The 57671-nt window shown below is 75.0% G+C and carries 47 protein-coding genes (1 of these 47 cut by a window edge); 29 read left to right on the top strand and 18 right to left on the bottom strand.

Annotation, left to right across the window (positions count from 1 at the left end; all coding sequences use genetic code 11):
• Both ABD284_RS22825 and ABD284_RS22820 read right to left on the bottom strand, forming a co-directional pair.
• A protein-coding gene (locus ABD284_RS22825) for an ABC transporter permease (protein ID WP_344147384.1) crosses the window boundary here: on the bottom strand, positions 1 to 113 show its start. Its footprint begins 676 nt before the window's first position; 113 of the gene's 789 nt are visible here — the first part of the coding sequence; its start codon is at positions 111 to 113; its stop codon lies beyond the left edge, outside the window.
• A 2-nt stretch (positions 114 to 115) separates the two neighbouring features.
• Entirely contained in the window at positions 116 to 1063 is a 948-nt protein-coding gene (locus tag ABD284_RS22820; RefSeq protein ID WP_344147381.1) for an ABC transporter ATP-binding protein, read from the bottom strand.
• Positions 1064 to 1248: 185 nt separating this feature from the next.
• Between ABD284_RS22820 and ABD284_RS22815 the strand changes: the two genes are divergently transcribed.
• The 3 genes from ABD284_RS22815 to ABD284_RS22805 all read left to right on the top strand — a co-directional run bounded on the left by ABD284_RS22815 (position 1249) and on the right by ABD284_RS22805 (position 5099).
• Positions 1249 to 2889: a sensor histidine kinase gene (locus ABD284_RS22815; protein ID WP_344147378.1), complete on the top strand. Its 1641-nt coding sequence runs from the start codon at positions 1249 to 1251 to the stop codon at positions 2887 to 2889.
• Between the two features lie 114 nt (positions 2890 to 3003).
• Positions 3004 to 3690 (top strand): response regulator, encoded by a 687-nt coding sequence (locus ABD284_RS22810; RefSeq protein ID WP_344147375.1) that lies wholly within the window; start codon positions 3004 to 3006, stop codon positions 3688 to 3690.
• A 125-nt stretch (positions 3691 to 3815) separates the two neighbouring features.
• Positions 3816 to 5099 (top strand): alpha/beta hydrolase family protein, encoded by a 1284-nt coding sequence (locus tag ABD284_RS22805; protein ID WP_344147372.1) that lies wholly within the window; start codon positions 3816 to 3818, stop codon positions 5097 to 5099.
• 81 nt (positions 5100 to 5180) lie between these two features.
• On the opposite strand, the gene ABD284_RS22800 is transcribed toward ABD284_RS22805, so the two are convergent.
• From ABD284_RS22800 to ABD284_RS22790, 3 genes are all read right to left on the bottom strand, one after another.
• On the bottom strand, positions 5181 to 6023 hold the full coding sequence (locus ABD284_RS22800) for an SLC5/6 family protein (protein WP_344147369.1): 843 nt from the start codon (positions 6021 to 6023) through the stop codon (positions 5181 to 5183).
• Positions 6020 to 7000 (bottom strand): ATP-binding cassette domain-containing protein, encoded by a 981-nt coding sequence (locus ABD284_RS22795; protein ID WP_344147366.1) that lies wholly within the window; start codon positions 6998 to 7000, stop codon positions 6020 to 6022. Before ABD284_RS22795 ends, ABD284_RS22800 begins: the two co-directional genes overlap by 4 nt.
• Before the next feature lie 134 nt (positions 7001 to 7134).
• On the bottom strand, positions 7135 to 8952 hold the full coding sequence (locus tag ABD284_RS22790) for a glycoside hydrolase family 15 protein (RefSeq protein WP_344147363.1): 1818 nt from the start codon (positions 8950 to 8952) through the stop codon (positions 7135 to 7137).
• A gap of 411 nt (positions 8953 to 9363) precedes the next feature.
• On the opposite strand from ABD284_RS22790, the gene ABD284_RS22785 reads away from it, so the two are divergent.
• From ABD284_RS22785 to ABD284_RS22765, 5 genes are read left to right on the top strand one after another with little or no spacing between them, the layout of a single operon-like run.
• Entirely contained in the window at positions 9364 to 11517 is a 2154-nt protein-coding gene (locus ABD284_RS22785; protein ID WP_344147360.1) for a fibronectin type III domain-containing protein, read from the top strand.
• Positions 11518 to 11561: 44 nt separating this feature from the next.
• Positions 11562 to 12575 carry an AAA family ATPase gene (locus ABD284_RS22780; RefSeq protein WP_344147357.1) on the top strand — a complete coding sequence of 338 codons (1014 nt, stop codon included), beginning with the start codon at positions 11562 to 11564 and terminating at the stop codon, positions 12573 to 12575.
• Positions 12575 to 13720 carry a DUF58 domain-containing protein gene (locus ABD284_RS22775; protein WP_344147354.1) on the top strand — a complete coding sequence of 382 codons (1146 nt, stop codon included), beginning with the start codon at positions 12575 to 12577 and terminating at the stop codon, positions 13718 to 13720. Before ABD284_RS22780 ends, ABD284_RS22775 begins: the two co-directional genes overlap by 1 nt.
• Positions 13708 to 15957 carry a transglutaminaseTgpA domain-containing protein gene (locus ABD284_RS22770; RefSeq protein WP_344147351.1) on the top strand — a complete coding sequence of 750 codons (2250 nt, stop codon included), beginning with the start codon at positions 13708 to 13710 and terminating at the stop codon, positions 15955 to 15957. Before ABD284_RS22775 ends, ABD284_RS22770 begins: the two co-directional genes overlap by 13 nt.
• 20 nt (positions 15958 to 15977) lie before the next feature.
• A complete protein-coding gene (locus tag ABD284_RS22765; RefSeq protein ID WP_344147348.1) occupies positions 15978 to 18512 on the top strand; it encodes a hypothetical protein in 2535 nt (844 codons plus the stop codon).
• 266 nt (positions 18513 to 18778) lie between these two features.
• On the opposite strand, the gene ABD284_RS22760 is transcribed toward ABD284_RS22765, so the two are convergent.
• From ABD284_RS22760 to ABD284_RS22735, 6 genes are all read right to left on the bottom strand, one after another.
• The gene (locus ABD284_RS22760; protein ID WP_344147345.1) at positions 18779 to 19279 is read right to left on the bottom strand and encodes a hypothetical protein; all 501 of its coding nucleotides are present in this window, start codon (positions 19277 to 19279) and stop codon (positions 18779 to 18781) included.
• Positions 19280 to 19389: 110 nt separating this feature from the next.
• Positions 19390 to 19851 (bottom strand): hypothetical protein, encoded by a 462-nt coding sequence (locus ABD284_RS22755; protein ID WP_344147342.1) that lies wholly within the window; start codon positions 19849 to 19851, stop codon positions 19390 to 19392.
• Positions 19852 to 19951: 100 nt separating this feature from the next.
• Positions 19952 to 20524, bottom strand: coding sequence for a VldE C-terminal domain-containing protein (locus ABD284_RS22750; protein ID WP_344147339.1), 573 nt, complete (start codon positions 20522 to 20524; stop codon positions 19952 to 19954).
• Between the two features lie 67 nt (positions 20525 to 20591).
• Positions 20592 to 21206 carry a hypothetical protein gene (locus ABD284_RS22745; protein WP_344147336.1) on the bottom strand — a complete coding sequence of 205 codons (615 nt, stop codon included), beginning with the start codon at positions 21204 to 21206 and terminating at the stop codon, positions 20592 to 20594.
• A gap of 67 nt (positions 21207 to 21273) precedes the next feature.
• On the bottom strand, positions 21274 to 22635 hold the full coding sequence (locus ABD284_RS22740; RefSeq protein WP_344147332.1) for a C40 family peptidase: 1362 nt from the start codon (positions 22633 to 22635) through the stop codon (positions 21274 to 21276).
• Between the two features lies 1 nt (position 22636).
• Positions 22637 to 23227 (bottom strand): hypothetical protein, encoded by a 591-nt coding sequence (locus tag ABD284_RS22735; protein ID WP_344147329.1) that lies wholly within the window; start codon positions 23225 to 23227, stop codon positions 22637 to 22639.
• 428 nt (positions 23228 to 23655) lie between these two features.
• Here ABD284_RS22735 and ABD284_RS22730 point away from each other — a divergent pair, with 428 nt between their 5' ends.
• The 10 genes from ABD284_RS22730 (at position 23656) to ABD284_RS22685 (ending at position 34924) form a co-directional block, all read left to right on the top strand.
• Complete coding sequence (locus tag ABD284_RS22730) at positions 23656 to 24186, top strand: hypothetical protein (protein WP_344147326.1); 531 nt, start codon at positions 23656 to 23658, stop codon at positions 24184 to 24186.
• Between the two features lie 15 nt (positions 24187 to 24201).
• Positions 24202 to 24540 carry a hypothetical protein gene (locus ABD284_RS22725; RefSeq protein ID WP_344147323.1) on the top strand — a complete coding sequence of 113 codons (339 nt, stop codon included), beginning with the start codon at positions 24202 to 24204 and terminating at the stop codon, positions 24538 to 24540.
• Positions 24541 to 24672: 132 nt separating this feature from the next.
• Positions 24673 to 25071: a hypothetical protein gene (locus tag ABD284_RS22720; protein ID WP_344147320.1), complete on the top strand. Its 399-nt coding sequence runs from the start codon at positions 24673 to 24675 to the stop codon at positions 25069 to 25071.
• 60 nt (positions 25072 to 25131) lie between these two features.
• Positions 25132 to 25545: a hypothetical protein gene (locus ABD284_RS22715; RefSeq protein WP_344147317.1), complete on the top strand. Its 414-nt coding sequence runs from the start codon at positions 25132 to 25134 to the stop codon at positions 25543 to 25545.
• Positions 25546 to 25616: 71 nt separating this feature from the next.
• Complete coding sequence (locus tag ABD284_RS22710) at positions 25617 to 27587, top strand: hypothetical protein (RefSeq protein WP_344147314.1); 1971 nt, start codon at positions 25617 to 25619, stop codon at positions 27585 to 27587.
• Positions 27588 to 27637: 50 nt separating this feature from the next.
• Positions 27638 to 29101 carry an SCO6880 family protein gene (locus tag ABD284_RS22705; RefSeq protein WP_344147311.1) on the top strand — a complete coding sequence of 488 codons (1464 nt, stop codon included), beginning with the start codon at positions 27638 to 27640 and terminating at the stop codon, positions 29099 to 29101.
• Positions 29102 to 29126: 25 nt separating this feature from the next.
• On the top strand, positions 29127 to 30752 hold the full coding sequence (locus tag ABD284_RS22700) for a hypothetical protein (protein WP_344147308.1): 1626 nt from the start codon (positions 29127 to 29129) through the stop codon (positions 30750 to 30752).
• Between the two features lie 5 nt (positions 30753 to 30757).
• The gene (locus ABD284_RS22695; RefSeq protein ID WP_344147305.1) at positions 30758 to 32581 is read left to right on the top strand and encodes a type IV secretory system conjugative DNA transfer family protein; all 1824 of its coding nucleotides are present in this window, start codon (positions 30758 to 30760) and stop codon (positions 32579 to 32581) included.
• Positions 32582 to 32658: 77 nt separating this feature from the next.
• Positions 32659 to 34302, top strand: a complete 1644-nt coding sequence (locus tag ABD284_RS22690; protein ID WP_344147302.1) for a hypothetical protein — start codon at positions 32659 to 32661, stop codon at positions 34300 to 34302.
• 190 nt (positions 34303 to 34492) lie between these two features.
• Complete coding sequence (locus tag ABD284_RS22685) at positions 34493 to 34924, top strand: DUF4913 domain-containing protein (protein ID WP_344147299.1); 432 nt, start codon at positions 34493 to 34495, stop codon at positions 34922 to 34924.
• Positions 34925 to 35006: 82 nt separating this feature from the next.
• On the opposite strand, the gene ABD284_RS22680 is transcribed toward ABD284_RS22685, so the two are convergent.
• Positions 35007 to 36131 carry a nucleotidyl transferase AbiEii/AbiGii toxin family protein gene (locus tag ABD284_RS22680; protein ID WP_344147296.1) on the bottom strand — a complete coding sequence of 375 codons (1125 nt, stop codon included), beginning with the start codon at positions 36129 to 36131 and terminating at the stop codon, positions 35007 to 35009.
• On the bottom strand, positions 36124 to 36966 hold the full coding sequence (locus tag ABD284_RS22675) for a hypothetical protein (RefSeq protein ID WP_344147293.1): 843 nt from the start codon (positions 36964 to 36966) through the stop codon (positions 36124 to 36126). Before ABD284_RS22675 ends, ABD284_RS22680 begins: the two co-directional genes overlap by 8 nt.
• Positions 36967 to 37248: 282 nt before the next feature.
• Between ABD284_RS22675 and ABD284_RS22670 the strand changes: the two genes are divergently transcribed.
• Entirely contained in the window at positions 37249 to 38340 is a 1092-nt protein-coding gene (locus ABD284_RS22670) for a hypothetical protein (RefSeq protein ID WP_344147290.1), read from the top strand.
• Positions 38321 to 39784, top strand: a complete 1464-nt coding sequence (locus ABD284_RS22665; protein ID WP_344147287.1) for a glycosyltransferase family protein — start codon at positions 38321 to 38323, stop codon at positions 39782 to 39784. Before ABD284_RS22670 ends, ABD284_RS22665 begins: the two co-directional genes overlap by 20 nt.
• 66 nt (positions 39785 to 39850) lie before the next feature.
• Here ABD284_RS22665 and ABD284_RS22660 read toward each other — a convergent pair whose 3' ends face one another.
• Together ABD284_RS22660 and ABD284_RS22655 are read right to left on the bottom strand one after the other, a co-directional pair.
• On the bottom strand, positions 39851 to 40876 hold the full coding sequence (locus ABD284_RS22660; RefSeq protein WP_344147284.1) for an SDR family oxidoreductase: 1026 nt from the start codon (positions 40874 to 40876) through the stop codon (positions 39851 to 39853).
• A gap of 199 nt (positions 40877 to 41075) precedes the next feature.
• On the bottom strand, positions 41076 to 42020 hold the full coding sequence (locus ABD284_RS22655; protein WP_344147281.1) for a polysaccharide pyruvyl transferase family protein: 945 nt from the start codon (positions 42018 to 42020) through the stop codon (positions 41076 to 41078).
• A gap of 177 nt (positions 42021 to 42197) precedes the next feature.
• Here ABD284_RS22655 and ABD284_RS22650 point away from each other — a divergent pair, with 177 nt between their 5' ends.
• The 9 genes from ABD284_RS22650 to ABD284_RS22610 all read left to right on the top strand — a co-directional run bounded on the left by ABD284_RS22650 (position 42198) and on the right by ABD284_RS22610 (position 51817).
• Positions 42198 to 42653, top strand: a complete 456-nt coding sequence (locus ABD284_RS22650) for a hypothetical protein (RefSeq protein ID WP_344147278.1) — start codon at positions 42198 to 42200, stop codon at positions 42651 to 42653.
• Positions 42654 to 43077: 424 nt separating this feature from the next.
• Complete coding sequence (locus tag ABD284_RS22645) at positions 43078 to 43428, top strand: NADH-quinone oxidoreductase subunit A (protein WP_344147275.1); 351 nt, start codon at positions 43078 to 43080, stop codon at positions 43426 to 43428.
• On the top strand, positions 43419 to 44966 hold the full coding sequence (locus ABD284_RS22640; protein WP_344147273.1) for a hypothetical protein: 1548 nt from the start codon (positions 43419 to 43421) through the stop codon (positions 44964 to 44966). Before ABD284_RS22645 ends, ABD284_RS22640 begins: the two co-directional genes overlap by 10 nt.
• Positions 44959 to 45900 carry an NADH-quinone oxidoreductase subunit H gene (locus tag ABD284_RS22635; RefSeq protein ID WP_344147270.1) on the top strand — a complete coding sequence of 314 codons (942 nt, stop codon included), beginning with the start codon at positions 44959 to 44961 and terminating at the stop codon, positions 45898 to 45900. The genes ABD284_RS22640 and ABD284_RS22635 overlap by 8 nt, the downstream gene beginning before the upstream one ends.
• Positions 45901 to 45906: 6 nt before the next feature.
• Positions 45907 to 46479, top strand: a complete 573-nt coding sequence (locus ABD284_RS22630; RefSeq protein WP_344147267.1) for an NADH-quinone oxidoreductase subunit J — start codon at positions 45907 to 45909, stop codon at positions 46477 to 46479.
• A complete protein-coding gene (gene nuoK, locus ABD284_RS22625) occupies positions 46476 to 46781 on the top strand; it encodes an NADH-quinone oxidoreductase subunit NuoK (RefSeq protein ID WP_344147264.1) in 306 nt (101 codons plus the stop codon). Before ABD284_RS22630 ends, nuoK begins: the two co-directional genes overlap by 4 nt.
• A gap of 4 nt (positions 46782 to 46785) precedes the next feature.
• Positions 46786 to 48708 (top strand): proton-conducting transporter transmembrane domain-containing protein, encoded by a 1923-nt coding sequence (locus tag ABD284_RS22620; protein WP_344147261.1) that lies wholly within the window; start codon positions 46786 to 46788, stop codon positions 48706 to 48708.
• A 135-nt stretch (positions 48709 to 48843) separates the two neighbouring features.
• The gene (locus ABD284_RS22615; RefSeq protein WP_344147258.1) at positions 48844 to 50373 is read left to right on the top strand and encodes a complex I subunit 4 family protein; all 1530 of its coding nucleotides are present in this window, start codon (positions 48844 to 48846) and stop codon (positions 50371 to 50373) included.
• Between the two features lie 13 nt (positions 50374 to 50386).
• Positions 50387 to 51817, top strand: a complete 1431-nt coding sequence (locus tag ABD284_RS22610) for an NADH-quinone oxidoreductase subunit N (RefSeq protein WP_344147255.1) — start codon at positions 50387 to 50389, stop codon at positions 51815 to 51817.
• 295 nt (positions 51818 to 52112) lie between these two features.
• On the opposite strand, the gene nrfD is transcribed toward ABD284_RS22610, so the two are convergent.
• The 3 genes from nrfD to fdh all read right to left on the bottom strand — a co-directional run bounded on the left by nrfD (position 52113) and on the right by fdh (position 57385).
• A complete protein-coding gene (gene nrfD / locus ABD284_RS22605) occupies positions 52113 to 53189 on the bottom strand; it encodes an NrfD/PsrC family molybdoenzyme membrane anchor subunit (RefSeq protein ID WP_344147252.1) in 1077 nt (358 codons plus the stop codon).
• Positions 53186 to 54046, bottom strand: coding sequence for a 4Fe-4S dicluster domain-containing protein (locus ABD284_RS22600; RefSeq protein WP_344147446.1), 861 nt, complete (start codon positions 54044 to 54046; stop codon positions 53186 to 53188). The genes nrfD and ABD284_RS22600 overlap by 4 nt, the downstream gene beginning before the upstream one ends.
• Before the next feature lie 87 nt (positions 54047 to 54133).
• Positions 54134 to 57385: a formate dehydrogenase gene (gene fdh, locus ABD284_RS22595; protein WP_344147250.1), complete on the bottom strand. Its 3252-nt coding sequence runs from the start codon at positions 57383 to 57385 to the stop codon at positions 54134 to 54136.
• Between the last annotated feature and the right edge of the window lie 286 nt (positions 57386 to 57671).

Genomic DNA, 57671 nt, shown 5'->3' with positions numbered 1-57671 from the left:
AGCCAGGTGGAGCGCAGCCCCCACAGCTTGGTCCACTCCGCCGCGATCGCGCCGGGCAGTCCGCCGCCGCTCTGCTGCGGCGCGCCGCGCCGCTCCTGTGCCGTGGTCGCCATGGTCACACCCGCTCCCTGTCGTCGGTGCCCTCCGCCGGGGCCGCGCCCGAGGGGGCGCCGAACTCCACGCTGGAGGCGGTCAGCTCCATGTACGCCTGCTCCAGCGACGCCGCGCGCGGGCTGAGCTCGTTGAGCCGCACCCCCGCCTGGTGGGCGACGCCGCCGATGCGGTCCATCGTGCCGCCCGTGACGATCAGCTCGTCGCCGCCGTGCCGCTCCACGCGCATCCCGGCCACCAGCAGCTGCTGCTCCAGCTCGTCGGGCCGGGGCGTGCGCACGCGCACCGCCGTCAGCGAGCTGGCCTCGATGACCTCGGAGATCGGCGCGTCGGCGATCAGGCGGCCCTTGCCGATGACCACGAGCTGGTCGGCCGTCGTCTGCATCTCGCTCATCAGGTGGCTGGAGACGAACACCGTCCGGCCCTCGGCGGCCAGCGAGCGCATCAGCCCGCGGATCCACCGCACGCCGTCGGGGTCGAGTCCGTTGACCGGTTCGTCGAACATCAGGATCTCCGGATCGCCCAGCAGAGCTCCGGCGATGCCCAGCCGCTGGCCCATGCCCAGCGAGAACTTGCCGGCCCGCTGGTCGGCGACCCCGGTCAGGCCCACGGTCTCCAGTACCTCGCCGACCCGGCGCACCGGCAGCCCGTTGCTGCGCGCCATCGCGGTGAGGTGGTTGCGGGCGGTGCGGCCGGAATGGACCGCCTTGGCGTCCAGCAGTGCGCCGATCCGCCGCATGGGGTGGCGCAGCTCGGCGTAGGGCCGTCCGTCGACCAGGGCCTCGCCCGCTGTGGGGCGGTCCAGCCCCAGCACCATCCGCATCGTGGTCGACTTCCCGGCCCCGTTCGGACCGAGGAACCCCGTCACCTTGCCGGGGGCGAGGTCCACGGAGAGCCGGTCGACGACGACCTTGTCCCCGTAGCGTTTGGTCAGGTTCCGCAGGCTTATCACGGTGTCCTCGCTTCGCGTGCTCGTTGGGTTCTCGTTCCGTCGACGCCACGACACTAGGAACCGGGGGCCGGGCGCCGCAGTGCGCGAAGGGCACAGGCCGGCACCCACTTTCGGCAGGGGTGGGGCCGCCGACCCCCTGCCGAGGGAGGAGGCCGGTGCTGCCGGCCCCGGCCTAAGCTGGCGGCATGCGGAAGCGGTGGATGCGCCTGGTGGCCGTCGCGGACCGGTGGCGGGGTGCGGCTGCGGACTCCGCGCTGTGGGGCGGCTGCGTCGCGCTGGTCGCCTGGGAGGTCGGCGGCGTGCGGGCCGCGCCGACCATCGAGGTCGCGGCGGTGGCGGCGGTGCTGGCCGCCGCCTTCGCGCTGCGGCGCCGGCGGCCCTTCGCCGCGCTCGGGCTGGCGCTGGCGGCCCTGGTCGCCCAGGTCGTCGCCATCGCCCTGACCCTGACGTCGACGCTGGCCCTGAGCTACGCGGTGGCCTGCGCGGTGCTGGCGTTCTCGGCCGGGCGGCGCTCGGACCGGACCGCGCCCGTGGCCGCGATGTTCGCCACCGCGGCGCTGGCCACCCTTATGGCCTACGCGGTGAACTGGATCCGGGTGGGTGACGCCCGCGAGACGCTGACCGGCGTCACCGACTGGGCGGGCGGCCTGGCGGCGCTCGCCGCGATCATGCTCGCGCCCTGGCTGCTGGGCCGCTACCGGCGCCGCCACGCCGAGCTGCGCACGGCGGGCTGGGAGATCGCCGAGCGGATGGAGCGCGCCCGCGACCTGGACGCCGAGCGCGCCCGGCTGCGCGAGCGCGCCCGAATCGCCACGCAGATGCACGACTCCCTCGGCCACGACCTGGCGCTGATCGCGGTGCGCGCCGCCGCCGTGGAGATGGCGCCCGAGGACGGCGGCACCCGTGAGGCGGCGGCGGGGCTGCGCTCCGCCGCGCACGACGCCAACCTGCGGTTGCGCAAGATCATCGGGGTGCTGCACGAGGACGCGGACGCGGGTACCCGCAACGGGGCCGAGGGGGAGGGGGACCTCGCCGCGCTGGTCGACCGAGCGGTGCGCGCCGGGCTGGACGTGCGCCTGCTGCGGGAGGGCGCCGATCCCGACCCCGCCTCCCCCGCGGGGCGGGCGGCGCACCGCGTCGTCGAGGAGGCGCTGACCAACGCCGCCAGGTACGCCCCCGGCGCCGCCGTCACGGTGCGGCTCGTCCGTGCGAAGGGCGCGACCCGCGTGCGGGTGTCGGACACGGGATCCGCGGGTGCCGCCGCCCCCCGCGGGCCCGCGGTCCGCGACGGCTCGGGGCTGGCCGGGCTGCGCGAACTCGTCGAAGGAAGGGGCGGCGGCTTCAGCGCCGGCCCGGGCACGGCGACCGACGGCGGCGTGCGCGGCTTCGCCGTGGCCGCGGACATTCCCGACAGCGCCGAGCCGCCCCCCGGAACCGGACCTGAGGGCACCGAGACCGCGCGGCGGCTGAGCGGGGCGCGCCGCAGCGCCCGCCGGCGGCTGGCGGCGGCGCTGACCGTCCCGCCGGCCCTCGCCGCGACCGCCGTCGCCGCCGGGTTCGCCGTGCTCGCCTACGTCGGTACCCACACCGTCCTGCCTGCGGACGACTACGCGCGCCTGAGGGTCGGCCAGGACCGCGCCGCCGTCGAACGCGAGCTGCCCCGCTTCGACTACCCCGCCCGCGACCTGGTGGACCCGCCGCCCGCTCCGCCCGGTTCGACCTGCCGCTTCTACCTCGTGGAATGGGAGAACGGGCTGCCGCCGGTCTACCGGCTGTGCTTCGCAGAGGGGCGCCTCGCGGCCAAGGACCGCATAGCCCGCGGGTAGCGCGCGGTGTGGCCGGCCGTGTGCCGTGGCGGGCCGAGTGCGGCGCCGCCGCGCCGGGGCGCCGGTAAGCTGCCCGCGTCGCCCGGCCCGGGCGGGGGAGAGGAGGCTTCACCGGTGATCCGCGTCGTACTGGCCGACGACGAGACGATGATCCGCGCCGGCCTGCGCGCCATCCTCACGGCCGACCCCGGCATCGAGGTGGTCGGCGAGGCCGCCGACGGCGCCGAGGCGATCGCCCTGGTCGGCGAGCACCGGCCCGACATCGCCCTGCTCGACGTGCAGATGCCCGGCACCGGCGGCCTGGAGGCCACCGCCGCCATCATCGCGGGACACCCCGCCACGGCGGTGGTCATCCTCACCACCTTCTCCGAGGACGCCTACATCGCACGGGCGCTGAGCGGCGGCGCGAGCGGGTTCGTGCTCAAGACCGGCGACCCGCGGGACCTGGTCGCCGGACTGCACGCCGTGGCCAAGGGCGGCGCCTACCTGTCACCGGAGATCGCCCGGCGGCTGATCGCCGAACTGGGCGCCGTCGGCACCGCCGGGCGGATGTCGCGCGGCGCCGCCGCCCGCGAGCGCATCGACCGGCTCACCGAGCGGGAGCGGGACGTCCTCGCCCTGGTCGGCGAGGGCCTGTCCAACGAGGAGATCGCCGCCCGGCTGGGTATCGTGCCCGGCACCGTCAAGGTGCACGTCGGCTCCATCCTCACCCGCCTGGACGTGCGCAACCGGGTGCAGGCCGCGGTCCTCGCCTACGAGGCCGGGCTGGTGCGCGGCGGACCGCCGTCGGCCGCCGGATGAGCCCCCGGCCCGAAGAGGCGGCCCGCCGGGAGGGGCCGCCCGCTCCCGCCCTATGCCCAAATGGGTAGAGCACGGCCGACCTCCGGTCCATGCGGCCGCCGCCGCGGCGCGGCGAGGATTCCGGCATGCCGTCTTCAGGATTCTCACCGGGCCGCCGCCGCGCGGCCGCCTACACCGCGGCCGCCGCCGTCATCGCCGCGGGATGCGCGGTGCCCGCGGCCGTCGCGGCCGTCGCCGACCCCGGCCCCATCGCCCTCCACCCGCCCGAGCCCACCGGTCCCTACGCGGTGGGCCGCGCCTCCCTGCACCTGGTCGACGAAACCCGGGGCCACCCCTGGGTGGTGGGCGCGAAGCAGCGGGACGTCATGGCCTCGGTCTGGTACCCGGCCGAGGACTCCGGCGGCGAACCGGCCCCCTACATGCCCGCGTCCGTCGCCGACGTGATCTCCGGCGAGCTGGAGCAGCTGGGCATCTCCCGCGACGCGGTGGACATCGCCGGTTCGACGACCAACGCGCGCACCGGCGCCGACCTGGCCCGCGAGGCCGGAGAGCTCCCCGTGCTGCTCTACTCCCACGGGTTCAACCAGACCCGCCACCAGGCCACCGCGCAGCTGGAGGAGCTGGCCTCCCGGGGCTACGCGGTCTTCGCCGTGGACCACCCCTACGAGTCCTCGGCGGTGCGGCTGCCCGGCGGCCGCCTCATCCGGGACGCCATCCCCGATGCCGGCACGGACACCAAGCGGACGGCGATCGCCACACGCGTCGCCGACACCCGCTTCGTGCTGGACGCCGTCGAGGAGATCGCCGCCGGCGGCGACCCCTCCGAGGGCGGGCGCCGGCTGCCGGGCGGTCTGGGGGCGGCCCTGGACCCGTCGTCGGTCGGCATGTTCGGGCACTCCGCCGGCGGGTTCACCGCCGCGGAGGCGATGCTCGTCGACGACCGGATCGACGCGGGCGTGAACCTCGACGGCAGCATCGCCTACCACGTCGGCGACGAGGAGTGGGCCGACGCGACCCGCCGGGGCGCCGATGGGCCGTTCATGATCTTCAGCGGCGGACGCTCCGGCGCGAGCGGCGACCCGCACACGAGCGCGTACGCGCCGGACTGGCGGATGTTCCGCGCGGCCTCCACCGGTCCGTTCGTGGAACTGCACATGTCCGACGCCGAACACATGAGCTTCATCGACACCCAGTGGATGACCGCGCAGCTCGAAGCGGGCCTGGACCCCGGCGGTCCCGCCTGGAAGGACGGCGTCGCGTCGTCGGTGGGCACCGTCGACGCCCGGCAGAGCGTCGCGGCCCAGCGCGCCTACCTCGCCGCGTTCTTCGACGAGTACCTGCGGGGCCGGGAGCGGCCGCTGCTCGACGGCCCCTCCGCCGAGTACCCGGCGGTCGCGTTCGTCGAGTGACCGGCGGAGCCTGGTGGCGATGCGCGCGGCCGCGGCCCGGATGCCCGGGCCGCGGCCGCGCGCCGCTGCGGCGCCGCGCCCTCAGGCGTCGCGGACGCGCAGCTCGGTGCGGCCCGCGATCTGGGCGGCCACGGCCCAGCCGAGCACGGTGGCCAGGTTCACGGGGCCGTCGTGCGGCGCCGTGTAGAAGCCGACGTCCCCGGCGGCGTAGACCTCGACGGCGGCCGTGCCGGGCAGGTAGGCGGCGGCGTCGTTGAGCACCTGCATTCCGCTGAGCTGCAGCACCAGGGGGATGCCGAGGAGCAGCAGGAACCCGGCGCCGATGGTGCCCGCCGTGCCGCGCATCGCGGTGCCCAGGCCCACGAACAGCACCGCGAGCAGGGCCATGCACACGCCCGCGCCGAGCACCGTGGTGGCGGCGTAGCCGGCGTCGAGCGGGGCATAGGAGCCGACGACGGCCCACAGCACGCCGATGCCCAGCGCGGTCGTCGCCGAGCCCGCGGCGAAGGCCAGGCCGGCGGTGACGGCCGTGCGCGCCGCCAGGACCAGCCCGCGCCGGGGCACCGTCTGCAGGGTCGCGGCGATCGCGCGGGTGGCGTACTCGTTGGTGGCGGCGATCGCCGAAAGCGTCAGCACCACGAACTGCACCAGGTAGAACACGCCCTGGGAGGAGAGCTGCGTGTAGGAGAACTCGCTTGCGGCGACGGGGTCCTCCGCGAACCGCTCGACCATGGAGATGCCCATGAACAGCGCGAACGCGGCCATTACGGCGAAGCCCAGGCCCACGCACCACCACGTCGTGCGCAGCGAGGCGAGCTTGGTCCACTCCATGGCCACGGCGCGGGCGAGCACCCGCGCCGTCGACGGGGCCGCGGCCGGGGCCGCAGCGGCGGTCCGGGCGGAGGGCGCTGCGGCGGCGGTCATACTTTCTCCTTTGCTGCTGCTGCGTCCGGGCGGGCACCGGCGTCCCCGGTGCCCGCGGCGCCGCCGGTGAACTCGGCCGCCGTCTCGGTGAGCTCCAGGTAGGCCTGCTCCAGCGACGCCTCCTCGCGGTAGAGGGTGTGCACCCGCGCTCCGGCGGCGTGCGCGGCGTCGCCGACCTCCTCGGGCGTGAGCCCGCGGACCCGCAGCTCGCCGCCGCGGCCGGGCTCGACTTCCACCCTCCGGCGGGTCGCGCTGCGCGCCTCGTTCAGCCGCTCCGCCAGGAGCGAGGCGTCGGGTGTGCGCACGGTCGTCGTCGTGTGCGGCCACGCGGCGATCACGTCGGCCATCGGCTCGTCGACCAGCAGCCGCCCGGCACCGACGACCACCAGGTGGTCGGCCACCAGCTGCATCTCGCTCATCAGGTGGCTGGAGACGAAGACGGTGCGGCCCTGGGCCGCGAGGTCGCGCACCAGCCGGCGGACCCACAGCACGCCGTCCATGTCCAGCCCGTTGACCGGCTCGTCGAAGACGAGGGCGGCGGGCTCGCCCAGCAGCGCGGCGGCGATGCCCAACCGCTGGCGCATGCCCAGCGAGAACCCGCCGATCCGCTTGCGGGCGACGTCGGCGAGGCCGACCTCCTCCAGCACCTCGGCCACGCGCGTGCGCGCCACGCCACCGCCGCGCGCGAGCGCGAGCAGGTGTGCGCGGGCGCTGCGACCGGGGTGGACCGCCGAGGCGTCCAGCAGCGCACCGACCGCGCGCGTCGGTTCGGGGATCTCGGCGTAGGGGCGGCCGCCGACCAGGGCGGTGCCCGAGGTCGGCCGGTCCAGCCCCAGCAGCAGCCGCATCGTCGTCGACTTGCCCGCCCCGTTGGGGCCGAGAAAACCGGTCACGCGTGCGGGCGGGACCTCGAAGGTGAGGTCGTCCACGGCGGTGGTCCCGCCGTAGCGTTTCGTCAGATGGCGTACTGTCAGCACTCCCGCGCCTTTCGTGGTCGTCGTCGTGCGACAAGCGACGCTACGGACGGGCGCCCGGGAGCACATCGGTTGTTCGTCGCCGCGCAGCTATGCCCAAGGGCATAGCCCGACGCGGGACAGGCGGGACCGCGGGCTCAGCTGCCGCTTCTGCCGCTGCTGGCGCGCTGCTCGACGGGGCCGGGCATGCGGTGCAGGTGGATGGCGGTGTTGACCAGTGCGATGTGCGACAGCGCCTGCGGGTAGTTGCCGACGAGCAGGCCGGATGAGGCGTCGAACTCCTCCGACAGCAGCCCGACGTCGTTGCACAGGCTCAGCAGCTTCTCGAACAGCTTGCGGCCCTCCTCCACCCGGCCCTGCATGATCAGGTTGTCCGCCAGCCAGAACGAGCACGGCAGGAACGCGCCTTCTCCCGGAGGCAGCGCGTCGACCTCGGGGGCGTCGCCGCCCATCCGGTAGCGCTGCAGCAGCCCGTCGTGCTCCAGCTCCTCGCGGATCGCCTCGACCGTGCCGATCATCCGCTCGTCGTCGGCCGGCAGGAAGCCCACCGTGGGCAGGAGCAGCAGCGACGCGTCCGCCGCGGCGGATCCGTAGTACTGGGTGAACGCTCCGCGCCGGCGGTCGAAGCCGTTCTCGCACACGTCCTCGAAGATCTCCTGGCGCAACCGCCGCCAGCGGTCGGCCGGGCCGTCCAGCCCGAACTCCTCGACCGCCTTGACCGCGCGGTCCGCGGCCGTCCAGGCCATCACCTTGGAGTGGGTGAACTGCCGCGGACCGCCGCGCACCTCCCAGATCCCGTGGTCGGGGTCGCGCCAGTGCTCCTCCAGATAGCCCATCAGCGCCCGCTGCAGCTTCCAGACCGACTGCTCGGGCGGGATGCCGCGGTTGCGCGCCTGGTGCAGGGCGTCCATCAGCTCGCCGTAGACGTCGAGCTGCCAGTGCCGCGACGCCTTGTTGCCGGTGCGCACCGGGCGCGAGCCGGCATAACCCGGCAGCCAGTCCAGCTCGACCTCGGGCAGGTGCCGCTCGCCCTCGATGCCGTACATGATCCGCATCTGCGAGGGCTCACCGGCCACCGCACGCAGCACCCACTCCCGCCAATGGGCGGCTTCGACCTCGTAACCGGAGTTCAGCAGCGCCAGCAGGGTGAACGTGGCGTCGCGGATCCAGCAGTAGCGGTAGTCCCAGTTGCGCACGCCGCCGGGCTTCTCCGGCAGCGAGGTGGTGGGTGCGGCGACGGTGCCGCCGCTGGGGGAGTAGGTGAGCGCCTTGAGCGTGATGAGGGAGCGCACCACCTGGCCGCGGTACTCGCCGTCGTAGTCGCAGTGTGCCGCCCACTCGCTCCACCAGCCGGCGGTGCGCGAGATCGCCTCGCCGACGTCGACGCTCCGGGGCGCCGGTGCGCGCGGGGCGACCCAGGCCAGCCGGAAGTCGGCGCGCTCGCCCTCGGCGACGGTGAACTCGGCCCGGGGCGTGGCGTGGTCGCCGAGATCGAACTCGACGTCGGAGTCCAGGTAGAGGGTGTCGGGGCCGGCGACGTAGTGCAGGCGGCGGTCGTGCTTGCGGGTCCAGGGGATGATGCCGCCGTAGTCGGGCCGCACCACGGCCTCGGAGCGCATCCGCACCCGCCCCCGCAGGCACTCGACCCGGCGCACCAGGTCGGGGTGCTCGTCGCGGACGGGCATGCAGTCGGTGACGCGCACGGTGCCCTCGGCGCACTCGAACTCGGTCTCCAGCACGAGGGTGTCCGGCCGGTAGCGCCGCCCCAGCAGCCGGTGCTCGCCGGCCGGCGCCATGCTCCAGTAGCCGTTGCCGGAGTCGCCCAGCAGCGCGGCGAAGCAGGCGCCGGAGTCGAACCGGGGCAGGCACAGCCAGTCGATGCTGCCGTTGGACCCCACCAGCGCCGCCGTCTGGGTGTCGCCGATCAGTGCGTAGTCCTCGATGCGCAGGGACACGCGGGAGATCCCCCTTCCGTGGTCCTCGGTGTTGTGGCCTGTACCGATGAGTGTTCCCGCCGAAGCGGCCGAGTAGCGTCCCGCGACGCCCGCGCCCCGGGGGCGCCCGCCCTGCGCGGGCCTCCTCCGGGGCGGCCGGTACCGGCCACCCGCGTCGGCTCGCAGGCCGGGCGCGCCCGCCCTCTGCCCCTGCGGGCGGAACCGTACCGCCTGAAGCGCCGTCGAATAGGCGGTCGCCGCGGCGGAGGGGGCGGACCGGCTGCTCCCGGGGGAGGCGCGGGCCGTTCCCGGTCCGGGTGCGCAAAAGCCGAATCCTCCGTACTATCGGGTCGAATTTCCCGCCGCCCGCGCCGACCGACGACGCGGCCGCGACCGCCGCGGGGCGCGATCCGGAGAGGGGAATGTGAGACCGTGCGCAGGCGCATCATCGCGGCGTGGGCCCTGGCGCGGCGGTCCGCGTTCGCCGGGACCGCGCTGGCGCTGACGGTCGCGCTCGCGTGCACCCTGCTGGGCGCCGGCGCCCTCGGCCAGGCCGTGCGGCTCGCCGACGGCAACGTGTGGCTGTGGAACAGCCCGGACGGCCAGATCGCCCGCACCAACTCCCGAGACGGCCGCGTCGACCTGGTCACGCAGCTGCCCGAGTCCGCCGGTCACGACGTGCGCATCACCCAGACCGACGACCACCTCATCCTGCACGACCTCGACACCGGCCGGATGACCTCGATCGACCTGGCCACCCTCGCGTTCTCCGGACGCGCCGACCTGAGCCCCGAAGGCGACCTGTCGGTGGCGCTCGACGCCGGGCGCGGCGTCATCGTCGACCGGAAGGCCGGCGAGGTGCGCGCGGTCGACCCGGCGACGCTCACCGCCACCGGAGAGGCGCTGAAGCTTCCGGCGCCGCTGGTCGGGGGAAGGTTCGACGCGCAGGGGACGCTGTGGGTCGGCGCACCCAGCCAGGGAACGGTCACCGGAGTCCGGGTCGACGAGGGCGGTGCCCGCGCCGTCGAGACCGCCGAGGTCGCCGACCCGGGCGACGACGTCGCCATGACCGTGCGCGACCAGGGGCCGCTGGTCGCCAACCGCTCCGACGACACGATCGTGGAGGTGCGCGGCGGCGAGACCGCCGAGACCGACGCCCCGCTCGACCTCGCCGACGCGGTGCTGCCGCCCCGCACCCCCGGCGACCTCGTCGCCGTGACCCTGCCCGGCGCCGGCCGCATGCTGGCCCTGCCCGGCCCGCACGACGGCGGCGGGGCCGAGGTGCTCGACGCCGGGGACGTGGGCTCGGCCGTCGCGGTGCCCTATGAGGGCCGCGTGTACCTGCCGGATGAAGGCGGCCGGGTCCGCGTGTTCGAGGCCGACGGCGCCGTGGCGGACCCGATCAGCCTGGAGGGCGCCAGCGGGCCGCTCGGCTTGGAGGTGCGCGAGGGCTACCTGTTCGTCAACGCCCCCGAGTCCGGGACCGCCCTGGTCATCGGCCCCTCGGGCGACTCCGCGGAGGTCGACACCGCAGCGCCGCCCGGCCCCGGCGGCCCTGCCGAGTCCCCGGCACCGGACGACGGCGGCCCCGCCCCACTGCCGCCCGACGTCGACCCGGGCACCGAGCCCGAGCCCGGAACCGGCCCCGCACTGCCCGAGCCCTCGGCGCCCCCGGTCGCCCCGCTCGACCCCGGCGGCGCGGGCACGGACCCGCTCGGCGGACTGCACTCCGGCACCGGACAGACGGCGGCCGGCGCGCCGCCCGGCGCGCCGGTCCCGGTCTCGGCGTCGGTGGGCGAGGACGGCGTCACCGTCTCCTGGCAGCCGTCCTACTCCGCCTCTCCCGTCACCGAGTACGTCGTCAGCTGGGAGGACGGCAGCACCACGGTCTCCGGCGACCGGACCAGCGCGCTGCTGCCCGGGCTGGAGGACGGCGGTCCCTACCGGTTCCAGGTCCAGGCGGTCAACGCCTACGGCTACAGCGCGGCCGCCGCCTCACCGCAGGTCGCCGTCGGCGACGCGCCGCCCGCGCCCGGCGGGGTGTCCGCCGAGGCCACCGGCGCCCACACCGCCGAGCTCGAATGGGAGCCCGCGCCCGGCGCCGACGACTACGTCGTCTCCGCCGAGTCGGCGGACGGCGGGGTCGTCGTCCGCTCCACCTCCGAGACCGGGATCGAGCTCACCGGGCTGGCCGCCGGCCGGACCTACACCTTCTCGGTCGCGGCCCGCGGCGAGGACGGAGTGCGCGGCCTGCCCGCCGCGTCCGAGCCCGTCGCACTGCCGTTCCTGGACGCCCCCGAGGAGGTGTGGGCCGCCACCACCGAGCAGGGCGGCGTCAACGTCTACTGGAGCCCGGTGGAGGGGGCCGCCGAGTACGTCGTCGAGCCCTCCGCGCCCGGACTGCAGGAGCGGCGCGTGACCGCGGGGGAACCCGTGACGGTCGGCGGCGAGCCCTACCAGAGCACCGTCTACGGCGACGCCGCCGGCTGCAGCGCCTTCGCGGTGCGCGCCGTCGACTCCGACGGCAACACCAGCCTCCCGAGCACCCCCGACGACCAGGGCAGGTCCGCCTGCAGATCCAGCTGAGAGCCGGTCGGAGCAGACCGCACGAGCGACCCGAGGACGCGCCAGTGACCACCACCACGAGCACCGACGACACCGCAGGCCGCGGCACGCTCTCCTCCGCCGAGGCCTCCGAGCACGCCGCCGCGATCACGGCGCTGGCCAACACCGCCGGATCGGCGGTCCTCGGCGGTGCCGACACCGTGCGCATGGCCGCCGTGGCGCTGCTGTGCCAGGGACACCTGCTGCTGGAGGACGTGCCCGGAGTGGGCAAGACACGGCTGGCCCGCTCGCTCGCCGCCGCCGTGGGCGGCGAGCACCGGCGCGTCCAGTTCACCCCCGACCTGCTGCCGGCCGACCTCACCGGCGTCAACGTGTTCAACCAGGCCAGCGGCGCGTTCGACTTCCAGCCCGGGCCGATCTTCGCCAACGTGGTGGTCGCCGACGAGATCAACCGCGCCGCACCCAAGACCCAGGCGGCGCTGCTGGAGGTCATGGAGGAGCGGCTCGTCACCGTCGACGGGGTCCGCTACGTCGCGCCCGACCCGTTCCTGATCGTGGCCACCCAGAACCCCGTGGAGTTCGACGGAACCTACCCGCTGCCCGAGGCCCAGCTCGACCGCTTCCTCATGCGGCTGTCGCTGGGCTACCCGGACGAGGCCGCGGAGATCGCGATCATGCGGCGCCGGGGCCTGCCCGACCCCGACGACCTGCGCCCCGCCGCCGACGCCGCCGGGCTGGAGCGGCTGCGCGCGGCGGGCGAGCGGGTGCACGTGGGCGACGCCGTCTACGCCTACATCCGCGCGGTCGCCGACGCCACGCGCAACCACCCGCGGCTGCGGCTGGGCCTGTCGCCCCGCGCGACCGCCGCCCTCGCCCACGCGGCCCGCCACCTCGCGCTCGCGCTCGGGCGCCCCTACGTCATCCCCGAGGACGTCGAGCGCCTGGCCGCGCCGGTGTGGGCGCACCGCCTCGTCCTCACACCCGAGGCGCAGGTCGGCGGCGCGAACCCGGCCGACCTGCTCTCCGAGGTGCTGCGGCAGGTGCCCGCGCCCCAGCCCGAGGCAGTGGTGGGCGGCTGATGCCCACACAGCGGGGATGGGCCGTGGCCGCGGCCGGGCTGGCGCTGCCGGCCCTGGGCGCGCTGCTGCAGTACCGCGCCCTGGTGCTGCTGGGCGCGCTGGCCGCGGCCGCCGTCGCGTGGGGGGCGCTGACGGCCCTGTGGCGCCGGCCCGCCGGCGCGCGGGCGCACCGGGCGCCGGCCGTGGAACGCACGTCCCCCGGCGAGGACGTCGACGTGTCGGTCATCGTCGAGGCCGCCCGGATGCGCGGCCCGGTGCTGCTCGCCGAGCGGATCGGCCAGGACTCCGGCACCCGGTGGCTCGGCCTGGGTCCGGTCGCCCCCGCCCGCGGCGGCGGCGCCCTGCGCGCCGGCTACCGGCTGACACCCGCGCGCCGGGGCGTCATCGAGCTCGGGCCCCTGAGCGTCCGCGCAACCGACCCGCTCGGCCTCGCCACCGCCGGCACCAGGGCCGGAGGGAGCCGCCGGCTGTACGTCCACCCCCATTGGGAGCGGCTGCGCGCGCTGCCCGCCGGGCTGGAGACGGCCCCCGAGGGCGGCCTGGACAACGGGCGCAGCGGCACCCAGACGTTCCGCGGACTGCGCGACTACGCCCCGGGCGACGACATCCGCCACGTGCACTGGCGCCGCACCGCGCGCGCCGGTCGGCTGCTGGTGCGCCAGTACTCCGACACCGCCCAGACCCGGCTGGCGGTGCTGCTCGACGACCGCGCCGAAACCCAGGACACCGCGGGTCTGGACGCCGCCGCCGAGGCCGCCGCCTGCGTCGTGGCCACCGCGCTGCACCACCGGGTGGCCTGCACCCTCACCCTGGCCAGCGGCGCCGCCGCCCACGAGCGGCTCGGCCTGGCCGCCATGCTCGACCTGCTCGCCGCGGCCGCCCCCGTGCCCGGCGCCGACCTGGCCGCACGGGTGCGCGCCCTGGGCGAGGGGCCGGTCGGCGGCGCCGCCGTGCTGATCGGGTCGCGGCTGGCGGCGGCGGACCTGCGCCCCTTCGCGGCCTCCGGCGAGACGGCGCACCGCCGCGTCGCCGTCCACGTGGGAGAAGGCCCCGAACCCGAGCCCGTGGCCGGCGTGTCGTCGGTGGCGGCGCGGTCGGCGGCGGAGTTCCGGTCCGCGTGGAACGAGGCGCCATGGACACGCTGACGCTGCGCCGCACCGCCGATCCGGCCGGGCCCGGCGGCCGTGGCGGATCGCGTGTGCTCACCCGCACGGGCGCGGGAGCCGTCGCCGCGGCCTGCGCGGCAGGTGCGGTCGCCGCCGCTCCCGGCTACGCGTCGCCTCTCGGCGCCGCCGTCGCCCTCATCCCCTGGGCCCCGGCCGCGGTCGCGCTCACCCTGCTCCTGCTCCGGCGGCTGTCGCCCTTCGCCGCGCTGCTCACCGGCGCCGCCGCGGCCCTGGCGGCCACACTCCCGCTGGCGCTGGCGGCACCGGGCACCCGGGGCGACCCGCTCGCCGACGTGGTCGGCGCCCTGCCGAACGCGGGCGCGCGCATCCTCGGCAGCGTGCCGCCCCTGCCGGTGATGGTGGACACGCTGCTGCTGCCCGCGCTGGCCACCTGGCTGGGCGGGGCCGTCGCCGCCTTCGCCTGGGCCTCGGGCCGGACGCTGACCGCGCTGCTTCCCGGCGTGCTGCTGCTGACCGGCGGCACCGCGCTGAGCGCCTCCGCGCCCGCTGCGCTGTGGGCGGCCGCGCTGCTCGCCGCCTCGGCGGGCACGGTGCTCGCCCTGTCGGCGGCGGCCGCGGGCCCCGGAACCCTCGCGACGCCCGGGCTGTACGCCGAGGCGGCACCGTCGGCGCGCTCGGGGCCCGGCGGCGGCCGCTGGGCCATGCGCATCGGCGCCTGCGTCGCCGTTTGCGCCCTCGCCGCCGCTGCCGCGCCCGCCGCCTTCGCGCCCTGGCAGGCGCGGCCGCTCGACCCGCGGGCGGGAGTGCGTCCGCAGGCGGTCCCCGAGGCCGCGCCCAACCCGCTGGGCTACCTGTCGATCTGGGCGGCCAACCCCGACACCCCGCTGCTGGAGGTCGAGAGCAACCGCGCCACCGTGCTGCGCTGGGTGGCCCTGGCGGACTTCACCGGCACCACCTGGCTGCCCGAGAGCCGCTACCGCACCACCGGCCGCGTGCTGCCCGCGCCCGAGCCCGCCGCTCCGCACGCCACCCGCCAGGAGGCCGCCGTCACCGTCACCGGCCTGCCCGGGCCGTGGCTGCCCGTTGTCGGTGCGCCCCGCTCCCTCGACGCGCCGGGCGCCGCGTTCGACGCCGCGTCGGGCACCGCGGTCCTCGCGCGCGGCGACGCGTCGGGGTTCGCGTACACCGTCAGCGGCGACGTCGCCCAGTGGCGCGCCGCCACCCTGGCCGGGCGCGGCGTGCCCCGGTCGGCCGCGTTCGACGCGTACCGCTACCTGCCCGAGGAGCTGCCGGAGGAGATCGCCGGCATCGCCGCCCAGGCCTCGGCCGACGGCGGAGCCTACGACCGCGCCGTCCGCCTGGCGCGCTACCTGCGCACCGGCTACACCTTCGATCCGGGGGCGCCCAGCGGGCACGGGCTCGCCGACCTGCGGCGGCTGCTGGTCGAACCCGGCCGGCAGGGCGGGGGAGGCACCTCCGAGCAGTTCGCCTCCGCGTTCGCGGTCCTCGCCCGCGCGGCGGGGCTGCCCAGCCGCGTCGTCGTCGGCTTCGGGCCCGGACAGCGCGGCGACGGCGGCACGGCCACCGTGACCACCGGAGACGCCATCGCCTGGGGCGAGGTCTACTTCTCCGGGGTCGGCTGGGTGCCCTTCGACGTCACTCCGGGCGGCCGCGAGGAGGGCGGGGACCCCGAGGAGCCGGCCGCGGCCGAGGCCGAGGACCGCGGTCCGCACTCGGTGGGGACCGAACCGGAGGGCGGGGACTGGGCGCCGGCGCCGGACGCCTCGGCGCAGCGTCCCGACGACGCGGCCCGCGTGTGGCTCGCTCCCGGCACGGCCGCGGCGGCCGCGGCAGCGGCGGCGCTGCTCGTCCTCGCGCTGCGGATGCGCCGCTCGCGCCGCCGCCTGGCCGCCGGGCGCCCGCCCGGCGAGACGGTCCTGGGCGCGTGGCGCGAGTTGCGCGAGAACCTGCGGCTGGCCGGGACGGGCGGGCTGGCCGGAAGCACGGTCACCGGGGTGATCAGGGCGGCCGCGGGCGCCGACCCCACGGGGGAGGGCGTGCGCCGGCTGCGCTCGCTGCACCGGTGCGTCAACGACCTCGCCTTCGGCCCGACCGGGAGCGTCTCCCACGAGCGGGCCGGGCGGGCCGCGGAGGAGGTGCGCGGGTACGTACGCGACCTGCGCGCGGGACAGCCGCGGGCGCGGCGCTGGAGTTGGTGGCTGGATCCGCGACCGCTGTTCTGGCGCGGACGATAGAGGGGCGAAGGGGGCAGACGATGGCGGCCGACGAGTCCGCGCCCGAGGTACCGGGTTACCGGATCACCGGACTGGTGCGCGAGACCGAGCGCTGGCGGCTCTACCACGCCAGGTCCGAGCGGACCGGCGAGGCCGTCCTGGTGCGCGCGCTGCGCGGGGACGCCGGCGGTGACCAGCCGCCGTACGCCCTCTGGCGCGAGGAGCCGCCGGACTCCTATGCGGCCCTGGTCGAGCGGGAGGGGCCGCTCGCCCCGGAGCGCGTCGCCGACGTGGGACTTGCGGTCGCCGCCGAGCTGGAGCCGCTGCACGAGGCGGGCATGGTCCACGGGGACATCGCGCCGCACCGGCTGCTGTTCCGGGGGTCCAGCGCGGAGCTCGCCGCGAGCAGGACCGCCGGGCAGCGGGACGGGGCGCCGTTCCCGCCGCTGGCCCCGGAGGCGCGCCCGGCGGCGCACCTGCCGCCGGAGGCGTTCGCCGGAGGGCGCCAGTCGCCGCGCTCGGACGTCTACCTCCTGGCGTCGGCGCTGTGGACCCTGCTGACGGGCCGCCCGCCGCTCGCCTCCGGTGAGGGGGAGGACGGGCCGGGCGCCGGCGCCGAGGCGACGGGCGAGCGCCGGCGCCGAGCCGTTCCTCCGGAGCCTCCGCCGGCCGGGACGCCGACCGCGCTCGTCGAGGTCCTGGAGACCGCCCTGGCGGAGGACCCCGCCCAGCGGCACGCCGACGCCCGCGCCTTCGCCCGCGCACTCGAGGCCGCCCGCGGCCAGGCGCCCCCGCGCCCCCGCTCGGGCAGCGGCGCGGCGGCGATGGGGGCCGGGACGGCGGAAGCCGGTGTCGGAGCTGCAGAACGCGACGCCGCGCAGGCGGCGGCCGCTGCGGCGGAGGCGGGTGTCTCGGCCGAGGCGCCCGGTGCGGCCGGGGCGGCGGAGGAGGGCCTTGCGGAGGAGGCGGTCGGGGCGGCCGCGGAACCGGCGCCGGGCGATCCGAGCGCGGGTGACCCCGTGCACCCCCGATTCCCCCATGAGCCGGCCCGCTCTGAGCGGGACCGCGGCGCGTTCCCGGAGCCCGGGGGCCCGGCGGCCGAACAGCACACAACGGCCGAGCACACGACGGCCGAGTCACCCACCCCGCCGTGGGAGCCGAGCGGCGATGGGCCGGCCGAGGACCGGCCGGTGGCGTCCGAGCCGGGTCCGGCACACAGCCCCGAGCAGCCAGCGGAGGCCGAGGTGCTCGGGGAGGAGGCCGAGGCAGGCTCCGCCTTCGAGGGGCGGCATGAGACCGGCGTGGCGGGAGGCCGCGAGCGTCCGACCGACCGATACGCCGACGCCTGGTGGAACCGACCGGCCCAATCCGCCGAGGCCCCGAACCGTGGGGCTGAGTCCCGTGCCGGGTCGGGGACTCATACCGGACAGGACTCCTCGGAGTATGGCGACGGACGTGCCGCCGGTTCGGCGGGCGGTTCTGCGGCCGCCGCGTGGCCGCAGGAGCCGCCGTCCGAAGCAGCGGATCCGGTGAGCGGGGACCGTGAGTCCTTCGGCGCCTTTGGCCGCTGGAGCGACGGCGTCGGCTCGGGCGTTGGCGAAAGGGTCGCAGGCGGCGGCGTCGGTGATGGTGCCGGTGACGCCGCGCCGGGTGGTGTTCCGCGACCGGGTGGACCGGTCGTCTCGGAGTCTGGCGGAGGTACCGCTGAAGGTCCTGCGAGCGCTGTTGGGGGCGGTGCGCGGTCGGAGGAGGCGGCGGCGGGTGCGTCAGGGCTCGTGAGTGGGGGTGGTGAGTCCTTCGGTTCCTCGGGCCGCTCGGGCGAGCGATCGCCGACCGATTCGGCGGCCGCCGCCGGTGGGGTGGAAGGGGACTCCGGTCTCGCTGCGAGTGCGCAGGGTGGCGGAGGGGCGGTGCGCTCCGTTGCTCCGGCTTCGGTAGGCGCCGCCGGCGACGGGACCCTGCCGAGCAGTGTGCACCGCCCCGATGCGGAGCCCCGGGTTCCCGCCCACGCGCCGGACAGCGGTCCGACCGAACAGGGACACGGCGACGCGGCTCCGCCGGACGGGGGACGCCCGTCCGGCGACCGCTACGCCTTCGCCCGGGTGCTCGTCACCGCGGTCCTCGCCGCCGGGATCGCCGTCGCCCTCGTGGGCGGTGCGGCTCTGGGCGTGGCGTGGTGGATGGGCTCGGGTGCGGTCGGAGGCCGGCAGGCCACCGACCCCACCGCGCAGCCCCGCGGCGAGGCTTCCGCGCCGATCCCGCCGTCCCTGCCGCCGCAGGCGTCGGAGAACCCGGCGCTGGCGCCGACGGACGTGCGGATCGTCTCCGACGAGGGCGACACGGTCACCCTGTCCTGGGCCGACAACACCTCCGGCCGCGCCTCCTACCACGTGGTCGGGGGGCCGGTGGGCACCGCGCCGTCCACGCTCGCCGAGGGGGAGCCGCTGTCCACTCGGATCACGATCACCGGGCTCAACCCCTCGTTCGACTACTGCTTCACCGTCATGGCGGTGGCCAGCGTGGACGAGGTCGCCCCGTCCGAGAACGCCTGCACCCAGCGGGCGAGCGACGTCTGACCGGGCGGTGCGGGGCCTCGCTCCGCCGTCCGCCGGTTCGGCCGCCCCCACCCTCTCGCCCTCCCGGTCGAAGTCCCCGGGCCGGTGCTGCGGCGATTCCGGCGGCCGCCGGTCGGGCCCGGGGCGGCATGGGCAACGGAACCGGGGCGGCTCGTCACGGGCGGCTGCAACACCCCCCGGTTCGGGGCGCGACGCCCGGGCCCGGACGCGGTCCGTCCTGCGGGCGGTGCGTCCGGGCCCGGGGTGCGGTCACCGGGGCGCCGGGGTCAGCGCCGCGCCTTGCCCATCCTCAGGGTGCGGTGACTCGGACTGTCCATCGGCGACTCCGGGCCGCCGCCCTGGCCGGTGGTGGACATCTCCATCAGTTGTCCCACCAGCCCGAGCGGGTTGCCCCAGGCCAGCTCGAAACCGCCTCCGGCGGAGGCCCCTTGCTGCTGCCCCTGCCCTTGGTCGCCGTAGTACTCCAGGTCGTTGTCGAACCTGTAGGTGTTCCCGTTGTTCCTGCGGTCGTCGTTGTTTCCGTTCCCGTTCCGGTCGTTGTCGCCGTTGCTGTTGTCGTCGCCGCCCTTGTTGCCGCCACCGCGCTTCACCTGCACGATGCTGCCGGAGAAATCGGTCTTCCCCGCCGTGTCGGCCTGCACGACCGACGCGTCGGCCGTGCTCACCGTCGTGAAGGTGTCGTCGTATTCGCGTTCGTAGCGTTCGTTCAGATAGGGCTGGTTGAACTCGTCGAGGATGTTGGGCGCGGACTGCGCGGGTGTCACCATGCGGTTCTCCTCACGGCTCTCCTCACAACTCCTTCCCGCTTCCTTTCACGGACTCCTCCGGCGGCGGCCGGGCGGCCGCCGCGCAGCGCCCCTTCCGGCCGCGCGGGCGGTCACAGGGTCTGGAGCTGGACCGCCTGCAGCGCCAGCCCCTTGTCGTCGCCGGAATAGGCGGCCGTCACGGGGCTGAACCCGTCCGGGATCATCGCTGTGCGGCTGACGAACTGGGCGCCGGGGATCTCGTTCCCTTCCTTGGCGCGCAGCTCCCGGTCGGACTGGTCGGGGACGCGGCCGGCGTACTGCACGTCGCCCTGGCCCCTGTCGTTCGCGTCGGCCAGTGCCTGGATCGCCGCCACGAGCAAGCCGGCGATGGCGCCGAGAGGGCCGAAGTTCCCCAGGGCGCCCAGGATCGAGTTACCTTCGCTCGATTCGGCGGCCTGCTGCTCCTCCTGCTGCTGTTCTTCGTCGTCGCCGGACATCTCGTCGACCGCCCAGTCGACCGCCTGGTCGGTGACCGCTCCCGCGACAGCGCTGCCGATGGCTATGCCGGCGGCGGCGAGAAGTGGGAATGGCATGTCTCCTCCTTTCCGTCGTGCCTCGTCGTGCATTCGCACCTCCGGTGCTCCGGAGGGGTCTGGAAGGGCGTGTCGCGAGACGCGTGGTGATGGACGCGCGTCAGTAGCGGAAGGACACGTGCACGTGGTCGTAGTGGTTCTGGGTGTTGCTGCCGCGGTCCTCCATCGGCCTCCAGCAGCTCTGCGCGAAGGAGCCGGCGTCGGTCTCGCCCACGCACGTCGGGTCGCCCTGGGCCGGGTTCCAGATCCGCTGGTGCCAGATCACGTACTTCACGCCCATCTGCCGGTGGTTGCGCATGAGCCAGCGCGACAGCTCGAACCCGACCGCGTTCTGCGCCGCGGTGCCCCGGCTGCCGTCGACGTTGGTCATGTAGTCGCAGGCCTGACCGGTGCCGTGGTCGGGCGGCCCGGCGCGGTAGCAGCCGCGCCAGCCCGGCTTGTCGAACTCGGGGAAGGCCGCGAGCGTGGCCTTGTAGCCGTTGCAGGTCAGCTCCGTCACGCGGCCCGCCGAACCGCAGTCGACCAGGGCACCGCCGGGATCGATGTCGCCCGCCCTGTAGCCGATCTGCTGTGCGCGGTCTCCCCCCGTGCCGCCCTCCGTGCCCGCGCCGAAGGTGTCGATCGCCTGCACACCGGCCACGGCGGCGAACACCGCGGCGAATCCGAGGGTCAAACCGGCTCCGAGGCTCGCCCGTCCGGCCTCGGGGCCGCGCACGCGGGCGCGGCGGGTGCGGGCCACCTCAGATCAGCCCCTCGCCGCGCATCGCCTCGATGTCCTGGGTGTCGCTGACCCCCATGACCAGCCAGGCGCCGCCGTCGCGGCGCAGGGACACCTGGTAGGTGCCCAGCTCCAGCGGTTCGCCGCCGCTTCGGCCGCTCCCGCCGCCGGCCGGTTCGGCCGACAGCACGAGCTCCACGGTGATCGCCTCGGCGCTGACCATGGGCGCCACCCGCGCCTGGGCCGCACCCTCGGTCGGCTCCGCCCGTTCGGCCAGCCGGCGGTGGAGCGCGAAGGCCGCCGAGCCCTCGACGTCCAGGGTGCGGGCGTAGCCGGAGTCGGCGCCGGAGCGAAGACCGTCGAAGTAGGCGGCCTCGCCGGCGGAGGGGGCGAAGGTGCCCATCCGGCGGGCGTGCTCGGTCGCGGCGCGAAGCGCCCGCTGGAACTCCCGCTCGGACACCGGCATCAGCTCGTCCATCGAGGCCTCCGGCCCCGAACCGCCGGGCTCCGCGGCCGGCGGCGCGCCGGGCTCCGGTGCGCCGCCCAGCCGCGTCACCCCGAAACCCGCCACCAGCGCGAGCAGGACCACGATCAGGGCCACCGCCAGCCGGTCGCGGCTGAGCAGGGGGGTTCTCATGCTGGGCTACCTTCCTGTTCGCGGCCCGGTCGTTCGCGACGGGGTCCGCAGGGCTCGGGGACCGCTCTCAGACCTGCTCAACGGCGTCCTCCTCGGCGGAGTCGTCGGCGGGGAACAGGTGGCTGACGCGCACGATGGTGCGAAACTCCGGCTGGCTCCACACGCCGGAGTCGTACTCGTGCTCGTGGATCTGGGCCCACCGGTCGACGCTGGAGCTGTAGGCCTCGATCACCATCAGCCGGCCGTCGCGGCGCCCGGTGACCATGGAAACGTGCGTCGGCATGCCCGATCCGTTGCGGCCGGTGAGGATCATGTCGCCGGGCCGGATCTCGTCCCAGGTCACGCGCTTGGCTTCGGACATCCGGAACATGGTGTTCGTCGTCCAGCGGTGGTCGACATAGCGCTGCGGCAGCCCCGCCGCCTTGTAGGCCTCCCAGAGCAGGCCCGAGCAGTCGTAGCCGTTGGGGCCGACTCCGCCCCACACGTAGGGCTTGCCGCGCTGGTTCCGCGCGAACTGGATCACTTTCCCGACCGCTGTGCCGTTCAGCGCGCCGTCGGAGCAGTCCGTCCGGGTGCCGTTGGGCGGAGCGACGGTGAAGTCCCCGCCGCTGTACTGGGCGGCCTTGGCGCTGACCGCCTGCTGGTAGGCGCCGCCCTGCCCCGAGCCGTGGTAGCGCCCGACCGCCCACTCGATGCTGTGGCCGCGGTCCATCCAGTAGCGGAGGAAGCCCGCCGCCGAGTGCACCGCGTCGGCTGGATCCCACACGTTGATCCGGCCGTCGCCGTTGCCGTCGACGCCGAACCACTGCCCGTTGGTGCCGGGCGCGGCGGTGCGCTCGGACGCGGGCTGGTCCGCCTCGCCGCCCCAGGTGTTGCCGGCGTCGCCCAGCGGGCCGCCGGTCTTGTTCGTGACGGGGTGCTTGATGCCGAACTGGAGAGGGCCGGCCGCGCCGGCGGGGTTGGCGGTGCCGTAGACGATGCCGGTCGGCAGCCGGCCGAGTCCCGGGTAGGCGGCGTTGTCGGCGATGCGCCCGTGGTTGGTCTCGCGCCACGACAGCCCGGCCACGTACTCCCAGGGGACGTTGAAGTGGTCGCCCGCGTCGCGCGCGTACCCCAGGAAGTTCTCCGGGATGGAGTCCGCGGAGGCGTTGCCGGTGTAGCCGCCCAGCGAGGTCGAGCAGCCGCCGCCCGGTCCGCCGCCGAACCCCAGGTAGTCGAAGATCTCCGGGCCGCTGACCACGACCAGGGTCGAGCCCATGAACAGGCTCGCCCCCAGGCTGTAGGAGAGCGTGCTGCGGCCGAGGTCGCTCAGCCGCGCCCGGCGGATCCGGGCGAACCGGCTGCGCAGCGCCCGCGCGAGCGCGCCCGGCAGCGCCCGTGCCCGCGCGGCGGGCCGGGGCCCGCCCCTGCGCCGATCGCGCGCGCCCACCTCAGCGCGCTCCGGCGTCGCCCAGCGCGGCGTCGTGGAAACCGCTCACCCGCCAGCCGCCGCCGCGCTCGGCGACCGTGGCGGCGTACTCGAAGCGGCGCTCGGCGCCGCTGGACGCCGTGACGTCGGCGCGGACCACATAGGTGACGCTGCCTTCCGCCAGGTCGCGGATTGCGGTCACCTCGGTCTCGACGTCGGCCTCCTCGGCTGACGCGGTCGGCACCGGCTCGCCCTGCACCGGCGGGGCCGCGCCCTCCTGGGCGAGCATGTCGGCGAAGCCCGGGGTGGCCAGCTCCGCCAACCGGTCGCCGCGGTCGGCGGCGCCTCCGAAGTAGGCGGCGGTGAACTCACGGGCGACGCCGGCGGCCTCCTGGAGATCGGCCTCGGAGTCGGGCAGCAGCGCGGCGACGTCGACCTCGCCGCCGCGTCCGCCCGGGTCCGCGGCGGGGCCGCCCGGGTCGGCGGAGGGCGCGGGGCTTTCGGCGCCGCCGGAGGAGAGGCGCATCACGGCGAACCCGGCGGCCAGCGCGATGACGATCACCGCAGCCGCGGCAAGCGCGATCCGCCGGGAACCCTGGTTGTCGTCGTTCACGGTCGCCTTTCTTCCGCATTGCCGAAAATTTCTGAAGAACGGTGTGCGGTTTCTCGTGTTCCGTTATCCGGGACCGGGTCGAACGGAAATGAATCCGCACGGACCCGGATCCGGTTCCGCGGACACTTCGGACCCCCGGAAGGCGGTCGGGGGTTCCGGGGAAGGGTGTCCGCAGGCGGACACGAATTCCTCGGGAAAAGCGGGAACCATCCCCGCCTCCGCTGCGTCACGCGCACTCGCATGCGCCCGCGCGCAGAACGTGGAAGCGGGTTCCCGCAGGTGGCGAGGGTGCGGAAAAAATTCTTCGAGAATGCGGAACCGCAGAGGAATGGGAGTCCGTCTATCGCGGGTGACGACGGGCACCGGCGCCCGTCGCAGGTGATCTTCGAACGGTCCGCGAACAGCGGCGTGAACGAAAGGGGAGCGACGTGGCCGTGGAACTCGGTCGGCGCCTGGGCCGCGAGCCCGGCATCCGCGGCGCGCCGGCGGCGGAGGCGCCGCCGGTGGACGCGGTCGTCCTGGGCTGCCACGGCGGAGCCGGCGCCACCACGCTGGCGGAGCTGCTGCGAACGCCGTGGGACCTGGGCCGATACGAGTCGGGCACCCGGCGCATCGAGACGTTCGGCCGTCCGCTGGTGCTGGTGGCGCGCGACAGCGCACCCGCCTCGGCGCGGGCGGTCGAGGCGGTCACCGGAGTCGCCGAGTCCGGGGCGGCGATCGCCTGCCTGGTGGTCGTCGCCGACGGGTCCGGGCCCGAGCCGCGCGAGGCCGCGGCCCGGATCCGGCTGATCGAGGACCGGGTGGGCGAGATCGTCCGGCTGCCGTTCGCGGCCGGGATCCGCTACGCGGACGCCGCCGACGTGGGGAAGGTCGACCTGCCGAAGAAGGTCGAGCGGGCCCTGTCCAGAATCCGGTCCGCGTGCGGAACAGGCGGGTCTGGCGATTATGGGCACGAATGAGCGAGGAGTAGAAGTATGAACCTTTTTCTGGCGGGTTATGTCAAGGCCCAATCGGCGGCCATCATCGCGTTCAACACCACGCTTAAGGACTACGAATGGGGTGAGGGGATCAGCATCCCCTCGGGTGCGATGAGCTCGATCAACACCCTTTTCATGTGGGGGCGGGGCGTCGTCGTGGTCATCGGCATCATCGGCGTGCTGTTCTGCGCCGGGAAGATGGCGGTCGGCAAGTTCGGGCGTTCGGACCTCGCCGCCGAAGGCGTGGGCGGCCTCGTCTGGACGATTCTCGGTATCTCGCTGATGCTCATCGCCATTCCGGCGATCACCTTGCTGCTTCCGGCGCAGCAGGCGTGACCCGCGGCACCCGTCCGTGCGGCCCGCCCGGCGTTCTTCCGCCGCGCGCGGCGCGGCGCGCCCGATGACACCGCCGGCGGCCGTGCGCCCCGCCGCCGGCACCCATCCACTGCAACCAGCGCGGAGGACGGCGTGAACGCCCTGCTGTACACCTCCATCGCGGTCCACGGCGCCGCGCAGCGCGCGGTCGACGCCGCGGGACCGCTGCCCCTGACTTGGAACCCCGAGCCGCAGCTGCCCAGCCAGGTGCTCCCGGCCCTGGACCAGATCTTCGCCTGGGGCCGCGGAATCGTCGCGGTCATCGGGATCATCGGCGTCCTCTACTGCGCCGGGAAGATGGTCGTCGGCAAGAGCGGCCGCTCCGACCTCGCCGCCGAGGGCGTGGGCGGCCTGCTGTGGACGTTCATGGGGATCTTCCTCATGCTCGTCGCCGTCTCGGTGGTCACGATGCTGCTCTCCACCCCCGCGGACGAACCCGAGTACCCGATGCCGACCTACGAGCCCGACCCCGAGTTCACCGGAACCGTGTGATGCGACGGCCCGGAGGCCCTTTCGGCGCAGACGATCCTCACCGAGCAGCCAGGTGATGCCATGAACGACCGATCGGCCCCCGTACTCGCCGCCCGCGCCTGTCCCGAGGTGGACGGCCAGGAGCTGTGGATCTCCTGCGGCAACACGATCCTCGGCTGGGTCATGGGCCTGGGCGCGGCGATCGCGGTCATCGCGCTGCTGATCATCGCCGGGAAGATGGTGCAGGCCAACTTCACCGGCGACCCCTGGATCGCCGCCCGCGGCATGGGTGAGCTGCCGTGGGTGCTGCTGGGCGTCGTGCTGCTGATCGTGGCAGCCCCGATCGTGGCCGTTCTGCTCCAAGCCGGCGGAGGCGGCGGCGGGGACGGCGGGACGCGCTGGGTCGAGTACACGCGTGAACAGGATCCCGGCGAGCCGCCGGACGGCGGCGGCGGCGACAACAGCGACAGCGACGACCAGCCCCGGACCATCTAGTCCGCGCCACCGAGTCCGCGCCATCCGCGGCCCGCCCCAGCCCTCTCACGAGCCCCTGAGCAGGAAGTGCCATGTCCCTTCAGCAGATTTCCGAAGACGTCGGCGAGCTGATCGCGCCGGCCATCGAGGGCATCTTCAACATCCTCTGGGACAACCCGGCGGTCGACAACAACAACGACCTCGCCGGCAGCGACGGGATCTCCGCCTTTCAGGACCTCGTGTTCCCCCTGGTCACGCTGCTGGCCACCGCCGGACTGCTGGTCGCGGCGATCCGCCTGCTGTGGCACCGGCGCCTCGACCCGATGATGGACACCGTCAAGGCGCTGCTGGTGCTGGTGTTCACCACCTTCGCCGGGATCTTCGTGATCCAGGGCGTGGTCGACTTCTGCGACTCGCTGGCGGGGTACCTGCTCGCCAACGGGGTCGCGGCCAACTTCGGCGCCGAGCTCGGCAACGACCTGACGGACATCCCCGAAGGCGACGTGCTCAAGGGCGGCTTCCGCCTGCTGCTGGGCGTCCTCGTCGGCATCGCGGTGGTGGTCGGCGCCGTCATCCAGATCGTCGCGCTGTACTACACCCAGGGCGTCATCTACATCTGCGCCGCCGTGCTGCCCCTGGCCGCGGGTGCGGCGATGCTGCCCGGTCCCGGTACCAACATCTTCTCCAAGATCATGGGCTGGCTGATCGGCTCCATCCTGTACAAGCCGGTCATCGTCCTCATCTACGCGCTGGGCTTCGTCTTCTACGCCGAGTCGCGCGGCGACACCGACGGCGTCTTCCAGTACTTCCTCGGCGTGGCGCTGATCCTCATCGCAACCGGTGCGCTGCCGATGCTGTGGAGCCTGCTCGGCACGATGGCAACCAAGCTCACCGGCGGCGCCATGGCCTTCGGCGCCGGCGCGGGCGCCTCCTCCGCAGGAGCAGGAGGCGGCGCGCAGCCCTCCGGCGTACCGGGGTCCTCCAGTGGCGGGGTCTTCGGCGCGAGCACGGCGGGGCACGGTGCCGGGAGCCGGGCGGCCACCGTCGACCAGGGCCTGCCCTCGGCCTCGGCCATCTCCACGTCCGGCGGCGGCGGAGGAGGCGGACTGGCGGCGGGCGCCGCCACGACCGCTGTCAGCGCCGGAGCGGGGGCGGGCGGAGCGGGGACGGAAACGGTCGGCGCGGCCGGGGGCGGCGGCGCCGACGGCGGTGGAACCGGAGGCGGAAGCGGCGGTTCCGCGGACAGTGCGGCCTCGCCCGACGGCGCGCGCGACTCGGGCGCGGACACGCCGGGCGGCCAGGCAGGCCACGCCTCGGCACAGGACGGCCAGGGAGCCGACAGCCCGGGCGGCGCGGGCGACTCCGGCGGCTCCGCGCTGCCGTCGGGTGCCGGTACGACCGCGTCCGGCAGCGCCTCGGTCACCTCGGCGTCGAACTCGGGCGGCATCTCGGGCGGCGCGCCGTCCGGCGGCGCCGTCCCGGCGGGCGCCTCAGGAGGCTCGGCCACCTGGGGCGCGTCCGGCGCGGGCGGCGCCGACGGCACCGCACCGGCGTCGACTGCGGCCACACCCTCCGGCGCCGCCGACCCGGGCCAGTTCTCGGCGCCCGCCGCCGCCGGCGGCGGTTCGGCAGACACCGGTGGGTCGTCGTCGGTGCCGACGCCGTCGGGTGCGGGTCAGCCGGGGCACAGCGTCCAGTCGGCCTCCTACAGCGGCGGGGCGTCGGGCGGCGGGGCGGCCGCGGCTTCGGGCGGCGGTGCGCCGACGCCCTCGGGTGCGGGGCAGCCGGGGCACGGCTCGGCCCCCACCGCCGCCGGAGGCGCGCCCTCCAGCGGCTCCACCGGGGCGCCCACCCCCTCCGGCGCGGCGCAGCCCGGCGAGTCCGGCGGCACCACCACCGGCGCCCTCGGCCCCCCAGGGCCCTCCGGGGCGGCGGTGCCCGTATCCGGAGCGCCCGCCTCCGCACCGGCCTCCGACGCCCCGCCCGCGTCCGCCGACTCCGGCGCCGTCGCCGACGGGGCCTCCGGAACCGACGCCGACCAGCCGCCCTCCGGGGCGCTGTAGCCCGGGCCGCCAACACAGGACACGCACGATCCAGACCGAGGACGGGACACATGACACTGCGGACCTACGGCGGGTGGCGCCGCAAGCGCAGCATCGGCCTGCTGGGGCTGGGCTTCATCCCCACCATGATCCTGATGGGCTGCCTCATCGCGCTCATGCTCGTGGCCTTCGTCGACCAGCGCTACGCCGCCTACCTGGTGCCGCCGCTCGTGGTGGTCTTCGGCGTCGCGCTCGTGCCGGTCCAGGGCACCTCGCTGCTCGCCTTCATCCTCACCCGGCTGCGGTGGTGGTGGGCCACCGTCCGCGGACGCACCCGCTACCGCGCCGGCGTCCTGGTCGAGCACCCGCGCGCCCTGCAGCTGCCGGGCGTGCTCGCCCCCATCACGCTGCTCTCCGCCGAGGACGGGCGCGGCGGCCGCTTCGGCATCGCCTGGAACCGGCGCCTCGGACACATGACGGCCACCCTGAAGGTCTCCTCCAACTCCGTGTGGCTGGCCGAGACCGGCGACGTCGACACCTGGGTGGCCAACTGGCACAACTGGCTGGCCGGGTTCGGCTACATGCCCTGGGTCCCCTGGATCGCGGTGACCGTCGAGTCCAGCCCCGACCCCGGCGATACGCTGCGCGACCAGGTCGCGGCAGCGGTCGACCCCCAGTCGCCGCAGGCGGCCCGGCGCATCCTCGGTGAGCTGGTCGCGCTGGCGCCCGCCGTCAGCGCCGAGGTCGAGACCCGCATCTCCGTCACCTTCGACCCGCGCCGGTTCCCCACGCCGCCCAAGGGGCGCCTGGAGGCCGCCGCCGAGTTGAACAACCTGCTCAACCAGATCGAGAACGGGCTCGGCGGGTGCGGCGTCAGCGTCGTCGGGCGCGCTCGGCCCGAGGAGATCGTCGCCGTCGTCCGCAGCGCCTACGACCCCGCCGCCCGCGGCGCCGTGGCGCAGCTGCTGGAGTCCGGCGGCGCGATCGAGACCGACAACTGGTCGGAGGCCGGCCCCATCGCCGCCGAGACCCTGCACGACCGCTACGTCCACGACAGCGGCACCAGCGTGGCCTGGGTCTGGCAGCAGGCGCCGCGCACCCACGTCACCAGCACGGTGCTGTCCCAACTGCTCGCGCCCACCCGCTGGACCAAGCGCACCACCCTGCTGTTCCGGCACTGGCCGGCCTCCTCGGCGGCGCGTGCGCTGGAGGGCCAGAACACCGCAGCGCAGTACAAGAGTGAGATGTCGGCCCGGCTGCGCCACCGCGTCAGCGCCCGCGACAGCCAGGACCTCGCCTACGCGCGCCAGGCCGCCCAGGAGGAGACGCTGGGCGCGGGCCTGGTGCAGATGAGCCTCTACGCCTCGGTCACGGTCGAGAACCCCGACGAGCTCGACCGCGCGGTCTCCCACACCGAGTCGTCGGCCGAGACCTCCCGCATCCGCCTGCGGCGGGCCTGGGGCAGCCAGGACGTCGCCTTCGCCACCACTCTGCCGCTCGGGGTCTGCCCGCCCTACCTCGCCCAGCGCAACTGAACGAGTCCAGAGCCAGGAGACGCCCATGGCATCCAGCACCGACACGGCCGCGACCGAGCAGCCGCTCGCGCCTCCGGGCGCCGGCGACGACCGTGCCGAGCGCCGCCGCAGGCGCGCGCGGCGCAAGAACGAGCACCGGGAGCAGCGCGCCGCCGCCCGCACCGCGTCCCGGCCCGACCGCGGGCGCCGCCGCCCGGCCGGCGAGGAGGGCGCCGACGACGCGGCGCTCGGTCCGCTGCCTCCCGTGATGGGCTGGGGGCAGCGCGAGGGCGGCGCCTCGGTCAACATCCCGCACGTGCCCGAGTTCCAGGCCACCACCGCACAGGCCTGCGGCCTGTTCCCGTTCGTGACCAGCAGCAAGCCGCCGTCGGTGGGCACACCCATCGGGCGCGACCTGCTCTCCGGCGAGGTCGTGTGCCTGGACCCGCTGGCGTGGCTGCGCTCGGGCCTGGTGACCAACCCGGGCTGCTTCGTGCTCGGCCAACCCGGGACGGGGAAGTCCACCCTGGTCAAGCGACTGATCACCGGCGCGGTCGCGTTCGGCACCCGCGCCATCGTGCTGGGCGACACCAAGCCCGACTACACCAACCTCATCCGCTACCTCGGCGGCCAGGTCGTCGAGATCGGCCGGGGGATGGACCGCATCAACCCGCTGGACTCCGGGCCGCTGGGGTCGTCGCTGGAGCTGCTCGGCCCCGAGGAGCGGGCCCAGCTGCGCTGGGAGGTGCGTTCCCGCCGCATCTCGCTGCTGATGGCGCTGTGCACGCTGGTGCGCGAGGACCGCATCAGCAACGCCGAGGAGGTCGTGCTCGGCGCGGCGGTGGACCTGCTCGACGAGCGGCTGGGCGACGGTGTCCAGCCCACCGTGCCCGACGTGCTGCGGGTCATCGAGGAGGGGCCCGACGGGCTGCGCGCGCTGGCCCGCGCGGGCTCGGCCGACCGCTACGACGAGCGCGTCGACGACCTCGTCTTCACTCTGCGCCTGCTGTGCACGGGCTCCCTGGCGGGCGTCTTCGACGGTCCCACCACCAACCCCGTCGACCTCAACGCGCCCGGTATCAGCGTGGACATCTCCCGCGTGGGCGCGGCCGGCGACAAGCTGCTGACCGCGGCCATGCTGTGCACCTGGAGCTACGGCTTCGGGACGGTCGACGCGATGGGGCTGCTCGCCGAGCAGGGCGTCATGGCCCCCCGTTCCTACATCGGGGTGATGGACGAGCTGTGGCGCGCGCTGCGCGGCGCACCCGGCCTGGTGGAGTACGCCGACTCGCTCACCCGCCTCAACCGCAGCAAGGGGATGGCCTCGGTGATGGTCACCCACTCGCTCAGCGACCTGGAGGCGCTGGCCAACGAGGAGGACCGGGCCAAGGCGCGCGGATTCGTCGACCGGTCGGCCATCACCATCCTGGCCGGCCTGCCGCCCCGGGAGCTGTCGCGGGTCAACCAGATCACCCCGCTGACCGAACCGGAGCAGGGCCTGGTCTCGTCCTGGTCCTCCCCCGACTCGTGGCAGCCCGGCACCCTGCACCCGGGCCGGGGCCGCTACCTGATCAAGACCGGCGCCGAGCGGCTGGGCATCCCGGTGCAGATGACCCTCACCGGCGACGAGTTCGACCTCTACGACACCGATCAGGCGGTGAACAGGGCATGAGAGGCATGGCATGGCAGTCCGACAGGTTCCAGCCGCGCGGCGGCGCCATGGCGGCGGGCACCCCTCCGCTGCTGGCGGTGCTGGCGCTGTGGGGCGTGGTCGGCCTGGTAGGGCTGGTCTGGGTGGCGGCGTGGCTCGCCGCGCTGGTGACCTCGGGCGAGGTCGCGCCGTTCGGCGCCCGGTGGATCCTCTGGCTGGTAACCGGTGACACCGCCAAGGCCTGGCCGGGCACGCCCACCCTCGTGGTGGCCGCGTTCTGTGCCGTCCTGGCCGCGGGGCTGGGCTGGGGCGGGCGGACGGTGCTGCTGGCGCTGCGGGCGCGGCTGGGCAGCGAGGGCGACCCGGTCGCGGCGCTCAACGTCGGCAACGACGACGTGGGGGAGCTGTCGCGGCCCGCGGCCGCGCAGAAGTCGCTGCGGCTGCGCAAGACCACGCTCAGCGGTTCGCACAAGGAGCTGGGCGACCGCGACGTCGGGCTGGCTCTGGGCGAGGTGAAGCTGCCTGGCGGGCGCAGCGGCCCGAAGCTGTTCGCGTCCTGGGAGGACACGGTCCTGGCCTACATGGCGCCCCGGGCCGGCAAGACCACCGCGCTGGCCATCCCCTACGTCCTCAACGCCCCCGGCCCCGCCCTGGCGACCAGCAACAAGGGCGACGTGTGGTCGGCGACCGCCGCACTGCGCGAGCAGCGCACCGGCGAGCGCGTGTGGCTGTTCGACCCCCAGCACATCACCCACCAGAAGCAGGAGTTCTGGTGGAACCCGCTGCGCCACGTGCGCACCGTCGAGGACGCCTACCGGCTGGCCAGCCACTTCGTGCTGACCATCGACGACGACGATTCCAAGAAGGACATGTGGGGGCCCGCCGCCAAGGCGCTGCTGTCCCAGCTGATGCTGGCCGCGGCGCTGGCCGGCGAGTCCCTGGGCCGTGTGGGGGAGTGGCTGCACGACGCCAAGCAGCCGCGCCCCATCGAGGTCCTGTTCGACCACGGCTTCACCGCCTACGCCGAGGCGCTGCGCGAGACGCAGAACATCGTCAGCGAGACCCGCGACGGCATCTTCACCACCGCACGCACCGCCGCCCGCTGCCTGGACGACCCCGAGATCATGGAGTGGGTCACCCCGCCCCCGGCGGGCTCCGGAGCCGACGAGTTCGACCCGCGGGAGTTCGTGCGCTCCCGGCAGACCCTGCACCTGCTCAGCAAGTCCCGGGCCGCCTCCGCCCCGCTGATCGCGGCGATGACCGACGCCGTGTTCATCTCCGCCGAGGAGGCCTCGGAGGGGATGGGCGGACGGCTGGACCCGCCGCTGGTGGCGGTCCTGGACGAGGCCGCCAACATCTGCAAGATCGCCGACCTGCCCGACCTCTACTCCCACCTGGGCTCACGCGGGATCGTGCCGGTCACCATCCTGCAGAGCTACCGCCAGGGGGTGCGGGTCTGGACGGAGAACGGCATGGAGGCCATGTGGTCGGCCGCCACCGTCAAGCTCTTCGGCGCGGGACTGGACGACCAGAAGATCGTCGAGGCGCTGTCCAAGCTCATCGGGCAGCACGACGTGTCCACGACCTCGTTCAGCTACGGCGACGGTAAGGGCAACCACTCGGTGCAGCTGCGGCGCCAGGAGGTCATGGAGGGCGCCGACATCCGCCGCATCGGCAAGGGCGAGGCCCTGATGTTCGCCACCGCGGCGCAGGCGACGCTGCTGAAGATGTGCCCCTGGTACACCGGTCCCGACTCCGCCGCGATCGGCGCGGAGATCTCCCGCGCCGAGTCCTCGGTGACCGAAGGCGCTCAGCGCAGGTACGCCGTCGCCGACAGCCATGACGCCTAGACCCAGGGGCGGGCGCCGCGCGGGCCCCGCCGGAGCGCGCCGCCGCACGGTGGCCGCCGAGAGGAGTGGAGCAGGACATGAGTGAGGAACAGCGGCCCGCGGCCCCGGCACCCGCCCGCGGCGACGCCGGCCCGCGGCCGCCGCGCTTCGACACCACCGACGTGCGCGGCAGCGTGGGCACGCCGCTGGCCGACCAGCTGCAGCAGACCCCCTCGGCCATCGGCGAGGCCGTCATGGAGGCGCTCATGGCCTTCCTGCGCGGCAACTCTCGTACGAGCCGCAAGGCGGTGCGGGCGACCGGCAAGGGCGTCATGGTGGCCGGAGCCGTGCTGGCGCGGGCCCGCCGAAACCGGGCGGCCAAGAACGCCGAGGAGAACAACCGGGTCGTGCACCCGACCAACCGCACGCCCGCCAACAACCGCGACGTCGCGATCGCGCGCGCCGCACGCGACCACGCCGGCGACCGCGAACTGACTCAGCGCGTCAAGGCCGCCGTCGCCGCCAACCCCGACGTGTCCGAGGACGTCCGGCGCGCCGTCACCGGGCCCGACGGCGACGGCGCGGTCGAAGGTGTGCTCGCCTCGGTCGAGCACACCGACGTGGCGGCGGCGCTGGCCGTGCCCAAGCGCCAGGACGAGCTGATCGAGCGGGTGAGCCGGGAGTGGACCGAGACCCTAGGCTTCGACGGCGACTTCGCCGACGCCTGGCGCCACGCGGCGGCCAACCCGGAGATCGCCGAGAGGTCGGGCGTGGACGCGGGCGAGCCCGCGCAGGGCTCCTGGGCCCGGTTCGCCGCCTGGGACTCCCGGACCGCGCCCGGCGACGAGGAGCTGGCCATGCTCAACGGCGCGTGGCTGAGCGCCGTCGCGTCCCTGGAGCCCGAGTCGGCCGACGTGCGCCGCGCCGTCGAGCGGGTGGTCGCCCGCTGGGAGCCGCTGGTCGCCGAAAGCTACCGGCGCAACCTCATCGGCCAAGGACTCGCCACCGGTCGGCGCGACCTCCAGTCGGGGGAGATGGACCGCATCAGCGCGATCGAGGCGGCCATGGTGCACGTCGACGACCCCGGACGCGGGCACGACGGCGGCCGCCCGCTGACGCTGCCCGAGGCCTGGGAGCGGGCGCTGGAGGACCCGCAGGCACTGCGGGACCGGGACGACCGCCAATTGCGCGACCTCGTGGAGTCGTGGAGCTTCAACGCCCTGCGCAGAGGCGGGCGCGCGATGCGCTTCGCCGACGAGGCCGACGCGGCCCTGGCCCGGTTCGCGGGGCACCTGGAGGCGGCCAACCCCGAACTGGGCGCGGAGTACCGGCGGCGGCTGGAGCAGGGCGGGCCGCCGGTCCAGGCCTACACCGAGGTCTCGCGCGCCGCCATCGGCCATCCCTTCGACCCCGCCTCCCGCCTGGCCGAGCCGGACGGCGGGAGCGGCGGCGACGAGGAGCCGCCCGTGCGGTCGCAGCAGGGCGAGCGCGTCCGCGAGGGAGCCGTTCAGGTGGCCGACGCGACCGCGGACCGCGCCGCCCAGCCGGCGTCGGGCCTGGTGGCGACGGTGCAGGCGGGAGCGCAGCCGAGTCACGGCGACTTCACGGAGGCCGACTTCGCACGGAAGGAGACCCTCGACCCGCCGGCGGGCCTGGCGACCCTGGGCGGCAGGTACGCCCTCAACCGCCGCAGGGCCGCCGCGAAGAGCCGGGAGGCGCGCAGCGGTTCGGCGTCGCTGTGACCGCGGCCGCAAGTACCGGCGGAGCAGGGCGGAGGAGTGGCGCGGCGAACCGGATACGGGGCGGGCGGCAGGCGGCACGCGGTAGAGCGGCGGGCGGCACGAGGTAAAGCGGCAACGCGGTAAAGCAGCAAGGCGGCAACGCGGTAAAGCGGCAACGCAGCAAGGCAGCAGCGAAAGGACGGCAGCGACGATGACCACAACCCCCGAAACGACCGCCCAGGCGCCGGAGCCCGGAAGCGGCGAACGCGAATACGACGCCTATCCGCAGTCCGGCGCCCAGCAGAACACCCCGGTATTCCGAAACGTCGAGGAATTCGTCACTTACCGCTTCCTGCCGATGTACACCCGCGCCGAAGGCGGCCAGTTCCGCTGGTGTAAGGAATGGTGGCGCCACCCCGAGGCCGTTTCGCGCTTCCACGCCCTTTGGCACGCCTGGGAGGTGCTGCGCTGGGAACCGGGAACGGGAATGGCGGTGTGGTACCGCGACCACCTCGACTACCAGATGGCGTTCCTGCTCGCCGACACCGGCCCGTTCCGCGAATGCACCTCCCGCCGCCACCAGGACCCCCGCCCCCTCCCGGCCGACCCGGCCCCGGAGGGCTGGTTCGAGAACGAGTGGTAACCACCGGCCTGCGCTCGGCCGCGCCGGGCGAGGGCCGGTGCGGCCGCAACGCCCCCGCCCCCGCCCGGCTCCGGCTGGGGCGTCACCGGCCGGAGCGGGGGCGGCGGGGGTAGCCGGGATCGGGACGGGCAGCGCTGTCCTGGTGCGGGCGGCGGCCGGGGCCGGGACTGCGCGGACCGGCCTCCGAGGCCGGCTTCGGTCCCGGAAGGCCGGGGACCGGGTTGTCCAAGGTGCTGAAGTCGCCGCGCACCGCGATCGCCCTCGCCCCCTTCTGTTCGGCCTCTCCCCGCGGTATCCACGCCCGGCGCTGCGGGTCCCAGTCAGCCTGCGGCGCCTCGTCGGCCAGCAGGGGGTCGAGGAAGGCGCGTGCGGCCGGTACCGCCTCGTCGAGAGCGGAGTAGCCCAGGCCCGGCGTCGAGGCCGCGTACCGGGCGAACCCCTCGTGCCACGCGGGGTTGGGCACCTCGAACCGGTCGGAGACGATCAACCGGTCGTTGAGAGTGCGCTGGTAGGCGAACTCCTCGCGAAGCACCGCGTGTGCCTCGGGGCCGTCCAGCGGCAGCCGTTCGGACAGGAAGAGGGTGTCCACGAGGTCTTGGACCCGGACCGGAGCCTCGCCGCGCCACGTCTTGATGAACATCCCCGAGACCTTGTGCGCGAGCGTGTCGTAAGGGGAGATCATCCGCAGGTCCGGGTTCTCGCCTGCGACCCCCGACGCGAGGATGTGCTCGGGGAAGCGCACCATCTCCTTGCCGCGCCACTCCGGGCGGTCGTCGGGCGGGACGATGTCGGTCTGGATCTCCATCAGCGGCCGGTCGCCGAGGCGGGCGGAGTGCGTGATCCGTGCGGCGGTGCCGGTGCCCATGATGCCGTCGTCGACCTCCACCGGGGTGAAGCGCAGGTGGTCGCCGAAATCCTGGTCGAGGGCGGAGTTGTAGTGCTCGATCATGGTCGCGACCGGGGTGGGCCGCGTGGTCACCACATCGACGTCGCTCGTCGCGCGTGCTTCGGGCCAGCGGGCCAGCAGGGTCTGACCGCCCTTGATGGTCCAGTCGTCCGGGTAGGCGCCGAACAGCCGCACCATCGTGCGCTGCAGCACCCACTGCAGCATTTCGTCGCGCGGCGACGTGCCGCGGCCGTGCGCGTGATCGCGGACCCTGGCGTTCAGCTCGCGCCAGAAGCCGTCGGCGGAGTGCAGGTCAGGCATCGGCTCCGCTCCTCCCGACGATCTCGGCCGCGATTGCCCGGACCAGTTCGGGGTCGGCGCTGATCGCGGCGAGATCGGCGGCGTCGTCGCCCTCGCCGAGCCGCCGCAGCAAGGCGGTCACGCGGGTGACGCGGGCCGGAGCGCGCAGCTCCGCGAGTGCGCGGACGTTGCGCGGAGACAGCTCCGACCGGGCGGCGACGCGGTCCGCCCGGAAGTGCTCGGCGAACAGGGGCCCCTCGGCCGGGAAACCGCAGCGGTTGGCGAGGGGAACGAGCTCGGTGTGCAGCGCGGCGAGATCGACCAGGTCGCGTCGGAGAGCGCCGTCCAGTACGGCGGCGACCTCGTCGTGGCTGGTCCCGCTGCGTACAAGGTCGACGAGGGTGCGCTGCGGCGCGGTGACGGGCACGCCGCCCTGGATCGTGGCCTCGTGCGCGGCGAGGGGAGTGTGGTGGATGCGTACCGCGCGCGGCGCTTGAAGGGACTCGGGCGCGGTGATGTCGACCCCCGCGACCGAGACCGGGCCCAGCCCGAACAGCCGCGCCGCGGACTCGTGGGAGAGGACGGCGCCCCTGTGCGCCTCGACCGGGCGCTCCCAGGCGAACCTGTCGGGTTCGACGGCCAGCCAGGCGGCGTAGGCATAGGCCGAGGTCGGATCGGTCGGGCTGCTCGCCAGCTGGTAGACGGACCAGTCGAGCTCCCAGAGCATTCCGGTCTCCTGGAAGCGGTCGAGTCCGGCCGCCCCCACGCCGGCGCGCTCCGCCTGCGCCCGCGTAACGAGGCCCAGCTGCCGAGCCGCAGTGACCGACAGGTCGTAGAACGATGATTCCCAATCCATTTCTGTATTGTATTCAACCGCCCCGGGCGGGGGAAGGTCCGAATCCACGAAGCCCGGCGTCGGATTCGCTTTCCGCGGAGTGACCGGTGCGGCTGTGAATTACGTGGGAAAATTCTCATGTTCCGGGATTCGGTTCCCCAGCAATTTGAGGATGTGTGAAATATCCGTGTCCGGAACCGGTCGCGACCGATCTCGTGTACGGCGGAATTTCGCCGCTAGCATGAGCCGGTACGTAACCGCACTGCGGTCTTCTCGCGTATTCGGAATAGAGGATGTCCGACCGTGCCGTCCGAACTTGACGAACACCATCAGCGGCTTTACTCGGCTTCCGCCCGCATGATGTGGGAGCAGGGGCCTCCCGCCTGGCGCGGCGACCGCTGGCCGACCGCTCGCCGCGACGCCTGGCGCGATCTGGAGGCGGCGCTCTCGGCGTCGCCGCCTGCGCCCGTCGCCGACGTGCCGGCCGACCCCGCCCGGTACCTCGTGTCGGGGCGCGCACCGGACGCCCGAGCGGTGCCCCTGGCTGCGGCGGTCGGGACATGGGAGGCACGCTTCGACGCCGACCCGGTGCCGCCCGAGCCCGGCACAGGCGTCCCCGCGGAAGGTGCCGTAGCGATCGCGGCGGTGTGGCAGACGCTGATCTGCGACCTGCTCGACGAGCTCGCCCAGCGGCTCGCTCCCGGCCGCCCTCCGTGCGTGATCACCGGCGACTCCGCCGAGCTGGCCGACGAGATCCGCGCCCTCGGCGGGGCCCTGCGTACAGCAGCCGAAGGCGCCGCCGCGCCGTCGCCGGCCGCCGCGCCCGCCCCGGCCGGCGACGGTGGAGACCGGGAGCCGGAGAGGCCCGTAACGGGCGAGGGATTTGCCCGGCTGCGGGCCGTTGCCCTGGCGGCCGCCCGTTCGATGCCCACCCGCGCCGAAGCCGAACGGGCAGGCGACTTCACCGTGCGGGCCGCCGCCTGCGCCGCCGCCGAGGACCTCACGCGCGTCGCCGAAGGCGGCACCGCTCCCCAATGGCGCGAGCGCCGAGCCGGGATCGACCCCTCCCGGCACCTGGTGCAGGGATACCGGTGGAGTGGCGGAGCCGCCCGCCCCACGTCCTTCGGCCAGGCCGCCGCGGGACTGCGCGCCGACCGCGCGGGACCGTCCGCTCGGCCGCTGGACCCCGCGGACGCCCCAGCGTGGCGCACCGCAGCCGCGGAGGGGACGTCCGTCCTGCTCTCGCCGACCGCCGCCCTCATCGCTGCGGAACTGCTCGCCGAGCTCGCCGCCCGGCTCACCCCCGGTACCCGGAGCGGGACCGTGCCCCTGACCGGACTCGCTGTGCACGACTTCGTGAAAGGACGGTTCCGCCGTGCCTTCATCGTCGCCTGAGCGCGGAACCGAACGCCCGCTGGAGGTCCTGTTCGTCGCCGATCTGAGCGGACGGAGCAAGGGCATGGGCGGTGTGCCGGTCGTCAGCGGCGAGATCACCAGAGCCATGGCCGAGCAGCCCGGCGTCAATGTCAGCCTGCTGACCGTCGGAGACACCGAGGACCACGGCCAGGCGCGGATTCTGCGGATCCCGCCGACCGGCGACTGGGAGGCGGTCCGCCTGCGCGACATCGCCGAGAACGGGACACCCGCCGACGTCCCGGGCATGCCCGACCCGGATACCTGGCGGCCCGACTGGATCTACGGGCACTCCCGGTACTCGGGGCCGGCTGCCATGAACCTGCGCCGGCGCTGGTACCCCGAGGCCAACCTCGGCCACTACGTGCACATGCCCATCGAACGCTACGCCGAGATCCAGGGGCGACCGCCGGAGGACATCGCGCGCCTCGTCGCATTCGAACGCGAGGTCGTTGCGGAGGCGCAGCACGTCGTGGGGATCGGACCGCTGCTGACCTCGGTCGGTCGGGACCTGGCCGCCGGCAGCGACCCCGTGCCCGCCCTCCACGAGGCGATTCCGGGGCATCCGCGGGGTGGTGAGGCACTCACGCCCGCCGCACCCGGCGGCCGCCCGCTGCACATCCTCTTCACCGGGCGCAGGGACGACATCAAGGGATACGAGGACCTGCTGGCCGCGCTTCGCGAGCTCAACGAGCGCGGCGTCGACTTCCGGCTCCGGGTACGCGGATTCCCCGAAGACGCCATCGCCGCCGAATCCCCGAGCGCAGCCGCGGCGATCGGCGCCGAGGGCATGACGGAGCACCTGCCCTATACGACCCGCCAGGCCGAGCTCGACGCCGACGACGCGTGGGCGGACATGAAAGTGGGGCCGTCGAAAGCGGAGGGGTACGGAGTCACCCAGGCCGACGGCCTGTGGCGCGGACTCCCCACGCTCGTCAACGCGGAAAGCGGGATCGCGATGTTCATGTCGGACCCGCACCGGGTCCCCGCGGACATCGGTTCCGCCTTCATCGTCGCCGATCTCGGGCTGACCGGTGCAGACCGCGCCGGCGCGTGGAGCGCGGCCATCGCCCGGGTCGCGGCCGACCACGGCCGTCACGCCGAACTGGCCGCCAGGATGCGCGAGGTGATGAGCGACTATTCCTGGCAGCACACAGCGTCAGCGCAGCTCGAGTCGATGCGGCGCTTCGAGCTGGGCTCCCGGGGGCACACGATTCAGGGCCCCGGCGGGGTGCTTCTGGGCGAGGACGGGCGGCGCCTGCCCACGGCACGCGAGATGCGGGCGAGCCGGGCGATGGGGCCCGGAGCGCTGGCCGCCGACTACCCGGCCGGCCCTCGCCCGCCGGCGCCCGGCACGGGCGCGGCGGATTCCGCCGCATCGGGCCGCGCACCGGCGCCTGGCCAGGCGGCCAGGCGCAAGCTGTGACGCGGACGGGCCGATCGCCGTAGTGGTGCGGTCCGCGGCGGGGGCCGCGGACCGCGGTGCGCGGTGCTACCCGTGCCGTCTGTGCAGGGCGCGCCAGGCGAGGGTGCCGGCTGCGGCGGTGGCGGCGATCGCGGCGGCGGTGAGGCGGCCGGTGCGGCGGGAGGCCCACTGCTGGACGCTGAACGCGCGGCCGCTCTCGTCGAAGGAGCCGTGGGCGCCGAAGTCGCGGCCGCCCGACCGGTCGGCCGGATGCCAGAGGTTGGCCGTCTGGTCGGGCAGGTGCGGTTTGTCGGTCTGCTGGGAGGAGTAGCCGGAGCGGGCGAGTATCCGGTCGAGCAGTCCCGGCACCAGCCGGTTTCCCAGGATCGTCTGGACGGCCGAGCCGCCCACCCAGTACTCGCGCGGCCGCGGGCGGTCGGCCGCGCGGACGATCGCGCGGGCGGCCACCTCGGGCTGGTAGATCGGCGGCACCGGCTGGGCGTGCTTCGGCAGCCGCGACAGCACCCATTCGAACTGCGGCGTGTTGACAGCGGGCAGGTGCACCATCGTGGTGCCGACCCCGGACCCGTCGTGCATCAGCTCGCAGCGCAGTGACTCGTGGAAGCCCTGGATCGCGTGCTTGGCGGCGCAGTAGGCCGACTGCAGCGGAATCCCGCGGTAGGCCAGGGCCGAGCCCACCTGCACGATCGTGCCGCGGTCGCGCGGCAGCATGCGCGACAGCGCGGCCTTGGTGCCGTAAACGCAGCCCAGGTAGGTCACCTCGGTCACCCGCCGGAACTCCTCCGGAGCGATCCGGCTCACCGGCGCGAACACGCCGGTGAAGGCGTCGTTGACCCAGACGTCGATCGGACCGAGCTCCTCCTCGGCGCGCTCGGCCGCACGGTCCACCGCGTCGGCGTCGGCCACGTCGACCGAGATCTCCAGCGGGGTACCGCCCGCCTGGCGGACGTCCTCGGCCGCTCCGGCGAGTCCCTTCTCGCCGCGGGCCAGCAGCGCGACCCGGTCCCCGCGGGCGGCGAACTCCCGCGCGGTGGCGCGGCCGACCCCGCCGCTGGCGCCCGTGATCACCACGACCCTGGCTCGTTCAGCCATCGCCGGATACCCTCCGCTTCCGTCGTCCTCCGGTCCGTCCGGTCCGTCCGGTCCGGGCGTTCGATCCGCCGCCCCGTACGGCCCGTTGTGTCCCGCGTGCTTCGGTCCCGCTCCGCCGCGGCCCGCTGCGGCCGCCGGGACCGCCGCCGCGTCCGCTACCCCGGCGCCCGTCGACCATGCTCCCGGGCCGCGCACCCGGTCACACGCCCTGCAGCGGTCCCGGCGCCGCGTCGGTGCCCGTCAGCGCCGCGAGCAGGTCGTCGATGAGCGGAGAGCGCCCGCGTGCGGCGGCCGCGGTCCACCCGGTGCGGGTGCGGGCGGCCGGGGACCGGCACCACACCCACAGCTCGTCCAACCGGTCGCGGAAGCCGGTCCCGTCGTCCGCGCCGATCCCGGGACCGCCGCGCACCGCGACCGCCGGCCAGCCCAGTGCGCGCGCCTGCGCGCTGACCTTGGCCCCGCCGGAGACCGGGTCGACGGCGATGGCCGGGACCCCGTTGCGCAGCGCCAGCACCAGGCCGTGCAGCCGGGTGGTGACCACCAGGTCCACGCGGCGCACGAGGGCGTCGAACTGCCCGTAGGTTGCGCAGTGCGCGGAGTCGGCGGCGTCCAGCCGGGTGTCCAGCGGGACGCGGGCGCAGTCCTTGGCCGCCAGCCAGCGGTCCAGCTCGGCGTGCGCCTCGGCGTGCTCCCCCCGGTCGCCGTACTCGGGCTGGTCCGGCGCCCGCGTGACCCCCACCACGGGCACCTCCGGCTGTGCCGGCGCGACCGCCGCCAGGTCGGGACGCGGCGGGTCGGCGGCGCCGTCGCGCGGGATCACGGTGTGGAAGCCGCGCACCGCCGGGTCGGCCGGGTCGACCACGGACACGCCGACCGCGGTGCGGCGGCAGTGGGCGAAGCGCCGGTGCAGGTCACGCACCTGTCGCCCGTGCGCCGGTCCGCAGACGAAGACCAGGTGGTCGTAGTCGCCGGGGTGGACGTCGTCCAGGACCGGGCCGTCGATGAGGGTGTGGGGGCTGCGGCCGATGTCGTGCGGGACGCCCGCCCCGGCCAGCGCCGCGCTCACGGCGGCCGCCGCCCCCACGTCGCCCGCGGTCGCCTCGCCGTGCAGGAAGCCGAACCAGCCTGTAACCAGTGTTCGCATGGCCGCCCCGCTACCCTGACGGCCGCTGGGTAGGCGGGTGAAAGCGGGCGGGCACACGCCGCGGACCACCACACCGGCGCTGCCGGGGCGCGCCCGCGGGTGGACCGCCTCTTCTACGCTTGCCGAACAGGCGCAGGGGCGGACGTGCCGACGTGACACCGGAGGAGGAACAACGCGGTGACCCGACAGGGCGAGGCCGGCGACCGAGGCCTGTACCTGCGCGAGCTGCGGCTCGCGCTGCGCAACAACTCGGGTGCCTACGGGTACTCCGTGATGATCACCGGGACGCTGGCGGTGCTGACCGCCGTCAACCGCAGCCCGCAGGTCGGCCAGGTCTTCCTGTTCCTGCTGGGCGCCGTCCTGAGCTTCGCGGCGGTCGAGGTCCTGGCAACCCGGGTCTTCACCAAGCCGATGAACGAGGACGAGGCGACGAAGGTCATCGCCCTCGGCAGTTCGCTGAACTTCGCCTCCATCGCCGTCGCCGTCGGCGCCGCCGCACTCGTCGCCCTGGTGCTGCCGAGCACCCTGTCGTGGACCGCGGGGGGCTTCGTCGCGTCGCTCGTGTACCTGCTCACGGCGGCGGTGGAGATGGCCGTCGCCCGCCGGATCGAGGAGTACCGCAACCTGGAGTGAACGGGTACGGGTGAGCCGTCGCCGGGGCAGCGCGCGGCTGCGCCGCGGACCGCCCCGCCTGCGCCGCGCGCAGTCGCGCCGAACCGGTGTCTCCGGTTGCCCCGCTGCCCCGGTGAACCGGCGAACGGCGGCGCCGATGACTCCGCCGACCCGCCCTCCCGGCGATGCGGGATCCCTGCTGCTCACAGGATCAATCGCGGACCGCTGCGTCGGCCGCGGCGGCATGGCACCCGTGCGGACCGGCGTGTCATCGGGGGATCGCGTGCGGACCGGGGCACGATCGGTGGGATAACCGGCGCCCTGTGCGGATAGGAGCGCCTGTGGCGCCGGAGCACGGCGCCGCCGGAGCCGCGTGTGCGTCGCGGTCCCCCTCGCGCCGGTGCGGCCGGCGCGCACGCCGAGACGGACGGGAGGTGCGAACCGGGTGGGCTCCTTCTGGCCCGCGCTTGCGCTGCTCGGGGTCTCCCTCGCCGGGGTCCTCGGCGTGTACGGCGCCGCCGCGCTGGTCCGCGGCGGCGGCGGACCGCTGGAGCGCGAACCGTACATGGGAGGCGGCGCCGTCACCGAGCACGCCGTGTCGCGGTTCCACGTCCGGTGGTACGCGGTGACGCTGCTGTTCCTCGCCTTCGACATGGAGATGGTCTTCATGTACCCGTGGGTGCTCGTCGTGGCGGAGAAGGGCGTGCACGCGGTCGCGGAGATGTTCGGCTTTCTGGCGGTGCTGCTGGCCGCCGTCGTCTACGCCTGGCGGGAGGGGGCCTTCCGGTGGACCTGACGGCGGGGGAGGCCGGCGCAAGCACGGGCGCGAGCGGGTTCGCGCGGTGGCTTGCGCGCTTCTCGGCGCAGCGGCCGCTGCTGGTGACCGCGGTCGGCGGTACCGGATGCCGCCTGGCCGTGGAGCGGGTCGTGCGGGAACGCGGCCTGCGCAGCGCGCTGGCCCCGAGCGAGGCCGACACGCTGGTGGAGTGCGGTCCCGCGGGTTCGGCTGCCGACGCGGCCGCCGACCGGGTCTGGGACCAGATGGGCGAGCCGCGGGCCCGCGTCCGGGTGCGGACGGCGGAGGAGGCCGCGGCCCGGCTCGACGAGGCCCGCGCCGCGCTGCTCGACCTCCCCGCCCAGCGCCGCGCCGCGCAGCACCGGTCCGGCGCGGACCGCGCCGAAGGGCCGGACCAGGCGGCCGAAAGCGGACACAGCGAGCAGGGCGACCAGGGCGGCGGAGACGGCGGCGGGTCCGCGGACCGGGAGGCTGAGCCCGGACACGAGGAGGCGGGCGCTCCCGAAGGCGGCGATCGCGGCGACAGCGCGGACCGTTTCGGCCGTGCCGATTACGGCGGCCCTGCGGACCAAGGCGACCAGGACGACCAGAACGACCAGAGCGGACACGGCGACCACGGCAGCCACTCCCACGGCCACCACGGGCACGGCGCCATGGAGCTTCCCGGCGGAATGCAGATGGCCGATCGCGGGGACGACCGCGACGGGCTGAAGCTGGACCGGCTGCACATCGAATTCGGCCCCGCGCAGGCCGACTGGCCCGCCGGGCTGGTGGCGGAGCTGACAGTGCAGGGCGACGTGGTGCAGGAGGCCCGCCTGCACACCTACGCGCCCGCTCCCGGAGGCGCGGCGGTCTTCTGGGACTACGAAGCGCGCGAGGTCCTCGACCCGGCGGCCGCCCGGTTCCGCGCCGCGGCCGCCGCCGACTCCCTCCAGCGGTTCCTCGCCGTCGCCGGCTGGGCCCCGGCAGCGGCGACCGGGCGGCTCCTGCGCGATCACCTGCTCGACCCCGAGGAGGGGGTGACGGGGCGGCTGCGGTTCACCCGCTGGCTGCGCCGGGTGCGGGCCTCGCGGACGCTCCGGTGGTCGATACGCGGCCTCGGCCGCGCTCCGGACCGCCTGCCGGACGACCCCTCCGGACGCCGTGCCGCCGGCGGGGAGGGCGGCGTCCGCCGGCCTGCCTCCGGCTTCCTCAGCAGCGGCTCCTTGCTCCCGCCCCGCCTGCGCGGCGACGTCGCCCACCGCATCGGACACTGGATCGACGACATCGCCGCCGTGGTCATGCCCGACACCTCCGACACCTTCCTCGCGCCGCCGATCCAGCGGGAGCCCGGCGGTCCGCCCTCGGGCGGCCCGCCCTCCGCGCCCCCGTTCCCGCCGCTGGGCCGGGAGCGCGCCGAGTGCGCGCTGGCCGCCGCGGCGGTGCTGCCCGGCATGCTCGTCGGCCGGGACCTGGCGGCGGCGCGGCTCGTGGTCGCGTCGTTCGACCCCGATCTGGAGGCGCTCTCCGCCTACGGGGGTGGGGCCCACCATGGCTGACACGGCCGGCATCACGAACTGGTGGGGTCTGCTCGCCGCCCCCGCGCTGCTCGCCGCCCTGGCCTACGCCGCTGCCGCCGGCTCCGCCGCGCTGACCCTGCGCGCCTCCGGAGGGCCGGTCTCATCGGCTCCGGCCGCGCCCGCCCGCGAGGCGGCCGGGCTGCTGCTGCGCCGCCCGCGCACGGTTCCCGGCGCCGACACGCTGCTGTGGCGCGCGGGGATCGCGACGGTGCCCGTTGCGGCGGTGATGGCGGTGCTCGTCGTCCCGCTCGGCGGCCGGGCGGTCGCCGACCTGTCCATCGGCGTCGTGTGGTTCAACGCCATGGAGGTCCTGCTGTGGGGCGGGATGTGGCTGGCCGGATGGGGCGCGAACTCGGTCTGGGGACTGGTCGGGGGCTACCGGTACCTCGCCCAGGGGCTCTCGCACGAGCTTCCGCACATGTTCGCGCTGACCACCGCCGCGCTGGGGGCCGGATCGCTGCGCGTGAGCGACATCGCCGCGGCGCAGCAGGATGCGTGGTTCGTGCTCGTGATGCCGGTCGCCTTCGCCGTCTACCTGGTCTCGGCCCTGGCGATGTCCGTGCGCCCGCCGTTCGACCACCCCGCGGGCGCCGACGCCGCCGGCGGCGCCGCGGCCGAGCCCGCCGGCCCGGACCGGCTCGTGCTCCTGGCCGGGCGCCATCTGATGCTGGCCGCCGCCGCGGCGATGGCGGTGCCGCTGTTCCTCGGCGGCGGTGCCGGCCCGCTGCTGCCGGGGTGGACGTGGTCGCTGCTCAAGACCGCCGCCGTGCTCGCCCTGCTGGTGTGGGTCGGCGGCCGGCTGCCGACGGTGCGCATGGACCGGTTCGCCGAGGTGGGCTGGGTGGTGCTGCTTCCGCTGGTGCTGCTGCAGGCGCTGGCGGTCTCCGTCTTCGTCGTCGCGGGATGGATGTGATCGCGCATGGCACAGGTGGCAGAGTGGACCGTCTTCGCCGTCTGCGCGGTGGCGGCGGTGGCCGCGGGCGCCGCCGTCTTCCGGGTGGACTCCATGGCGCGGGCCACCTTCGCGCTGCTGGCGTCGTTCGTCTTCACCGCCGTGCCGGTGCTCCTGCTCGGACTCGCGTACCTCGGTGTGCTGATTGTGCTGATGATGACCATGGAGATGCTGGTCATGGCCGTCTTCATGATCATGTTCATGATGAACCCGGCCGGGCTGGCGCCGATGACGATGGTGCACAACACCAAGGGCGCCCTGGCCGTCTCCGGGGGCGTTTTCTGCGCCCTGGCCGCCGGAATCCTGCTGGTGCCCTGGCCGCGCGAGCCGGCGCCCCCGCCGCCCGCCGACCCCGCCCTGCAGCTCGGCCACGCGATCATGGGCGAGCACATGCTCGTGATGATGGCGGCCGGCCTGGTGCTGTTCGCGACCATGGTCTCCGGGGTGGTGCTGGCCACGAACCGGGGCCGCTACGACCGCTACGGCGACGACCTGCGCGGCGGCCCCGACGACCCGATCCGCGGGGGTGTGGGCCGGTGACGCTTGAGGCGTTCCTGCTGCTGGCCGCCGCGCTGCTGGCGGTGGGCCTGTACGGCGCGCTGAGCCAGCAGTCCGTCGTCATGGTCATGATGGGCCTGGAGCTGATGGTCAACGCGGTGATGGTCGCCGCTGCCGCCGTCTGGTTCTTCGCCTCGCCGCAGCTTCCCGACGGCCAGGTCCTGGTGCTGGCGGCGATGGTCGCCATGGCCGTGGAGATGGCGATGGGCTTCGCGGTGACGATCGCGATCTTTCGTGCGCGCGACGTGGACGTGACCGACTCCGCCGGCGACCTGCGGGGCTGAGCCGATGAGCGCGGCGATTGCGGCGGATGCGGCGCTGTGGGCACTGGTGGGGCTGCCCGCGCTGGCCGGGGCCGTCCTGCTGCTGGGCGGGCGGGCCGCCGAGCGCGCCGCCGCTCCGGCGGCCGTGGCGGTCTCCGCCGCGCTGGCCGTGCCGGCCGTGCTCGCGGTGGTCCACCGCCCGGCGGTCACGGCGCCGGGGCTGCCCGGCATCGGCTTCGGGCTGGCCGTGGACGGCCTGGCGGCGGTCGGCGTGTGCACCCTCGTCGCCGTCCTTTCGGCCGTGGCCCTGTTCTCCGCGGGCGAGCGCGAGGGCGAGGGCGGGCGCTCCCGCTACTACGGGCTGCTGCTGGTCTTCGCCGCCGCCATGCTGGCCGCGGTCACGGCCACCGACCTGCTCACCCTCCTGATGGCCTGGGAGGTCATGGGCGCGACATCCTACGGGCTGATCGCCTTCCACTGGCGCGACCCGCGCACCGGCTCCTCGGCGGCCGTCTCCTTCCTCACCACCCGCACCGCCGACCTGGGCATGTACGCGGCCGCGGGGGCCGCGCTGGCCGCCGGCGCCGGCGGGCTGGACCTGGCCGCGCTGGACCGGCTGAGCGCGCCGTGGGACCACGTGGCCGCGGGCGGGCTGCTGCTCGCCGCCCTGGGCAAGTCCGCACAGCTGCCGTTCAGCTTCTGGCTCTCGCGCGCCATGGACGGACCCGGTCCGGTCTCGGCGCTGCTGCACTCGGCGACGATGGTGGCCGCGGGCGGCTACCTGCTGCTGCGGGTCGAGCCGGCACTGGCCGCGGCGGGGTGGCCGGCCGCCGCTGCCGCCTGGATCGGCGTGCTGACCGCGCTGGCGATGGGCGCCGTCGCCTGCTTCCAGCGCGATCTCAAGCAGCTGCTGGCCGCATCGACCAGCGCCCAGCTCGGCTTCGTCGTGCTCGCCGCCGGTGTCGGCGGGGTAACCGGGGGAGCGGCGCAGTTCGCCGCGCACGCCGCCGTCAAGAGCCTGCTGTTCCTGGCCGCCGGCGCCTGGCTGGTCCGGCTCGGCACCAAGGATCTGGAGGGTCTGCGCGGGGCCGCCCGCAGGCATCCCGTGGTCGGGGTGTGCTTCACGGCGGGCGCGCTCGCCCTGGGCGGTACGCCGCCGCTGTCGGTGTGGGCGGCCAAGGACCTGGTGCTGGCGGCCGCGCACCCGCCGGGCCTGCACGCCGCCGGACTCGCGGCGTCGGCGCTGGCGGCGGCCTACGCGGGCGTGGCGCTGGCGGCGGTGTGGGCCCGCCCCCGCTCCGGTGCGGAGGCCGGTGGCACCGGCACGGGTGCGGGCGCGGCCGCGCGGGGCGGAGCTGGAGCGGGGCACCGGCTGGCCGAGCTGCTGCCCCTGGCGGCGCTCGCCGCCGCGGCGGCCGCGCTGGGCGTGTTGGCGCTTCCGAGCGTCGAGCACTGGTGGAGCGTCCTGCTGGGCCGTCCCGGCGCGCCCGTGCCCGGTCCCGGCTCGATGGCGGCCTCGGCGCTGATCGCGGTGGCTGCGCTGTCCGCGGCGGTGTGGGCGGTCGCCCGCTGGGGGCTCCCGGCGGCATCCCGGGGGCGCTGGGCGGCCGGCCCGGGCGATTGGCTCGGGCTGGAGCGCGCCGCGCGCATCCTCGTCGCGGCGCCGGTGCTGGCGGCCGCCCGCGGCCTGGCGGCCTTCGACGACCGGGTGCTCGACCGCGCGGTCACGGGCGCGGCTGCGGGCGTCCCGCGCTTGGCCCGCGTCGTGGGCGGGCGCGTGGAGCCGGCAGTCGACGCGGTGGTCGCGGCCGCCGCCGCCGGGGCCCGCCGACTGGGCGCGCTGGCGCGCCGCCCGCAGACGGGGCTGGTCCACCAGTACTACGCCCAGGCCGTCACGGTCCTCGCCGCGGCGGCGCTGGTCTTCGCGCTGGCAAGCGCGGTGGTGTGACCCGTGGCCCCGGACACAGCAGAACCCGCCGACCGCGCGGAGCATGCCGGCGACCGGGGCGCGGCGGCCGTTCGGCTTCCGCCGCTTTGGAGCGCGCCGCAGTCCGTGAACGCGACGAGACCGCAGAGGTGATCCGTGCTTTCCGCCGTCGTCTTCCTCCCCTTGCTGACCGCGGGTGTGCTCATGGCTCTGCCCGCGCTCCCGCGGCGGACGGTGCTGGTGGTGTGGGTCGCCGCGACCGCCGTGGACCTGGCGCTGGTGGCGGTGGTGTGGGCCGGCTACCTCGGCGCGCCCGCCGCCGGTGCGGGCGCCGCCGGCTTCGCCGGCCCGATCGCCTACGAGACCCGCCTAGCGTGGATTCCCAGCGTCGGCTCCGGCTACCACATCGGCGTCGACGGCCTCTCCCTGCCGCTGGTGGCGATGACCGCCGTCCTGTTCCTGGCCTGCGCGCTCGCCTCGCTGCGCGCCCGGCATCCGCGGCCGCGCGCCTATGCGGCGCTGTTCCTCGCGCTGCAGACCGTCTCCACCGGGCTGTTCGCGGCCCTCGACCTGCTGCTCTTCTTCGTCTTCTTCGACCTGTCCATCGCGCTGATGTACTTCGTCATCGCCGGATGGGGCCACGGCGATCCCGCGCGCTCGGCGCTGCGCTTCTTCCTCTACACCTTCGTCGGCTCGCTGGCGCTGCTGGTCGGGTTCATCGCCCTCTACCTGGCCGCCGACCCGCACACCTTCGACATGGTGGAGCTGGCGCGCCAGACCCCGCTGAACGGCCGCGCCGCGGCCGGCGGCGCCGTACTGCTGGCCGTCGGCGTCGGCCTGGCGGTGAAGACCCCCCTCGTGCCCTTCCACACCTGGCTGCCGCCCGCGCACACCGACGCCCCCGCGGCCGGCTCGGCGATCCTCGCCGGTGTGCTGCTGAAGATGGGCGCCTACGGTTTCGCGCGCATCGCGCTGCCGATCCTGCCCGAGGCCTGGCGCGCGTGGGCACCCGCCATCGCGGTGCTCGGCACGGTCTCGGTCCTCTACGGAGCCCTCGTCGCCCTGGCCCAGAACGACTTCAAGCGCATGGTCGCCTACACGTCGGTCAACCACATGGGCTATGTGGTGCTCGGCCTGGGTGCGGCGGGCACCGCCGCGGCGGGGACCGCGTCCGCGGGCGCCGAGCTCGCCGTCAGCGGCGCGGCGGTGCAGCTGGTCAGCCACGGGCTGCTGACCGGCGCGCTGTTCCTGCTCGCCGGGGTGCTGCACGAGCGCGGCGGGACCTACGACATGGGCGCCTACAGCGGGCTGGCCGCTCCGGCGCCCCGCTTCGCCGCCCTGCTGACCGTGGCCGCGTTCGGCTCGCTGGGACTGCCGGGCCTGTCGGGCTTCATCGCCGAGTTCCAGGTCTTCACCGGCGGGCTCGGCCTGGCACCGGCGGCCACGGCGCCGGCGCTGCTCGGCATCCTCATCACCGCCGCGCTGCTGCTGCGGGCGCTGCAGCGGATCCTGCTGGGCGGCCTCCGGCTGCCGGGCGGCACCGGGTTCGGCGACCTGCGCGCCGAGGAGAGCGCGGCGATCGTGCCGCTGCTGGCGCTGTCCGTGCTGATCGGGCTGGTGCCGCGCACCCTGCTCGACGTCCTCGCGCCGGCGGCCGAGGCGCTGGCCGGCCTCGTGCTGCGGTAGGGGGAGCCACGACATGACCACGACGACGCTCATCGCGCTCGCTCCCGAGACGGCCCTGGCCCTGGCCGCGGTCGCCGGGCTGCTGCTGGGCAGCTGGCTGCCGCGCCGCCGCCAGTGGGCGGTGCGCGCGCTCGCGCTCGCCGCCGTCGCCGCGGGCCTGGTCGCCACGGGCTTGGCCGCCGCGAATCCGGCGCACACGGCCGCGTCGGGCTCCTACGCGGTCGACATCGGGCTGCACGCCGCCCGCGCCGCCGTGCTGGCGGGAACGGGCCTGGTGGTGCTGGCCGCCTCCGACGGCCTCGCGGGCGACCGCCGCGAGAGCGAGGCCTACGTCCTGCTGCTGCTCTCAGCGGCGGGCGCACTGGTGATGGCCGGTGCGAACGGGCTCCTGGTCCTGGTGATGGGCTACCTGCTGGCGAGCGTCCCGCTCTACGCCATGGTCGCCTTCGCCAAGGACGCCCGCGGCACCGAGGCCGGGCTGAAGTTCTTCCTGCTGGGCGCCTTGTTCAGCGTGGTGCTGTTGGGCGGGACGACCGTGCTGCTGGCCGCCGGCGGCGCGACCGGCTACCCGCTGCTGGCCGCCGGGCTGCCCGATGCGCCGCCCGCGGCCGCCGCCGTCGGGGCGGTCGCGGTGCTGGCGGCGCTGCTGTTCAAGGCGGGGGCCGTGCCCGCCCACTTCTGGGTGCCCGACGCCACCGAGGGCGCACCCGCGCCGGTGGCCGCGTTCATCACCACGGTGCCCAAGATCGGCGCGCTGGTGGCCGTCTACCGGCTGGGCGCCGCGCTGCCGCTGGAGGCGGCGGGGAACTGGTCGCTGCTGGTGGCGGCGGTGTCGGCCGCGACCATGGTGCTGGGCAACCTGGCCGCCTTCGCCCAGGACGGCGTCCGCCGGCTGCTCGCCTACTCCACCGTCGGCCAGGTGGGGTTCCTGCTGATGGCGGTCGCCGCCTACGGGCGGGCGCAGGAGGCGCTGCCGGCGCTGCTGTACTACCTGGCCGCCTACACCCTCGCCAACGTCGGCGCGTTCGCGGCGGTGTGCGCGCTGCCGCGCGCCGAGCGCCTCGGGCAGTGGCGGGGGCTGTTCGGCCGCCGCCCCTGGCTCGCGCTCAGCCTGGTGGTGTGCCTGCTCGGCTTGGTCGGCACCCCGCCAACCGCGGTGTTCGTCGGCAAGCTGACCGTGTTCACCGCCGCGTTCGACGCGGGGTTGGTGTGGCTGGTGGTGCTGGCCGCCGCGACGACCGCGGCCAGCCTGTTCTACTACCTGCGCTGGATCCTGCCGCTGTTCCGGCCGCCGGAGGAGGGCGACGCGGACGCCGCGGCGTCCGGTCCGGCCGGACGGTGGGGCTCGGCGGTGGCGGTCGCAGCGGCGGCGCTGTCGCTGCTGCTGGGCGTGGCGGCGGGTCCGGTGCTGGACTGGCTGGACAGCGGCGTCCTGGCGGGCTGAGCCCACTCGGCGGCCGTGGCGGGCCGTGCGGCCTCTGGGTGGTGGGTCCGCGGCGGTATTCGTGTGGGGGTGGTTGTGGTGCGGGGTGTAGCGGGTGTGCGGCTCTTGTCGGTGCGGATCGGCTTGCCGCTGCCCGTGGGGGCGGGCGCGGCCTTTATCCGGTGCCTGCGGGCGGAGTAGCGGCCCACCGGCCCCGCGGACCCCGCCGGAAGCGGGGGCGGCCCGGGGCCGCGCCGCGCGACTCCGCCCCGCCCGCGCCTGACGCGCGGGCGGGGCGGTTCGGCGGCTTTGCCGGTCAGGCCCCGGACGGGCCCTGCGCGGCCTGCTCCCCGCCGTCGGCGCCGCCCTGCTCGGCGGCCCGCTCGCGGTCGCGGATGCGCTGCCGCTGCGGGACGACGGTGTACTTGGGGTCGGCGGCCGAGGCCTGCCCGGCCTTGAAGACGCCGAAGCGGGTGCAGGCCGAGCCCGCCACCAGGGCGGCCCCCGCCACCGCGGATACCGCCCGGCTGCGGCCGCCGAACAGCGCCCCGACGGCGCCGGCGACCGTCAGCGCCTTGGCCGCGCGCATCAGCGTCCCGCCGGGCCCCTGTTTGTAGGGCTCGGCGACCATGCCCATGCGCTTCTCCATGACCGCCAGCGCCGCGTTCTCCAGCGCCGCCCCGGCGATGCCCGCGCGCCGCGCCGGGCCCGCCTGGCCCAGCGGTGCCGCGATCATGCCCGCGCCCCCGGCTGCGGCCGCGCCCGAGCCGACGAACACGAACGGCATCTCCCGGTAGCCGTCATGCCAGGCGGGCACCGCGGTGTTGCAGATCAGCGGGGCGGTGTAGGCCGCAACGGCCGGTCCGACCACGCCGGCGCCGAGCCCGGCCAGGCGGCCCGGACCCGGCAGCAGTCCGGTGGCCTGCGAGGCCGCGGCCGCGGCCGCCAGCGGGCCGTAGCCGGCGAGGATCCACGACCCCACGCTCATCGGCGAGGTCCACTTCACCACCCGCAGCATGTTCAAAAAGCGCTCGGGGCGGCCCAGGTCGTGGATGAGCGCCGCAAGCGATCCGGACACGGCCGCCAGCGCGGTGTAGCGCAGCGGCCGCGCGAGGTCCGGCCGCCCGGTGAGGTCGGCGCCGGCCGCCAGCGCCGACGAGCCGCCGGCCAGCCCGCCCAGGAACAGGTAGCCCGCGATGTCGCGGGCCTGCCAGGTGATCTGGTTGAGCACCGGCCGGTCGTAGTAGGACCGGAACTCCGCGCCGTCGCCGCGGCCGTCGCCCGCCGGCCGCTCGCGCCGGTGCCCGTCGAGGGTGGAGACCGCCCCCGTCACCGCGTCGCGCGCGGGCCGGGCCCCGCGGATGCCCTCCTTGGTCACGTCCGATGTGCTCATTGCCGCCCTCCCAGGAACGTCGCGGTGATTCCGGCCAGCAGCGCCGCCGCCGCGACGCCCGCGTGGCGCCACATCGACGGCAGGTCGCGGGTGGTCACCACCGGGTCCGGCGGCAGCCCGTAGACCTCGGGCTCGTCCAGCAGCAGGAAGAACGCGCCGTCGCCGCCGACCCCGTCGCCGGGGTCGCGGCCGTAGAGCTGCGCGGACTCGATGCCCGCCTCGTGCAGTCCGCGCAGCCGCTCGTCGGCGCGCTCGCGCAGTTCGTCCAGGTCGCCGAACTGGATGGAGTCCGTCGGGCACGCCTTGGCGCACGCCGGCTCCATCCCGTCGCCCATCCGGTCGTAGCACAGCGTGCACTTGAACACGCGGCCGTCGTCCTTGCGCTGGTCGATGACCCCGTAGGGGCAGGCCGGCACGCAGTAGCCGCACCCGTTGCAGATGTCCTCCTGCACCACCACCGTGCCGTACTCGGTGCGGAACAGCGAGCCGGTGGGGCACACGTCCAGGCAGGCGGCGTGCGTGCAGTGCTTGCACACGTCCGAGGACATCAGCCAGCGGAACTCGCCGCGCTCGTCCTCGCCGGAGGAGGAGCCGGGCAGCTCGAAGGAGGGCATGCCCAGGTCGACCGGGTCGGGAGCCCCCTCGGGCCTGTCCACCCCCGTCTCCTGCACGCCGATGGGCTTGCGCTGCTCGATGAAGGCCACGTGGCGCCAGGTGTCGGCGCTGAGGCCGCCGCTGTTGTCGAAGGACATGCCGGTGAAGTCCAGGCCGTCCTCGGGGACCAGGTTCCACTCCTTGCACGCGACCTCGCAGGCCTTGCACCCGATGCACACGCTGGTGTCGGTGAAGAAGCCCATGCGGGGGCGGGCGTCCTCGGGTCCCGGGTCCTCGGCGCTTTCGGCGGCGCCGGTGCGCACTCCGGACTGCTCGTCCAGGGCCATGCCTCATACCTCCGTTCCGGTCCGGTCGTCGACACCCGCGCGGCGCTGGTAGTCCAGGACCAGCCGGCGACGGTCGGCGCCGCGCGGTCGCCGCCCCGGGCGGATGTCGACGGTCAGCGCCTTGACCTCCTGGATGTGCACGTTGGCGTCCAGCGCGATCGACGAGAGCTCGTTGAACGCGTCGCCGGTGGTGTAGCCGTTGGGGCCCCAGTGGTAGGGCATCCCGATCTGGTGCACGGTGCGGTCGTGCACCCGCAGCGGCACCATCCGGTCGGTGACCAGCACCCGCGCCTCGATCGCGTTGCGCGCCGAGACGACGGTGGCCCACCCGCCGTGGGTCAGGCCGCGCTCGCGGGCCAGCTCAGGCGAGACCTCGCAGAAGAACTCGGGCTGCAGCTCGGCCAGGTAGGGCGTCCACCGGCTCATGCCGCCCGCGGTGAAGTGCTCGGTGAGCCGGTAGGTGGTCACCACGTAGGGATAGACCTCCGCCCCCGGTGTTCCCGGGTCGGGGTGGTAGCGGTTCTCCGGGTGCGGGTAGACCAGCCGCGCCGGGTTGCGGCTCTGCCCGTAGAGCAGGTTGGAGAACGGCGAGTCCTGGGGCTCGTAGTGGGTGGGCATCGGCCCGTCGGTGAGCCCGGCCGGAGCGTACAGCCAGCCCTTGCCGTCGCCCTGCATGATGAAGGCGTCCGTGCCGCTGAGGGCCTCCACGCCGGCGGCGCCCTCGGGCGGCGTGTAGTCGGGGCTCTTGCCGGCCTCGAAGTCGGGGATGTCGTGGCCGGTCCACCGCCGGTTCGCGCCGTCCCACCACACCAGCGCCTTGCGGTCGCTCCAGGGCGCGCCGTCGGCGTCGGCCGAGGCCCGGTTGTAGAGCACGCGCCGGTTGCTGGGCCAGGACCAGGCCCACTCCGCGGCGATCCAGTCCTGCTCGGTGTGCGGCTTGCGGCGGGCCGCCTGGTTGACGCCGTCGGCGTAGACCCCGCAGTAGATCCAGCAGCCGCAGCTGGTCGAGCCGTCGGCGCGCAGCTCCGTGTAGTCGGAGAGGTGCTCGCCGCCGGGGCCGTAGCCGTTGATCTCGGCCAGGACCGCGGCCGCGTCCGGCTCGGCGCCCTCCTCCAGCGGGTAGTCCCAGGTCAGCTCCAGGATGGGTCGGTCGCGCGGGTCGCTGGAGTCCGCCAGCTTCTCCCGGATGATGCGGCCCAGGTGGTACATGAACCACAGGTCGCTGCGGGCGTCGCCCTGGGGCAGCACCGCGCGGTCGTGCCACTGCAGGGTCCGGTTGGTGTTGGTGAAGGTGCCCGACTTCTCGGTGTGGGCGGCGGCGGGGAAGAAGAACACCTCGGTGCCGATGTCCTCGGTGCGCATCTCGCCCGACTCGATCTCCGGGCCGTCCTGCCACCAGGTGGCGCTCTCGATCAGTGAGAAGTCGCGTACCACCAGCCAGTCCAGGTTGGCCATGCCCAGCCGCTGCGCGCGGGCGTTGGCCGAGCCCACGGCCGGGTTCTCGCCCATCAGGAAGTAGCCCTTGCACACCCCCCGCATCTGCTCCATGACCGTGTCGTAGGTGCTGTGCGAGTCGCCGATGCGCGGCAGGTAGGAGAAGGCGTAGTCGTTTTCGGATGTGGCGTGCTCGCCCCACCAGGCCTTCAGCAGGCTGACGATGTAGGCGTCCATGTTCGCCCAGAAGCCGTTGACCGCGGCGTCGGCGACGCAGAAGTCCTCCAGCGTCTGGTCCTCGTGCGCGTGCGGCATCGGGATGTAGCCGGGGAGCAGGTTGAACAGGGTGGGCACGTCGCTGGAGCCCTGGATGCTGGCGTGGCCGCGCAGCGCCTGGATGCCCCCGCCCGGCCGGCCGATGTTGCCCAGCAGCAGCTGCAGCACCGAGGCCGCGCGGATGTACTGGGCGCCCACCGTGTGCTGGGTCCAGCCCACCGCGTAGCAGAAGGCGGAGGTGCGGTCGCGGCCGGAGTTCTCGATCAGCAGGTCGCCCACCCGTTCGAAGACGTCGCGGGGGATGCCGCAGATCTTCTCGACCGCCTCGGGCGTGTAGCGGGAGTAGTGGCGCTTGAGGATCTGGAAGACGCACCGCGGATGCTGCAGGGTCGGGTCGGTCTCGGGCGTGCCGCCCACCGCGGCGCCGCCTGCGCCCTGCTGCTCGGGCCGGCCGGCGCTGCCGGACTCCTGCGGCTGCTGGACGCGGAACTCGTACTCCTGGTCGCGCTTGCCCGATGCGGGCGCGATGTCGGCGCCCTCGTAGTGCCAGGTGTGCACGTTGTACCGGCGCTTGTCCTCGTCGAAGCCGGAGAACAGCCCGTCCAGGTCCTCGGTGTCGCGGAAGCCCCCGTTGACGATCGTGGCGGCGTTGGTGAAGGCCAGCAGGTAGTCGCGGAAGTAGTGCTCCTCGTTGATGACCCGGTTGATGATCCCGCCGAGGAAGGCGATGTCGGTGCCGGCGCGGATAGGCACGTGCATGTCGGCCAGGGCGCTGGTGCGGCTGTAGTGCGGGTCGACGTGGATCACCGCGGCGCCGCGGGCCTTGGCCTCCATCACCCACTGGAACCCGACCGGGTGCGCCTCGGCGTAGTTGGAGCCCTCGATGACGATGCAGTCGGAGTTCTGCAGGTCCTGCATGAACGTGGTGGCACCGCCGCGCCCGAACGAGGTCCCCAGCCCCGCGACGGTCGAGCTGTGGCAGACGCGCGCCTGGTTCTCGATCTGCACCACGCCCAGCGCTGTCAGCAGCTTCTTGATGAGGTAGTTCTCCTCGTTGTCCAGCGTGGCGCCGCCGAGGCTGGCGAGCCCCAGGGTGCGCGCGGTCGTGACGCCGTCCTGCTCGTCCTGCCAGCCCTCGCGCCGCGCCTCGATCACCCGGTCGGCGACCATGTGCATGGCGTCCCACAGGCCGATCTCCTGCCAGTCGGCGCCGTGCGGCGGCCGGTACAGCACGGTGTGGCGGCGCGAGGACCCGGTGGTGAGCTGCAGGCTCGCCGAGCCCTTGGGGCAGAGCCGGCCCCTGCTGATCGGCGAGTCGGGGTCGCCCTCGATCTGGACGACCTGCTCGTCGCGGACATAGACGTTCTGCGCGCAGCCCACCGCGCAGTAGGGGCAGACCGACTTCACCACCCGGTCGGCCTCGGCCGTGCGCGCTCGCAGCGCGCCGGTGGCCGCCGACTTGGCCGCGGCGCCGCGGCCGGACGGGTCGGCTCCGGTGAGCTGCCGGTAGACCGGCCATGACTCGATCAGCGTGCGAACGCCCATCGCCTCTCCTCCGCCTGGTGCACTGGTCGGGCCGACGGGCACGCGGATGCCACCGCTGTGCTCGTGGGGCGCACGGCCGCTACCCGGCGGGTGTGACGCCAAACACCCTGCGCGGGCGCCTGAGCGGGCAAGGGTCGGGGCCGGGCGGTCGGTGCCGGCGCCGCGCGGCCGCGGTGGTGCGCGGGCTCAGCTCTGGCCCTCGGACTCCTCGCCGGAGCCCTCGGACGCCTTCAGCGGGCTCAACAGGACCCAGCCGCCCATCAGGCCGCTGAACACCAGCATGCCC

The organism is Streptomonospora arabica (assembly GCF_039531585.1).
In the GTDB taxonomy this organism is placed as follows: domain Bacteria; phylum Actinomycetota; class Actinomycetes; order Streptosporangiales; family Streptosporangiaceae; genus Streptomonospora; species Streptomonospora halophila.
This window is presented reverse-complemented; position numbering and strand designations above follow the sequence as displayed.

What these genes read in the sequence shown, in the direction of transcription:
- ABD284_RS22815 (WP_344147378.1), top strand. Translation starts at nt 1,249, where the DNA reads ATGCGGAAGCGGTGGATGCGCCTGGTGGCCGTCGCGGACCGGTGGCGG.
- ABD284_RS22805 (WP_344147372.1), top strand. Translation starts at nt 3,816, where the DNA reads ATGCCGTCTTCAGGATTCTCACCGGGCCGCCGCCGCGCGGCCGCCTAC.
- ABD284_RS22800 (WP_344147369.1), bottom strand. Translation starts at nt 6,023, where the DNA reads ATGACCGCCGCCGCAGCGCCCTCCGCCCGGACCGCCGCTGCGGCCCCG.
- ABD284_RS22775 (WP_344147354.1), top strand. Translation starts at nt 12,575, where the DNA reads ATGCCCACACAGCGGGGATGGGCCGTGGCCGCGGCCGGGCTGGCGCTG.
- ABD284_RS22770 (WP_344147351.1), top strand. Translation starts at nt 13,708, where the DNA reads ATGGACACGCTGACGCTGCGCCGCACCGCCGATCCGGCCGGGCCCGGC.
- ABD284_RS22765 (WP_344147348.1), top strand. Translation starts at nt 15,978, where the DNA reads ATGGCGGCCGACGAGTCCGCGCCCGAGGTACCGGGTTACCGGATCACC.
- ABD284_RS22760 (WP_344147345.1), bottom strand. Translation starts at nt 19,279, where the DNA reads ATGGTGACACCCGCGCAGTCCGCGCCCAACATCCTCGACGAGTTCAAC.
- ABD284_RS22755 (WP_344147342.1), bottom strand. Translation starts at nt 19,851, where the DNA reads ATGCCATTCCCACTTCTCGCCGCCGCCGGCATAGCCATCGGCAGCGCT.
- ABD284_RS22745 (WP_344147336.1), bottom strand. Translation starts at nt 21,206, where the DNA reads ATGAGAACCCCCCTGCTCAGCCGCGACCGGCTGGCGGTGGCCCTGATC.
- ABD284_RS22725 (WP_344147323.1), top strand. Translation starts at nt 24,202, where the DNA reads ATGAACCTTTTTCTGGCGGGTTATGTCAAGGCCCAATCGGCGGCCATC.
- ABD284_RS22715 (WP_344147317.1), top strand. Translation starts at nt 25,132, where the DNA reads ATGAACGACCGATCGGCCCCCGTACTCGCCGCCCGCGCCTGTCCCGAG.
- ABD284_RS22710 (WP_344147314.1), top strand. Translation starts at nt 25,617, where the DNA reads ATGTCCCTTCAGCAGATTTCCGAAGACGTCGGCGAGCTGATCGCGCCG.
- ABD284_RS22705 (WP_344147311.1), top strand. Translation starts at nt 27,638, where the DNA reads ATGACACTGCGGACCTACGGCGGGTGGCGCCGCAAGCGCAGCATCGGC.
- ABD284_RS22700 (WP_344147308.1), top strand. Translation starts at nt 29,127, where the DNA reads ATGGCATCCAGCACCGACACGGCCGCGACCGAGCAGCCGCTCGCGCCT.
- ABD284_RS22695 (WP_344147305.1), top strand. Translation starts at nt 30,758, where the DNA reads ATGGCATGGCAGTCCGACAGGTTCCAGCCGCGCGGCGGCGCCATGGCG.
- ABD284_RS22690 (WP_344147302.1), top strand. Translation starts at nt 32,659, where the DNA reads ATGAGTGAGGAACAGCGGCCCGCGGCCCCGGCACCCGCCCGCGGCGAC.
- ABD284_RS22685 (WP_344147299.1), top strand. Translation starts at nt 34,493, where the DNA reads ATGACCACAACCCCCGAAACGACCGCCCAGGCGCCGGAGCCCGGAAGC.
- ABD284_RS22680 (WP_344147296.1), bottom strand. Translation starts at nt 36,131, where the DNA reads ATGCCTGACCTGCACTCCGCCGACGGCTTCTGGCGCGAGCTGAACGCC.
- ABD284_RS22675 (WP_344147293.1), bottom strand. Translation starts at nt 36,966, where the DNA reads ATGGATTGGGAATCATCGTTCTACGACCTGTCGGTCACTGCGGCTCGG.
- ABD284_RS22660 (WP_344147284.1), bottom strand. Translation starts at nt 40,876, where the DNA reads ATGGCTGAACGAGCCAGGGTCGTGGTGATCACGGGCGCCAGCGGCGGG.
- ABD284_RS22655 (WP_344147281.1), bottom strand. Translation starts at nt 42,020, where the DNA reads ATGCGAACACTGGTTACAGGCTGGTTCGGCTTCCTGCACGGCGAGGCG.
- ABD284_RS22635 (WP_344147270.1), top strand. Translation starts at nt 44,959, where the DNA reads ATGGCTGACACGGCCGGCATCACGAACTGGTGGGGTCTGCTCGCCGCC.
- ABD284_RS22630 (WP_344147267.1), top strand. Translation starts at nt 45,907, where the DNA reads ATGGCACAGGTGGCAGAGTGGACCGTCTTCGCCGTCTGCGCGGTGGCG.
- ABD284_RS22620 (WP_344147261.1), top strand. Translation starts at nt 46,786, where the DNA reads ATGAGCGCGGCGATTGCGGCGGATGCGGCGCTGTGGGCACTGGTGGGG.
- ABD284_RS22610 (WP_344147255.1), top strand. Translation starts at nt 50,387, where the DNA reads ATGACCACGACGACGCTCATCGCGCTCGCTCCCGAGACGGCCCTGGCC.
- nrfD (WP_344147252.1), bottom strand. Translation starts at nt 53,189, where the DNA reads ATGAGCACATCGGACGTGACCAAGGAGGGCATCCGCGGGGCCCGGCCC.
- ABD284_RS22600 (WP_344147446.1), bottom strand. Translation starts at nt 54,046, where the DNA reads ATGGGCTTCTTCACCGACACCAGCGTGTGCATCGGGTGCAAGGCCTGC.
- fdh (WP_344147250.1), bottom strand. Translation starts at nt 57,385, where the DNA reads ATGGGCGTTCGCACGCTGATCGAGTCATGGCCGGTCTACCGGCAGCTC.